Here is a 57,671-nt window from a genome sequence, read left to right as displayed (position 1 = left end):
AATGACAGGTGGCTCTTCATCAAGGGCTTTATAGAGCTCATGAAAAGCAGCTGTTCGTTCTTCTAAATCAGTCGTTGAGTTTGTTGCATCAATCAACGCATCAATCTCAGAATTTCCGTAACCTTTTACAACAGATGAAGTATTTTTTGAATGAAAATTAGCGACACCATTGTAAGGGTCAGTAAGCATCGGAGTAGAGAAAGAAGCTAAATCATGCTCACCGTTATCGACGCGTGATAATAAGGCATTAAAATCCATTTGTTCCACTTGGAAGTCAATTCCTAGTTCCGTATAGTTTTCGGTGGCAATAGGAATCAAAGTATCGGAAATCCCGCCGGCACTTGTAAAATAGTACACTTGCAATTTCTCGCCGTCTTTTTCACGGATACCATTTGCTCCTTCAATCCAACCAGCTTCATCTAATAACTCTTTCGCTTTTTCAAGGTCATAGCTTGTTGTTCCTACGTCATCTGTATAAGCCCATGAAGCCGGAGAAACAGGGACATTGGCCACTTCGGCATAGCCTTGGAAATGAATGTTTACAATCGTTTCGCGATCAAGTCCTAAAATGAAGGCTTGACGGACACGAGGGTCTTCAAAGATAGGGTTTTCATGATTAAAGGTGATATAACTATAGGCAGAAGAAGTATATAAGTTAATATCAGCAAAACCTAATGACTGTAATAGTTCGAAGTTATCGGCATTTGCAGCAAAACCACTATAGTCAAGTTCTCCTGTTTGGAAAAATTGTTGAGAGTCACCCTCGGTTGTTTTATAAATAAATAATTCTACTTCTGGTTTTCCAGCAAAATAATGTTCATTTGCCTCATAACGAATTTCTTGTCCTGGAATGTATTGAACAAAACGGAAAGGACCTGCCCCAAGCGGATTCAGATGTAAATCATTAATGTAATCTAAATCCCCTTTTTTATAGTCAGCACCGTAGTAGGCTTTAGAAAGCACTTGCCCACCAAGAAGACGTAACGCTCTGGCATTGACCTCTTCTGTTGTGATTTCGATTGTACGTTCATCGATAATCTTAATGCCTGAAATAGTATCGGCATCGCCTTCCTTATAGTCCAAACCACCAATAATGTTTGCTTCGGTAATATCTGTACCTCCAGCATAGCTTGGATCATGTAACAACGTTAAAGTAAACTTAATATCTTCAGTCGTTAAAGGACTGCCATTATCAAACTTTAAGTTTTCTCTTAAGACAAACGTATAGGTTAATTCATCTGCTGAAATTGTCCAATCTTCGGCAAGGCCGGGAATGAACTCACCTAATTCATTAATTTCAACTAAAGGTGGAAACATAACAGACTGTACGTTGCCATCATATCCACTTGTATTAAAGAATGGTGTAAAGACACCACCAGGTTCTTGGAGCCCAACGACTACTGTGCCACCGCGGTTTTGAGCAAGGACTGGTGATGCGGCTGGGTTTTCAGCTGGAATAACAGTATCTGCTACAACTGTAGTTTCCTCCTCATTCTCGGTTTCAGTTGGTTCTGTCGATGGTGGAGTTGCCTCGTTTGTTGTCGTGTCATTACTACATCCAACTAGAAGAACAGTAAAACTTAATACTAAAGATGTGATAAATAACTTCATTTTGTTCTTTTTCAAATGAATTCCTCCCCTTTACCATATAATTTCGATAAAACATACCTAAATACTATGAATTGTTATCAATACTAACGATAATAATCAAACAATACGGTTCTGTCAATTAATATTTGAAAAAATATGGGAATGAATTTGGTTTTTATGTGATTTTTTATTAAATAATAAGGTAATATTACTAAAAATCTTTCATATTCTGTGTGGAGAAATAAGACTATGGGCTTGAATTAGTTTTTAAATCATTAAAAACAAGTCGGAATTGACTAAATGATAATTAGGGCATTTTAATGTGTTTTAAAAATTATAGCCTAATTAATAATGAATGATTTTAGGTAATAAAATCCCAATAAATGATAAAATAGAAGAACAAATTCCAATCAAAATGTTTCGTTTGATTTTAGTAAAAAAGAATAACTAATTATGTGAGGTGAAGTCATGAATATTAGTAAATTTGTTACACCAGAGATTATTTTCGGAAAAAATTCAATTAAACAGGCAGGAGATGCTTGCCTTCGTTTAGGGGCTAAGAAAGTCCTAATTATTAGTGATGATGGGGTTGTTAATGCGGGTTGGTTAGAAAAAGTAATGGATATATGTAAGGAATCACATTTACCATTTGCGACCTTTATCGATGTGACGACTGACCCGACTGATCATGAAGTCATCCAAGGCTGTCAAAAGTTTACCGAAAATGAGTGTGATGCGATTATTGGAGTAGGGGGTGGGAGTGTTTTAGATGTAGCGAAAGCGATTGCCATTATCGCAACAAATGGTGGTGAGATTAAAGACTATGAAGGCATCGATAAAATTAGAAAACCGTTACCACCGATGGTTATGATTATGACGACAGCTGGCTCAGGATCTGAGGTGTCGCAATTTTCAATCATTGTTGATTCTAAGAAAAAGAAAAAAATGACGATCATCTCAAAAACACTTGTGCCAGACATTGCGATTGTTGATCCATATACTTTGGTCACAAAGGATAGTGATTTAACGGCTGCGACTGGAATGGATGTTTTGACTCACGCGATAGAAGCTTACGTGAGTATTGCCGCTACTCCTCTAACAGATGTTCAAGCGAAAAATGCATTAACTTTGGTCGCCAATTATTTGCGACCATCCGTTGCTTCAAAAACGAATGAAGAAGCAAAGGAAGCAATGGCGATGGCGAGTTTACAAGCGGGACTAGCTTTTTCAAATGCCATTTTAGGTGCTGCCCATGCGATTTCTCATGCGATCGGTGGCCGATTTCCATTACCTCACGGCGAAGTGAATGCTATATTACTTCCTTATGTTATGGACTTTAATTTTATTGCGGCTCCAAAACGCTTTAGTGAAATAAGCGAATATATGGGGATTGATACGAGAGGTTTTACACAAAGAGAGGCGGGTAATGCCGCAATAGAGTTTGTGAAGGAATTATCCCATGATATTGGCATTCCTAAAAGGTTTCGGGAGGTCGGGATCACTAATGATATGGTCGATATTTTAAGTCAAACAGCCCTTAGTGATGCATGTATGATTACGAATCCTCGCGATATGAATATACATCAAGTGAAAGAGATTATCGAACAAGTTTTATAAGGTGGTGAATGATTTTGATAGAAGATAAAATCGCCAAAATAGCTCTCCTCACAGGAGTCGATTCATCGAAAAAAAATTATTATACCGAATTGAAAAAAACGGTAGAGCAGCTTGAGAAAAAGAATATGCAGCTTGAAATATTAAACGGTGTGATGAAGAGTATTAAAGTCAATATGAGAATAGATGAGATTTTAAATAATTTAATCGATAAGTTATCAGTAATTATTGAATTTGAACGATTTAGCTTTTTAATGATGAAAAATGGTTCACTTTCTTTATCTTTTGTTTATCCGACGAATAGTGTCGCCCTAGAATTAAGTTCGGTTATTCCAAAGGAACATTCCCTTTATTGGTCTGCGATTAATGAGCGACGGATACGATTTGAATGGTTGGAAAGGGAGACTACTTTTAGTGAAAAGCAATATTTAACGGTTCATCAACTAAAAAGCATTTTAGTATTACCGCTTTTTAGTAAGAACAATGAAATTGGGGTTTTAACGATTGGTCGCAAAAGTTTAAAGAATTGGGACAAAGACGATCTTCATTTTTTAGAACAATTAACGGACCATTTAGCTGCCAGCATTGAAAATGTCCAGCTGTATAATGAAGTGCTACAGGCCAAACAAGAATGGGAAAATACGTTTAAAGCTGTTGATGATAAGATTATTATTTATGATCAGAATTTAAATATTTTACAAGTAAATGACTCGGCCCAACAACTTTATAAAATAAAGCCAAAGTCAGAGCTAGAACAACTCAATCGGGTATGCTTGACCGTAGCCGAGAACACGCTGTTGTTTTTACAAGCTGACTTTCAAGAAATTCATTTACAAGATCAATCGATATTTGAGTTAACGACATATCCAATTTTGAATGAAAGTAAGGAACCACAAGGGGTCATTGCCTATCTTAAAGATGTAACGGAGAAGAGAAAAATGGAGACCCAACTTATTCATTCTGGCAAGCTAGCCGCGATTGGAGAAATGGCAGCTGGTGTTGCACATGAGTTAAATAGTCCATTAACGGCGATATTAGGCAATGCCCAACTCCTTTTAAGAAAAGTTCAGGCAGGTGATCCGAACTATATCTTATTAACGGATATAAAAAACTGCGGGGATAGGTGTAAACATATCATTAAGAGTCTATTAACTTTTTCTAGGCAGGATGAATATTCTTTTGATAAATTCTCGCTAAATGACGCGATCGCACAAGTACTTAATCTTTTAAATTATCAATTAGAAAAAAGTAGTATTAGCTTAAAAGTGGAGCTTGATAAACAGATGCCTTTGTTAGATGGAAATCAACCACAAATTGAACAAATCATTATTAATTTATTGTTAAATGCTAAAGATGCACTAGAACCAAACGCTAATTTCTCAAAACAAATATTCATCCAAACGTATGTCGACGATGATAATGTCTGTTTAAAAGTGACGGATAACGGGATTGGAATTGAAAAAGAACGGTTAACCGCCATTTTTCACCCATTTCACACAACGAAGGAATTTGAAAAAGGAACAGGTCTTGGCCTTTCAGTGAGTTTAGGTATTGCTCGAGCACATGGAGGCCATATTGGAGTGGATAGTGAACTTCATAATGGCAGTGTCTTTATTTTAACGCTACCTTTAACACAGCGTGAAGCTGAGGTGAATAAATGACTCATATTTTAGTCGTTGATGATGAAAAAGAAATCGGTACATTTTTATCCCACCTTTTTCTTGAAAAAGGATATGACGTTGATGTTGTATCTTGTGGAAGCGAATTTTTGAAAATTGAGCTTGAAACGTGCTTTTATAACTTGGCCTTAATTGATTTAAAGTTACCTGATACGAATGGATTAATGATTTTGGAGAAAATAAAACAGCATCAGCCAAATTGTAAAGTCGTGATTATGACAGGGTATAGCACGATTGAAACGGCTGTTCGGGCCATTAAATTAGGAGCTAGTGATTATATTGAGAAGCCCTTTGATGATATCGATTTGTTAGAAGAACAAGTTGAGCAACTGTTATTAAAAACGCCAACCGGAGGGGAACAACATGTAACGAATTTAGCGAATGAAGTGGGATTTATCATCGGTTCTAATCAAAAAATGGTTGAGCTTGCTGAATTAGCTTATAAAGTAGCGAATAAAAATATAAATGTGTTAATTGAAGGGGAGACAGGAACAGGAAAAGAGGTACTAGCGAGGTTTTTACATCAGGCGAGTTCAAGAAACTACTCTTCTTTTATCGGAGTAAACTGTGGGGCTTTGTCTGAATCTCTGTTGGAGAGTGAGCTTTTTGGTCATGAAAAAGGTTCGTTTACGGGTGCAACAAAACAACGAAAGGGTTTATTTGAAGTAGCTACGAACGGAACGTTATTTTTAGATGAAGTGGTTGAGGCTTCAAGTCCGATACAAGTGAAGCTGTTACGTGTACTTGAATTAAAGGAATTTATGCGTGTCGGTAGTGAAAAGGTGGTAAAAACGAATGCTAGAATTATTGCGGCTACCAATGAAAATTTATTCGAGGCAGTCAAACAAAAGAAATTTCGAGAGGATTTATACTATCGCTTAAATGTGGTTCATTTAGTCATTCCACCTTTACGTGAACGGAAAGAAGACATTCCTTTATTGCTCGATTATTATTTACAACGGTACCCAGAAGTGAAGCTATCATTTTCGGACGAAGCAATGGATTTGCTCCAACAATATTCGTGGCCTGGGAATATTCGGGAGCTTACAAATTTTATTACGCGGTTAGTTGCGATCGAGGAGACTAATGAAGCGATAATCGGAGCCGAACAGCTTCCATTGTCGATTCAACCTCAAAAGGAAACATTATCGTCCAAAACAAAATCGAGTGTAGCAGAAATGTCGCCTAATCATAAATTAAAAGAATCAATTGAGAAATGGATGAATAAGACGTTAAATAAATATGAAGCAGATGAAGTGAATTTAGAGGAAATTTTAAATGAACTGAAAGGTCTTGAGACAGAAGTAGCCAGAGCTTTTATTAACAAAGCTCTAGATAAAACGTATGGAAACCGAAAAGAAGCTTCCAAGCATTTACATATTAATTTGCGAAAACTCCGTTATTTGTTAAATGAAAAAGAAAAATAAGAGTGGATAAAAGTAGGGATAAAAACAAAAGCCTTTTGAGTTGTAATAATTCAAGAGCCATTGACTTAAAGCAAATAAGTTAATGGCTTTTTTATTATGTGGGGAGAATGGTGCTGTCCAAAAAGATCGGGACAAAAACTCGGCCTTGTACCGGAAAAATGGTTAATAGTTGCCGATTTTTTGGCAAGACATTCAAAAAGCCTCTATTGTAAACGCTTTAAAAATTGGCGCGCTTTTTGCAATTATTTAAGTGAATCAAATTTTGAGGGGAGAGGTTATTGTATGTGTAGTCAAAAAAGAATGATGAAAGCAGCTGTCGTTAATGAGTTCAATCAGAAGTTGGAGATTCAAAGTGTTCCAGTTCCAGAACTAGAGCATGGCGAGATTTTAGTCAAAATAAAAGCGTGTGGAGTATGTCATACTGATTTACATGCTGCTCATGGTGATTGGCCAGTAAAGCCGAAGCTTCCGCTTATTCCTGGGCACGAAGGAGTAGGAGTTGTTGAGGAAGTTGGCGAAGGAGTTACTTCGATTAAAGTCGGCGATCGTGTAGGAATCCCATGGTTATATTCAGCATGCGGTGAGTGTGAATATTGCTTAACCGGTCGCGAAACTTTATGCCCTGATCAATTAAATGCTGGCTATTCTGTAGATGGTGGATATGCGGAGTATTGTAAAGCACCCGCAAATTATGTGGTCAAAATACCTGGAAATCTTGATTTTGCTGAAATTTCCCCTATTTTTTGTGCGGGAGTTACGACTTATAAAGCGTTAAAAGTTTCCGAGGCAAAACCAGGTCAATGGGTTGCGATTTATGGAATTGGAGGGTTAGGACATGTTGCCCTACAGTATGCAAAAGCAATGGGGTTAAACGTTATAGCCGTTGATATATCTGATGAAAAGTTAGAATTAGCAACAAGTCTAGGTGCTGATCTAACAGTCAATGGTTTAAAGGTTGATCCAGTAGAAGAAATAAAAAATAAAGTAGGAGGCGTTGAAGCAGCGATTAGTGTTGCCGTAACGAAAAAAGCGTTCGAACAAGCGTATGGTTCTGTTAAACGAGGGGGCACTCTTGTTGTTGTTGGTTTACCTAATGACGAGCTTCCAATTCCTATTTTTGATACCGTATTAAATGGAGTAACGGTTAAAGGGTCTATTGTAGGGACAAGAAAGGACTTACAGGAATCAATTGAATTTGCTGCACAAGGTAAAGTAAGAACAAATATTGAATTACAGCCACTTGATAGTATTAATGAAGTGCTTGAGAGAATGGAGAACGGAAAAATTAATGGACGAGTTGTCTTAACAATGTCATAAATTTAGGCAAATGGAAAACATGATTAATAGTAATGGTGGTGTAGGTAGTAGTGGAAATCGAGATAACAGTGGAACCGTTATTCAAATATTGAATGATCAAATGCTTTTAGAAGTACATGTAAAGGCCGTTCAGCATAAGCTTGATCCGATTTTTATCAATATGATTAAAGAAGAAATTGAATCTCGATATCTTTATAATAAATAGTAGTTTATAAAAATGAAGGAAATAAGCTAGCTGGTTGTCATCCATCTAAGGATGTAACCAGTTCTTATTTCGAATCTATATCTATTTCAAAGCAAATTAATTGACTATTAAAAAAAATGATTATACACTCAAGGAGTGCAATCTATGAAAACGCTTTCTTTACAGGGTTTTATAGATTACTAATTTATGTCGTTTTTTTTCTTTAAGTTTGAGCTCTAAATAGTAGTTGCAAAAATGTTCAGCGAAAGAGTTAGCTTAAAGCAAATGAGGCACAAGTAGTAATCCTAAATTTGAATTGGAGGAATGAGTAATGATTTATGCAAATCCAAATCAAGACGGTTCGAAGGTTTCATTTAAGGAAAAGTATGACAATTTTATTAATGGAGAATGGGTGGCACCTGTTAACGGACGATATTTTGAAAACGTGTCACCGGTTACTGGAGCAGCTTTTTGTGAGGTTGCACGCTCAACGGCGGAGGATATTGAACTTGCTTTAGATGCGGCTCATGGAGCAAAAGTCGCATGGGGCAAAACCTCTCCAACTGAAAGAGCGAACATCCTTAATAAAATTGCTGATCGAATAGAAGAAAATAAAGAAATGTTAGCTGTTGCTGAGACTTGGGATAATGGAAAAGCGGTGAGGGAGACACTTGCAGCTGATGTGCCGTTAATGGTCGATCATTTCCGTTATTTTGCTGGCACGATTCGGGCTCAAGAAGGTTCATTAAGCCAAATTGATGATGATACAGTCGCTTATCATTTCCATGAGCCGCTTGGTGTCGTTGGTCAAATTATTCCTTGGAACTTTCCATTATTAATGGCTACTTGGAAGCTTGCGCCGGCATTAGCTGCTGGAAACTGCGTTGTGTTAAAACCAGCTGAGCAAACGCCAGCATCAATTATGGTTTTAATGGAATTGATTGGTGATCTTTTGCCGAATGGGGTTATTAATGTTGTAAATGGTTTTGGTGTAGAAGCTGGGAAACCACTCGCTTCTAATTCTAGAATCGCTAAAATTGCGTTCACAGGAGAAACAACAACAGGACGTTTAATTATGCAATATGCTTCACAAAATATCATTCCCGTTACACTTGAGCTTGGTGGGAAATCACCAAACATCTTTTTTAAGGATGTTATGGATGAGGATGATGCCTTTTTAGATAAAGCGATTGAAGGTTTTGTCCTATTTGCTCTTAACCAAGGGGAAGTTTGTACGTGCCCGTCAAGAGCCTTAATTCATGAATCGATTTATGATCAATTTATGGATAGAGCTTTAAAACGTGTCAATGAAATTAAAGTAGGAAATCCATTAGACACGTCGGTCATGATGGGGGCACAAGCTTCAACAGAGCAAATGGAAAAAATCCTCTCTTATATTGATATTGGTCAACAAGAAGGGGCAGAAATGCTAACAGGTGGTGGCCGAAATAAGATCGAAGGGTTAGAAAATGGCTACTATGTTAAGCCAACGGTCTTTAAAGGGAATAATAAAATGAGAATCTTCCAAGAGGAGATATTTGGTCCAGTTGTCTCGGTCACAACGTATAAAGATGAAGAAGAAGCTCTCGCAATGGCTAATGATACATTGTATGGTCTTGGGGCAGGGGTATGGACCCGTAATATTAATCAAGCTTATCGTTTCGGACGGAATATTGAAGCTGGACGTGTCTGGACAAACTGCTACCATGCTTATCCAGCACATGCGGCCTTCGGTGGATACAAAAACTCCGGAATTGGGCGTGAAAATCATAAGATGATGCTTGAGCATTATCAGCAAACAAAGAATCTTCTCGTAAGCTATGGAACAGACCCACTCGGGTTATTTTAAAGCGGAGAGACAAATGGTTAAACGTGTAACAGCGACAAATGAGGCGATTGATTTTATTGAGAAGTTAAAAGAAAAACATGGCCCATTGATGTTTCACCAGTCAGGTGGTTGCTGCGATGGCAGTTCACCGATGTGTTATGCCCATGGTGAATTTCTTGTTGGAGACAGTGATGTTTTACTCGGTGAAATTGCGGAAACTCCCTTTTATATGAGCAAAGCACAATATGAGTATTGGAAGCATACACAAATCATCATTGATGTTGTTCCAGGACGTGGGGGGATGTTCTCACTTGAGGGACCAGAAGGAAAACGCTTTTTAACTCGCTCTAGAGTATTTACGAAGGCAGAGTTAATCGAGTTGAATAATTAAATATAAAAGAGCAAGATGGCTTTTAGCAAGACGCTTCTAGCCCCATCATAAGTAAGGGATTGCATGAAGTCTTTAAAATGACTTCACGCAATCCCTTTTTTCTGATCTTAAATTAAAAATAATAGCAAATTACTTTCTACTGAAAATATAATCCGTGCAAAGTTGCAAGACACAAGTACTCTTCCCTTTTGAGGACAGCGAAAAAGTCTCACCAGCGGAACGCGTAGGGCCTCTAGAGCGCGGAGTAGACCAACTAATAGCCCTATTTTAACAAGTAGACCGTTATCAGTAGTCTCCTTTTTCAGCAGGAGTCTTTTTTTGTATTGAATTATGTAATTATTTTATAAAGCTTTTAAATTAAAAGGGATGTGGGAATATAATCTTAAATCCAAAAGTCGTTAAGTTATAGAGGTGGTCTTGCATGCAAGGAAGAATATTGGAAGCCCTTGAACATATTCAAAATGAAAAAAAATCATTTTCATTCGAGCAAAATGAGAAACGATCAGATGCTGTTAGCACGTATATCAATTACTATCAACTGCCGGCTGAAGGAGTTGATTATCAATATGGATATGTTCATTCAGGCAATAAAGAAATATATTTGCAGTCTTTTTCCCCTAATAACCCACGCGGGACAGTCTTTTTAATGCATGGGTATTTAGATCATTTAGGGTGTTTAAGTCATTTTATTACGTACTTGACTGGACAAGGTTATCAAGTCATCGGTTTTGATTTACCAGGTCATGGACTATCTACTGGAGAAAAGGCGTCTATTGATGATTTTCAAGAATATGTGGCAGTCTTAGATAATGTAATAAATCTTGTCATGAACGATGTCTATACGCCTTTATATTTAGTTGCACATAGTACCGGAGCGGCGATTAGTTTTTCATATTTGGTGAAACAACATCATTGTTTTGAACGTGTCGTGATGATTGCTCCACTAATTCGGGCTGCGTCATTTAGAATTTCACAAATTATGTTTGTTTTAGCTAAACCCTTTATTAAACAATTTCCAAGAGTTTTCTGGGCAAACTCAAATGAGCAAGCGTTTCTCGAATTTATAAAAAAAGATCCATTACAGGCAAAAAAACTTTCAATGAATTGGATTGGTGCCAAATTAAAGTGGTTTAATACGATTAAAGGAGGGCAGGCATGTGAATGTGATGTCCTGATTTTACAAGGTGATCAGGATAAAACGGTTGATTGGAAATACAATTTATCTTACTTAGAAAAAAGTGTGCCAAACAATGAGATTCATGTTGTAGAGGGTGGAGGACATCATCTTTTAAATGAGGTCCAGCTCTTACAAGAAAAGATTTTTAATCAAATCGAGCGGTTTTTCTCATCTGAAAAATAAAAAGGTTTTCTAGCAATGTGGCACAGCAATAAACAAAAAACTGTCTCCAAAGTTAAATTCCCTTTTGAGACAGTCACGAATAGATTTTAAGTATATTGTTGAATGCTTACAACCTCACCATTTGGGAAGTCATTGGTGTAAAGTAAGTCGCTAATGACTTTAGCCACTCTATTTGCTGCCATTAGATGACCTTCAGCTTTATAAGCTTGGAATCTAGCTAATTCAGTAAAATCAGTTTTATCGGTTGACCGAATTTCTTCTTGCATGCCAGTGTCAATAATCCCAGGGGCAAAGGCACAGACTTGTACAGGAAATGGTTGTTGCTTTTGCTCAATTGCCACCGTTTGGCTAAATAAATTAACACCTGCTTTTGAACTTCCATAGCTACTCCAACCATAAATTGGAGAACGAGAAGCTCCAGAACTAATATTAATAATTCTTTTATCGAGTTTATATTTTTCCGTTTGTTTAATAAAACAAGAGCTAAAAATCAATGGGGCTGTTAGATTGATCGAGATATTCCTCGATATTTCGAGTGGATCAGCATTTTGTATCGGCTTAATAGGTGTGATAACGCCTGCATTATTAATTAAGAAAATGCGCTCTGCTCTCTCTAAATTTACTTTTTTGAAAATACTTTTAATAACCTCAGGGATTTTCTCCGTTTCACTTAAATCGAAAGGAACATCTTCAAAAATAGCCTCTGTTGATTCAGAAAATAATTTCATTTCAGGGTTATTTGTTCTTGCTACTGAAAAAATATGAATCGGTTCTTGGAGTAATTGTTTCACAATTGCAGCTCCTAGGCCTTTAGAACCTCCAGTAATGATTGCATAGTTCATCTCTAATATTCACTCCTTTAATATAAAGCAAACAGACGTAGCTGGATTGATAAAAAGCGAAGTCCGTTTCTCGAGCTTCTAACAGGTTAGCTAAATTTCAATAAGTTTATCATATCTCTCAAAATAGCTCCTTGCAAATCTTTTTTAAAACGAGGTTTATTCTTGATTCTTCGGAAAAACCAAGTATCATAAAGTATATAACCTAATTATAGGGGAGCTGTTACAATTGAATCTATTTAAAGCTCATGTCGTTCATCCACAAACGGACGTCCCGCTAATCATTTATTTTAACAAAAGAGACGGTTTTGTAACTTTTGCAAAAGACGAAGAAGTGATCAATATTTTAAAAAATATTAGAGAAGATCTTTGGAAAGATCATGTATTTTTGCATAACTTAGAAAAAATAAACAGTCTTTGTGAAACGCAGTATCCTGTTGATACATTTGAACAAGTCTATGAATTTCTTACAAAAGTAGGTTTCAAAAAAACGGATGTAGAATTTAAACAGATGGTTTTACATTAAAAAGAAGTCCGCCCTTTCGTTTATATGAAATGGCGGGCTTTATTATAGGCAAAAAATTGTACTTTAGTGCTTATTCGTTATTTAATTAACACATGATAATACAGATAAGAGATGGAGGGGTTCATATGGAATTAGGAATCAGTACATTTGTCGAGACAACACCGCATGTAGGGACACAGACAGTCACAAGTCATGCCGAAAGAATACGTGAGGTTGTGGAAGAAATAGTGTTAGCTGATCAAGTGGGACTAGATGTTTTCGGGGTTGGTGAGCATCACCGCGAGGATTATGCTGCGTCCTCACCAGCCCCTATTCTTGCAGCCGCCGCGACTCGAACAGAACGAATACGCTTAACAAGTGCTGTGACAGTCTTGTCATCAGCTGACCCAGTCAGGGTTTTTCAAGACTTTGCAACGGTTGATGCGGTTTCGAATGGACGAGCAGAAATTATGGCTGGTCGAGGCTCCTTTATTGAATCATTTCCTTTGTTTGGATATGACTTAAACGATTATGATGAATTATTCGAAGAGAAGTTAGATTTATTATTGAAGATTCGTGATTCAGAAAAGGTAAGTTGGTCAGGTAACCATCGGGCTTCAATTAATAACTTAGGGATTTATCCTCGCCCCCACCAAGAAAAACTTCCCGTTTGGATTGGAAGTGGCGGTAACTCTGAATCTGTTGTTCGAGCTGGTTTATTAGGGTTGCCACTCGTTTTGGCTATTATTGGTGGGAGTCCAGCAAACTTTAAACCGTTAGTTGATTTATATAAAAAAGCGGTTGCTCATGCAGGACATGACTTTTCAAAATTAGCTGTTGCCTCTCATTCACACGGATTTGTTGCTGAAACAACAGAGCGAGCAGTGGAGAAATTTTACCCTTCGACCGCCCAAGCGATGACAAAGCTAGGAAAGGAAAGAGGCTGGCCTCCGTATACTCGCGATACATTTGACGCTGCAAGAAGTGTGGAAGGGGCTTTATATGTAGGCGATTCAGATACTGTTGCTCAGAAAATCATTAATTTAAGAAAAAATGTGGGGATCACGCGGTTTATGTTGCATGTACCAGTAGGTTCGATGCCACATGAGGATGTCTTAAAAGCGATTGAATTGTATGGAAAAGAAGTCGCACCAAAAGTTCGAGCGGAGGTTGCGAAGTGGGAAGAAAATTAACTCTTTTAAAAGAAGCAACCGCAACAAGTTTTTACGAACTTGTTGCGGTTGCTTTTTATGTTTAGCTTTAATTTAGATTTTGGGGGAGTTGGATGGTTAATGTTGTGCTTCGAATGTTTTTATTAAGTCAATCACTCATCTGAATCATCTACTGGATAAACCCCATTTTCATCATGCACTTCATTCCCTGTCAGCGGTGGATTGAACACACAGACCATGCGCATATCTGTTTTTGCCCGAAGAAGATGTTCATCATGTTTATCTAAAACATAAATTTCGTCTTTTTTGATTGGCCACACCTTACCGTCTGCAATCGTTTCGACTTCACCTTCACCCTCGATGCAATATACGGATTCGAGGTGGTTTTGGTACCAAATATGAGTTTCTGTACCAGCATAAATAATCGTGTCATTAACGGAATAACCCATGCCATCTTTTTTCATGACAAGGCGGCGGCTATTCCACGTTTTATCTTCATTTTTGACGTCATGTTCTGTTCCGATTACATCTGCTAATTTAACTACTTTCATGATTAAAACCTCCAAAGATTGTTGATAAAATAGTCTATTAATTGCTACAAAAGTATTGGATTAATTACTTATTACGGAGTAACAAGCTCTTTTTTTCCGATTGCAGCTCTAACACTTTCTTCAAGTATTTTAAATCCTTTTTCAAGTGTTTCATTATCAATGGTTAAGGCAGGAAATAATTTAAAAACTTCATCTTCTGGTCCTGATGTTTCCATAATTAAACCACGTTTAAAAGCTTCTGCCGCTACTTTTGGCGCTAACCCATCAACTTCTGAGCAGATACCGACCATTAATCCACGTCCACGGAAGTGTCCTTTTATTTCAGGGTAATCTAGAACGATTTTTTCTAAATAAGCTTTTGTCTTCTCAGATTTTTCCGCAATGCTTTGTTCAAACTTCGGATCTTCCCAATAAGAAAGAGCGGCAGTTGCTGTAATAAAGGCATGGTTATTACCACGGAAAGTTCCGTTATGCTCACCAGGTGCCCAAATATCAATGTCTGGGCGAATGAGTGTTAAGGCTAAAGGTAGACCCATGCCACCAATTGATTTGGAAAGGCAGACAATATCTGGCGTAATTCCAGCCTTTTCAAAACTAAAGAAAGTTCCAGTTCGGCCAATACCAGCTTGAACATCATCAACAATTAAAAGAATTCCCCAACGTTTACAAATCTTCTCTATTCTTTGTAGCCACTCGTAGCTTGCGGCATTAATACCACCTTCACCTTGGACTGTCTCGAGAATCATGGCAGCTGGAATCGCAACTCCACTTCCACGATCTTCTAGGAAACGTTCGAGATACTCCAGAGTGTCGAGCTTATCACTGACAAAGCTGTCATAAGGCATCGTCACCACATTGTGTAAAGGAATTCCTGCACCTTTACGTTTAAATGAGTTACCTGTGACAGATAATGAACCAATCGTCATTCCATGGAAGCCATTTGTAAAACTAATAATATCAGTACGACCAGTTGCTTTACGTGCTAATTTAAGGGCACTCTCAACCGTATTTGTTCCCGTTGGACCAGGAAACATCACTTTATAATTTAAGTTACGAGGTTTTAAAATGGTGTCATTAAAGGCCGTTAAAAATTTACCCTTAGCTGTAGTCGCTTTATCTAATGAATGGGTAATTCCATCTGCTAAAATATAATCCACTAATTTTGACTTCATTTTCGGATCATTATGACCATAATTTAAAGCTCCTGCACCTGAGAAGAAATCGATATATTCTTTTTCTTCTTCATCCCACATTTTTGATCCAATCGCTTTTGTAAAGACGGTGGGAAAACTTCTGCAATAACTACGTACCTCTGATTCTAATTCTTCAAATAGCTTCATATCCGTTTGTGTCATTCTTTTTGTCTCCTCCTAATAAAATATACATATACAGTGTATAGGTATTTTTGTAGTTAGACTTAGTTAAAGAGATACGTTCTTTATAATAGAATTGGTCCTACTTTAAACATAAGCTCTTCTTCGTGATTATCACCAGGGAATAATTCTTCCTTAAAATAAGGTTGAATCTCGCAGTTTGTCTTGTAAACTCTAGCCAGTTTCTTAAATAGAGCTTGAGAGGCATCATTAGACGGGGTAACCGTAGCTTCAACAAACTTGATTTTCGGTGAGACGTTACTTTTAATTAAGTAGTTTAATAAACCCGAAGCAATTCCCATACCATGAGCTGATGGTTTGACGCCGATTTGCCAAATAAATAATGTATCTTGGCGATTCGGAGGTCTAAAAGCTGTAACAAAACCTACCAATTCATCCTCACGTTTAGCAATGACACAAGTTTCAGCGAAAAAATCCGCCATCATAATGTACTTATAGGCTGAGTTTTGATCAAGAGACGTTTCATTCACAATCTCCCACATCGCAGAACCATCTTGTTTTGATGGATGTAAAAATTCGATAATTTCTGTTTTCTTTTCAGGTGCAATGACTGTTTGATTAATAATGTTCATTTCCTCCTTTACTTTAAAATGAATCATAAAAACAATAACAGACGTTTCGTAATTTTCATTCCCACTTCTCATTGCATTTAAACGGCTTTTTATTATTTTTTTAAACTACATCATTAATCTTAATTGTATCGTTTAAAAGGTGCAAATGAGTTAAATCGGTATTATCTTGCTAATAACAGCCTTAGCAACGTTCAAAGTATCTTAGGAGGAACATTATCTTATATCCTCCCAGATCGTAAGCAATTCTCACAATATTAAAAAAAGACCTATATAAACAAGTGAGAAATACCTATAATGTGGAAATTTATTACCATTATTATATGGAGTGTTCTAGAAAAACAGCGATAAAAGCGGCATTAGACAATAAAAGCCTTCTTTAGTCACCATTCTTCACAAAAAAGGTCGGTGACTATTGGGGGAGGTGATGAAACTTTGAGATTGGAGAAATAATAAGGGATAGGTAGTGAAAGAGGGTCAATGAGTCGGTAAGCGAGTGAATAAGAGCGGCAAAGGGAATCAAAGGGGATCAATGAATCCGAAAGCCAGCAAATAAAAACCGCAAAGGAAATCAAAGAGCCGCAATGAATCCCAAAGCCACCGGAAAAAAGCCGTAAAGGGAATCAAAGAGCCGCAATGAGTCCGAAAGCCACCGAAAAAAAGCCGCAAAGGGAATCAAAGAGCCGCAATGAATCCCAAAGCCATCAAAAAAAACCACAAAGGGAATCATAACTTGTGAAATCTGCGAATTAGGGTGTGAATAAAGCAGAATAAGTAATGAAATTTGAGGTTTACAAAAATTACGGTGCGAATAATGCAACAAGAGTCTCAGCTCAAAAAATAGAAGAAAAGAATACTACTCTTCTCTTCTATTTTGAAATTCTTTTATTTGTTCTTTTTTCTTTTTTTCTTTTTATTTGTTGATTCAGTTTCAACTGGCTCTGCAAATTCTTCGGCAAATTCAGTTTCTACTGTTTCGTTTACTTGATTTTGATGCTGTTTCTTTTTCTTACCCAAAGAAAACACCTCCGTTCTTTTTATTTAGTCTTGCAACCTAAATAAAAAACTTTAGTTTACATATTTTTAGGTTGAGAGCGTGCTGCACGGTCAGCAGCTCGGAACTCTGCACCGTATTGAACTTCTAATGCTTTTCGAAATGGATTACGTCCATCTTGTTGTGCTTTCTTTTTAGTCATAATTTGCTGCCCCCTTCCATCAAGATACTTTTAGTTTGTACAGTAAAAAGTAAAATATTCCATATGGATGGGAAGTATTTATTTTCAGAATCATCTAAAAAAAACGAGTCAAAGAAGAGGCTATTGAAGAATAAATTTTAAGTTGCTAGTTTGATTGAATTCTGAAATCTTGAATTTATGCTAAACGCTAAACAGTTTAGAAACAAAAAGAAGCCATCAATTAGGGCACATGATCGTACCTTAATAGATGGCTGTTATTCATTTTATCAAATTTTAAGCTTCCATTGCTTCTTGGTTTTCTATGTCGACTTGATGAGTACGGATCATATGGAAGTGGTATTGGTCTTTTTCGATTTGGAAGAGGTCGTAAAATTCACCTTCTTCGTTAAGTTGGGCATAAATATCTGGACGAATTTCATTTGCAAGTGTGCAGTACGGTAACTTTTTGGCAGCTTGAAAAGAACGGATATTTTCTTTCCGAATTCTCATAAAGACGGTTTGAATGTCACAGCTGTAAAAGAGCTCATCAAAAAAAGCATCTTTTGCAAGTTTATTATAACCTTTGCCAAAGAAGGGCTTTCCGACCCATGTTCCGAGAAATCCAGCATTGTCTGAGATATCGAATAAATTAATGGTGCCAATCGGTGCACCCCATTCATCTGTAACCGTCCTGGAAATTAACTCACCGCGTTCTTCTGCCTCAACCGTTTGTTTCGTTAAAAACACAAACTCATCATAAGAATTTGCCTTCTGGCGAACATAAGGAAATACAGCAGGATCAATTAAATAGTCGTACAATACATGGCAATCAGCAACGTCACGTTTTTTTAAGATCATAAAAAGCCCTCCTTGTAAGACGAGGGCAAATAACGATGATCCACCCTCGAATTTAATAGTCGTACATTATCAAATTCGGGGTGGGAATCGAACCCACTAGGACCAGTAAAACTGGTGGCGCACCAATTGCCTTCCCAATGTCTATATAATTGGATTTATCGGTATATAGCGTCATAATCAATGGTTAAGTATGATTAGCATAGGTTAAGTACCTTTATATATTGTTATTTCGTCAATATACTCTTGATTCCTTCTATATATTAATGTTTTTTTTGAAAAAAAGATACATTTTTTTTCAAAAATAATGTGAAAAAATTTGCCATAAGTCTTATTTTTGTAACAAATGTGTTAAGGCTTCGTTAAGGTTAGGAAATTTGAAGGAATAACCGTGTTTTAAAGCTTGTTCAGGTAAAACTTTTTGCCCGTCTAATACGAGTGTACTCATATCCCCAAGTAAAATTTTTAAGGCAAAACCAGGGACTGGAATCCAGTGAGGACGGTTCAAAACAGAACCAAGGATTTTCCCGAATTCTTTCATTTGTTTAGGGTGAGGGGAGGTGAGATTTATAGGGCCAGTTAATTCCTCATGCAAAAGAACAAACGCAAACAAATCGATGACATCATCAATATGAATCCAGGAAAACCATTGATTCCCTGTGCCGAGTGGACCACCAATAAATAACCGATAAGGAAGCAGCATTTGATTTAAGGCCCCTTCATTGGCGTGAAGAACAATTCCTAAACGACAAAAAACGGTTCTGATCCCGAACTCACGAGCACCTGCGACCTGCTCCTCCCACTGTTGAACGACGGAAGTTAAAAATTTATTATCAACAGATTTTGATTTTTCTGTAAAAGTTTCGGATTCAGAGTTTCCATAATAACCTATGGCAGAGGCACTAATGAGTGTCTTTGGTTTTTGTTCCATTTTAGAGATGATGGATAACAATTCATTGGTTGAATCAATTCGACTATTCAAGATCTTTTGCTTTTGCTCAGTGGACCACCTTTTTGCCCCGATCGATTCACCTGCAAGATGATAAATGGCTTCAATACCTTCAAGTTCTACGGCGGGGGTTGAATCTTCACTAAGCCACTTAATATAAGTAACCCCTTCTTTCGCTTCTTTATTTTTTAAACTTCGTGTTAATATTTTGATTTGATGACCTTCTTTTAATAAATAATCAACAAGTCTGGAACCAATAAATCCGGTTCCTCCTGTAATGGCAATGTTCATATGACCCCTCTTTTCGTTGAGTATACATTTTCTTTTACCGTTGTTACTCTTTGCTTAAACATTCTTTTTAAGTTGACGATTCCCTTCTTAAAATGAAATACTTTATAAGAAAGACTAGTTTACGAAATGAAGTACTTTTGTCCAAAAAGAGGTGACATTAATGAAAGTAACGATTACGAAGATTACGGCCCATAAGCGTTTTAAACAAAGGTATCATCTCTTTTTTAATAAAGGGAATGGAGAAGAGTATGGGTTTAGTATTGATGAAGATATTTTAATTAAGCGAGGGATTAAAAAAGGCCTTGAAATTGATCAAGAGGAACTAGAGCAAATTGTGGATGAGGATGAAAAAAAGAAAACTTATCATCTTAGCATTCATTACTTATCATATAGAATGCGGTCGGTTTTTGAGTTAGTTGAATACTTACAAGGAAAAGAACGAAAAAAAGAACATATTGAATATACGGTGCAATTATTACTTGAACAAAAGTTATTAAACGATGAAGAGTTTGCGAAAAGTTTTGTTCGGACAAAAAAGAATACGCAGTTAAAAGGACCGCTCAAATTAAGGCAGGAATTAAAACAAAAAGGTATCTCTGAATCGATTATTGATGTAGCTTTAAGAGAGTTTTCGTTTGCAGAACAAGTTGAAAAACTGACAAAATGGTTAACGAAACAAAAACCATCGATGAGGGAATCGGCTCATGCTTTAAAGCAAAAGCAACAGAACAGATTGCAAGGGAAAGGCTTTAGTCATGCAGTCATTCAGGTAGCGTATGATGAGGTGGAGGCAGACTTAGAGCATGATTCTGATCAAGATGTCCAGTGGAAAGCTTTATGTTTTCAAGCGGAAAAGCTGAAAAGAAAGTATAAAACGAAGTATAATACTTATGAATATGAGCAGAAATTAAAACAAGGGTTATATCAAAAAGGCTTTCCAATTGATGAAATTACCCGTTTTATTGAAAAAGACAAAGAGAGTGAGACATTTTAGGGGGAAGTATAAGAATGGATGAGAAACGATTTAGTGACATGAGTGAGTACGAGCTTCATACCGTAATACGTCAATTTAATGAAAAGGCAAAAAAGGCTGAGCAACTTGGGATGATGAATGAGTATGCGGTTTATGAACGAAAGGTTTGGATGGCTAAAGCCTATTTGCTTGATCCAAAACAATTTAAGCCAGGCAAAACGTATCAAATGTTTGATGAGGAGTCAACTTTCCAAATTTCTTACATGAATGGTCATTTCGCTTGGGGCTATCGTAATAATGAAGCCAATCTTGATGCCGTACCGATTTCTTTGTTAAAAGTAGAAATTAAATAAAAACTTCCCCTAAGAAAGTTCTTAGGGGAAAGTTTATTAAATGGTTGAGCTAGTCCATAATTTTTGTCTTAAGCACGTTTCCGTGTCTGCACGGCTAGAACAATATTATGGTAACTTTGTTGGGTCTCACCATTGACTTGGTGGAATGCACGTTTAGGGTTTGCTCTAGGTGATTGAAATGGATCTTGATAGTTATATCTCTTTTTCTCCTTACCCATAGTAAAAGCCCTCCTTATTAAGTTAACTGTCGTCAGCTTCGTTTGCCGATAGCATTCTTTCTTGTGGACGGTCCTTGATTGTCCCGTTTGCACGTTTAGAAGCGTGCTTTTCGTCTTCCAAAGATGCTCCTGAAAACTTAATGTGATTAGGAAAGTCTTTTGCTTTATTACGCATTGGATGAGCCCCCTTTCAACTAGCTCAATCTTAGTATGAGAAAAATTGCTATGCTTTATTTGTGATAATTACTTGTAAATGGAGGAAATCAATGTGGAAGAAATTTTTCAACGATTGACGGATAAATTGTTAGAAGTTAATCAAGAGTTGACAGTGAATCAAGCGAGAACATGGGTGGAAGGATTATGGGAGGATTTTGAAACAACAAGTGCAAAGGCCGGACGAACATATAAAGGGCAAGAAATGACGGAACAAATTGTTTTAAAATGGATTAGTCAATATGGGCCGCATTTACATAAATACGCCCCAAAAAATGAAAAATTTTCTCATTTGAACAAAGATGAAGGAATGAAGCATTAAAAAAGAAAAGGTGGTGAGAAGTGTTGAAATTCTCATCATCTTTCTTTTGAGATGAATGAGTAATGCTTGGTATGTCGTTGTAAAGAAGCGGATACGCCAGGGAGTGTGAAAAAAAAAGGAGCAGGGTACGTCGTAAAAGAGCGGATACGCCACGGAATGTGAAAAAAGGGAGCAGGAGTACGTCGTAAAAGAGTGGATACGCCAGAGAATGTGAAAAAAAGGGAGCAGGGCACGTCGTAAAAGAGCGGATACGCCAGAGAATGTGAAAAAAAGGGAGCAGGGCACGTCGTAAAAGAGCGGATACGCCAGAGAATGTGAAAAAAAGGGAGCAGGGCACGTCGTAAAAGAGCGTATACGCCATGTAATGTGAAAAAAGGGAGTAGGGCATGTCGTAAAAGAGCGTATACGCCACGGAATGTGGAAAAAACGAGCAGGGCACGTCGTAAAAGAGCGGATACGCCATGTAATGTGAAAAAAGGGAGCAGGAAACGTCGTAAAAGAGCGGATACGCCAGAGAATGTGAAAAAAGGGAGCAGGGAACGTCGTAAAAGAGCGGATAAGCCACGAAATGTGAGCAAGTATAAAGAAACCGTGTCGTAAATGGCTAATCTGACACGGCATGTAGAAGATTTAATTTTCGGTCAAGACATTTAATTTTTTTCTCAATGTATTTTCATTATAAACCCAGCCTGTATAAGAACTAATGATTTTCAGTTGTTCGTTTAGCTGTACGATTGCGACAAAGGGGTAATGTCCCTTGCTTCGGTATCGTAAATCAATAAATCGAACTTCTGTATAGTCATCATTTTTCTCCACTTCCCACCGATAAGTTGGGGAGAAGGATAAAAAGGCGTGTAAGTTATCGTCTTTTCTAGCTGCATTCATAATTGGCATATCCGGTATAGGTTCAAAAGGATATTGTTCAAAATAATTAATTTCATTATGGATCGATTCGGCTACATATAAGGTCTCTTTTGTACGAATGACGAGATGCCATTGATACCAACGCATCGATGGGGAGACGAATATATGTGTCGCTGTTGGGTGTAGACGTCTTGCGTGTTGAATTACTTTATTTTTCTCGTAAAAGCGCCAAATGTAATAAAGAATTAAGATACCGTAAAGTCCAAAAAAGGTTGCTACTGGTGGGCTTCCAAGTAACCACATCATCAGAGCACCTAGGTGGGTGAAAAAGATATAAGGATCGAATGTATTAATGACTCCAAGAGCGACCCATTTTTTTGAAAATGGACGAAGAGCTTGGGTGCCATATGCATTGAAAATATCAACAAATACATGTAAAAACACAGCAATAAAGGACCATAATAAAACGGTTGACCAAGCAATTCCTGGGACAAAAAGGGCAAGGGTAGCTGTAATTAATAAAGGCCATAATAATACGGCAGGGATGGAATGGGTTATCCCTCGGTGATTACGAAGGTAAACGGCATTATTTCGTAACTTTAGAACAGTATCAAAATCAGGTGCTTGCGAACCAATTATTGTGGCAATCAGAACGGTTTTTTGCATTACTGGGTCGCTTGCTACAACCGGATCAACCATCGCTAATCCACCAAGAGCAAATCCCATTACTACATGTGTACCAGTATCCATTATGGATTCCTCCTCCTTGGTGAATAAAAGCTCACCTTTTAAAGTCTGAGCTTAGGATTTTCCAATGATATCAAATCTTTTGATAAATTTCTATAGTCAAGCACTTTGAAAAGTAGCTAAATTTTTATAGTTCTTCTTTATTTATACCCGAAAATCAAAAGTTTAAAAGGCAAGGAGAAAAATCATGACAAAAGAATTACAAATCTTTATGGAATATAAAGTTAAAGAAGAAATGGTTGAAGAATATGAAAAACTAATGCGCTCTATTTTACAACAATTAGAAGTGCTGGGAGCGACAGATATTAATTGGTTTGTTGCATCGGATCAACCATATTTATATGTAGAAATGTTTAAAGTGGAAACACATAGACAATACGAGGAGATAAAACAAATCCGACAATCGGCTTTGGAACCGATCTTTGGAAAGATGGTCCCTCTGATTGAAGGTGGAGAGAAAAAAGTTCATTGTTGGGCGTTTGAACGTAAGGAGTAGTGTTATGAGTCATACAGATTTAGAAAAGTTTAATATTACAGGTTTCCAGGAAGATTTAGTTGGTTGGTTTGTTGAACATCAACGTGAGCTTCCTTGGCGTGAAAATAAAGACCCTTATCGCGTCTGGGTATCAGAAATAATGCTTCAGCAAACAAGGGTTGATACGGTAATTCCTTATTATACAAACTTCATGCGTGAGTTTCCGACTGCAGAAGCATTAGCGAACGCAGATGAAGAAAAGATTTTAAAAGCATGGGAAGGACTTGGGTATTATTCAAGGGTTCGGAATTTACAATCGGCGGTAAGGGAAGTGGTAGAACATTATAAAGGGGTCGTTCCTAACAATCGTAAAGAAATTTCCGCACTAAAAGGAGTCGGCCCTTATACAGCTGGAGCGATTTTGAGTATTGCTTATGACTTACCAGAACCGGCAGTAGATGGAAATGTCATGCGGGTGTTATCACGAGTTTTATTAATTAAAGATGACATTGCTAAACCGAAAACACGAACCCGATTTGAAGCGATTTTGTATGAATTAATTTCAAAAAAGAATGCGTCCTTTTTTAATCAAGGTTTAATGGAATTAGGAGCTCTTGTCTGTACGCCGACTTCACCAGGCTGCTTATTATGTCCAGTTCGTGAATACTGTAGAGCGTATGAAGAAGGAGTTCAAACAGAATTGCCAATTAAGTCTAAAAAGAAAAAGCAACAGCAAAAAAACATCATTGCCTTAGTTATCAAAAATGAGTTAGGTGAGTTTTTGATCGAAAAAAGACCGGAAAAAGGGTTACTTGCCCGTTTATGGCAATTTGTTAACTTTGAAACCGAAAAGTTGGAGCAAGAGAAAGTAAACATTGAAAAAGAAATTAGCAACTTTTTAAAAATGGATACATTCGAAAGTTTTGGACCACTTCAAGAGGTGGAGCATGTTTTTTCTCATTTAAAATGGCATATCCATGTCTATGAGCTGAATGTATTATCGAATGAATTAGAGCTTAGTACGGATCAACGCTGGGTTCAAAAGCAGCAGATTGAAGATTATGCATTTCCTGTTTCCCACCAAAAAATCATTGAACAACAATTAAAAATGGAGGAATGATGATGCACCTAAATTTAGCAGGCAAAACGGTCTTAGTTACAGGGGGTTCTAAAGGAATAGGTCAAGCGATTGCCTTAGCTTATTTAGCTGAAGGAGCAAAGGTAGCAGTTGTAGCGAGAAATGAAGCTGATTGGATGGAAGAATTTAAAGCTGAATATTTTCAGTTTATTAAAGCTGATTTAGCAAATGAGCAAGAACGTAAAAAAGTGGTCGAGACGTTTGAAAAAAAGTTTGGTTCCGTTGACATTTTGATTAATAACGTCGGTGGTAGTAACGGTTCAACGATTGCTGAAACGGAATTGTCTCTTTTTTCTGAAGCCATTAATTTAAATTATTTTTCGGCTGTGCATTTTAGTCAATTAGTCCTTCCAAAAATGAAAGAAAACGGTTGGGGGAGTATCATAAATATTTCTTCTATCTTTGGACGTGAATCAGGAGGGAAAGCTACATACAATGCTGCCAAAGCGGCGATGATTAGTTTTACAAAATCATTAGCAGATGAAGCGATAAAGGATGGAATTCGAGTTAATGGTGTTGCCCCAGGTTCGATTTTACACCCAAGTGGAAATTGGAAAAAAAGAATGGAAGAGAATCCTGAAAAAATGAAACAGTTTGTTAAGAACGAAATCCCTGCAGGAAGATTTGGAACCGTAGAAGAAATTGCGAATGTTGTTTTGTTTTTAAGTTCTGAAAAAGCAAGCTGGGTTGTTGGAGCCACATTAAATGTTGATGGCGGGCAATCCAAGGCGAATTTTTAAAAGACAAAAACTGTTAATGAATGGAGGTGTCTTAGAGCGAACTAACTTATCGCTTTAAGGCATTTTTTTTGAAGGTAGTGAGTGGGGGCGGAGATAAGTAACGAAACCGTAGTCGAAGCTATGATTTAGATTCGAATAAGTGGTAATTGGTAATGAAAATCGTGCGATGTCAGGATTAGGGTGCGAATAAAGCAGGATAAGTAATGAAAAATGGTGCTGCTCCAGATTAGTGTGCGAAAAGCTTTAAAAGACAAATGAGATAGTTACTCATCTGTCTTTTAATGATGATAATAAGCTTTAAGACACTAGGTTATTAATGCTCTCGATTTCTTAAATGAATTTCCTCAATAATTCTTTTCGTTTCGGGAGTGCCTAAGCGATAAAGAGCTTCATATACATCATCCATGCCTTTTTGATATTCCTCTTGATCGATATCTGTTTTGCTTTGGTCAAAGTGCTCAAAGGAAAATAAATTACTCAATTCTAAATCATGTTTTTGGACTTCATGAAGCAGGTTAGCTAAATCTTTTTTTTCGGTTTCGGTTGCTTCAATTTCATATTCGATCAGCTGCCCGTCCCCAATCTTTGTTGGACTAATATCATCCATACTAATCGGATTTAAATTAATATAATACTTTTGCTTTTCCATCAATTTGTCTCCTTTCCAAACTCCTATTTTTAGGATAACCAGGTGCTAAAAAAGGATGTATCAGAAATTAGAGAGTATATCTTGGAAAAAAGACGCCTCCATATATGAGACATCTTTAAATCATTACTTAGTTATTTATGAATTAAAATCGCACGACCATTTATTTCTTTTGCTTCCACAGCTTGATGAGCAATTACGGCGTCTTCTAAAGAGAAAATTTGATGATTGAGAGCTAGTAATTTTTGATCATGAAATAATTTACTAATTTGTTGTCCCGCTGCAATATAAGCGTCTTTTGGGACGGTAAATAAGAGTAGCCCTAATAAAGCGGCATTTTTTTGATTTAGTTGTCTCCAAAGTAAAGGTGGTGTGTTGTCATTAGGTGAGCCGATTGTAATAATTCGTCCACCATTTTGAATGATTTCAAAGTCGGTTTCCATATTATCACTTAAAGACATTTCTAAAATGAGTGGTACACCAGCACCTTCCGTTAATTCAAGCACTTTCTTCGCAACAGTCGTTTCTTTATATAAAATCACATGGTCGGCTCCGGCTGCTTTTGCAATTTGAGCTTTTTCCGCTGAACCAGCTGTTGTAATGACTTTAGCACCAATTTCTTTTGCTAATTGAATAGCGGCATATCCAACGGCACCAGAGCCCCCGTATATTAGGACTGTTTCATCGCTTTTTAACTGACCTCGGAAGAAAAGAGCTAAATGAGCGGTTAAAAAAGGCATCGATAAAGCCGCGCCATCTGCAAACGATAACGAATTGGTTAATGGAAAGGCGATTTCTGCATCAAGTGCAACGAATTCACCTGAAGCCCCTTTTGCATTCGATGCCCAAACGTGCTCACCAACGCTGTGAGATGTTACGTTGTCTCCAACTTCAATTATCGTTCCAGCGACATCAAAATGTGGAATATGTGGGAAACTGGGGACTTCTCTAATCCCTTTACGAAAATATGTATCAACTGGATTAATGCCACTAGCTTGAACTTTAATAAGAACTTGATTGTCTTTAATTGTTGGTGTGGGCATTTCTTTTACCGTTAACACATTCGGCGTACCGTATTGTTCATAAACTAATGCTTTCATGCTATCACTCCTTTGAAAAAGATACCTCCATCTTACGGAAAAAATCAAAAAAAACAAAGGAAATATACTTAATAAAAAAGGAGGAGAGCATAAAAACACCAAAAATGACCTCATATGACTTGTTAGTTTGATTTAAGAACTTGGGAAAATCGGTTAGCTAATTACCCGTATTTATGATCAAAGATGGTTCATTTATTTAGACCACCACGAGCTTCAATTTCTTCAATGATTTCTCTATGAATGGAAGACCCTTCTGCATTTAAATAAGGAACCATCTGTTGTAAATTATAGTGGAAAAAAGCTAATTCTTCTTTTGTCCACTCACTTTTAGGGAGCATTGAAAGCTCAGTCATATCACGTCCTTCATGCATCATCCTAGCCTCCTTTTTTATTATGTTGAAGATTACTTAAACTTAGTCTCCCTGTTCTATCATCAAGCTATACGATATAATAGCAAGGAATGATTAATATGCTTGGTTACGATACATATAGATTTTAGGAGGAAAAGTAATGGAACAAAAAGTAGCACTTGTCACAGGTAGTAGTAGAGGAATTGGAAAAAGAATTGCCTTGCGCTTAGCGGAGCAAGGATATGATATTGTCATTAATTATGCAAGAAATAAAAATGCAGCCTTAGAAACAGCAGCAGAAATTGAACAGTTAGGACGAAAAACATTAGTTGTTAAAGCGAATGTTGGAAAGCCTGAAAAAATTAAAGAGATGTTTGAAGAAATTGATCAGCATTTTGATCGTTTAGATATTTTTATTAATAATGCTGCATCTGGTGTTTTACGTCCTCTTATGGAGCTAGAAGAAAATCATTGGGATTGGACGATGAATATAAACAGTAAAGCGTTATTATTTTGTGCTCAAGAAGCCGCAAGACGAATGGAAAAATCAGGCGGTGGTAAAATCGTCAGCTTAAGTTCTTTAGGTTCGATTCGTTATTTAGAAAATTATACGACTGTAGGAGTATCAAAAGCGGCAGTTGAGGCATTAACAAGATATTTAGCGGTTGAATTAGCAGAAAAAGGAATTGTAGTTAATGCAGTTTCAGGAGGAGCGGTTGATACAGATGCATTAACTCATTTTCCGAATCGTGAAGAACTTTTAGCATCATCTGCAAGTCGAACACCAGCTGGCCGTTTAGTGGAACCAGAGGATTTAGCGAATGCGGTTATGTTTTTAGTTTCCGATCAAGCGTCAATGATTAGAGGGCAAACTCTTATTGTTGATGGAGGAATTTCTCTTTTAACATAAAATTAGAGAATTTATTTTGGATAGAATGATTGCCTCCTGGACATCTTAATTTTTGTGGAGGTGATTAAATGGCAAACCAAAATCAACAAAACCAATCTAAAACAAATGCACAACAAGTGAAAAAACAAAATCAAGCTTCTCAACAAAACGCTAGCTACGAAACAGAATTTGCTAGCGAAACAGATGCACAACAAGTAAGACAACAAAATGCACAATCCGAACAAAAGAAAAAACAACAATAATAAAAGGTGAAAACCCTGAACAAAAGCTGGTGCGAAGTTTCGATTTCGTGCCGGTTTTTTTATGGATACTAAATGTTTTATTAGGAACTGAAAATGATGAGATTCGTGTGACTGTTTTGTGACGCACAGCACTTTTATGGTAATGAAACAGAGGCGAATGCGAAATTAAGGTGCAAATAATCCTACATGTGTAATTAAAACTACTCGAGAAGTAAATAAAAAAGCCCAAATTCACATAAGTGCTTTTGGGTCGTTGTTATTATTTGATTAATTGTTTTATTAATTCTTTGTTACGTTGTTTAAAAATTTCATTATGAGAGGAAACCATTGCTGTTTGAGCAGCATCTGGTTGAATGTACTGTTTGGCTTTATTTACTGCGTTAGCGGCATCTTGAAAAGCTCCAGCAATTAAATGAACTTTGCCTGGGTGGGATAAGATATCACCAGCTGCAAATATACCAGGTACAGTCGATTCGCTCTGGGCTGTCCCTTTAATATAAAAATCTTCAACTAATTCAATCGGCAACGAGCTTTCTTGTAAAAGGGAGCTGTCACGTTCATAACCATGATTGATGATCACTTCGTCAACATCTATGTATGAAGTGGTGTTGTTTCGATGGTTAGTAAGTTCTACGCTACTAATTCTATCGTGAGCTTTATTTGGAATGAATTTCGTAATAAAGCTGTTAAAGTGGCATTCACAGCCACTATTTGAAAGTTGAGTCACTTGTGCTTCATGACCAGTAAGGGCTTCTTTCCGATAAGTTAAATAAACTTTTTTCGCAATTGGTTGAAGTTCATTTGCCCAATCAATGGCCGAGTTTCCGCCACCTGAGATCATTACGACTTTGTCTTTAAAATGCTGTAAAGATTTTACCGTGTAATTTAAATTGGTAATTTCAAATCTTTCCGCTCCATCAATTTCAATTTTAGAAGGAGAGAGGATTCCACCACCAACAGCTACGATAATGGTTTTAGAATAATGTATATTGCCTGTTGCACTTTTTAAAATAAAATAACCTTCATCAATATCACGAGAAATGGAAGTCACTTTTTCGTTAAGAACAACTTCTGGATTAAAGGTAAGGCCTTGTTTTACAATTTGTTCAATCAATTTAGCTCCAGGAGTAGGAGTTAATCCACCGACATCCCAAATCATTTTCTCAGGATAAACATGGACTTTTCCACCTAAACGTGGTTGGTATTCAATTATTTTTGTTTTCATTTCGCGTAATCCACTATAAAAAGCAGAATATAATCCAGCAGGTCCAGCCCCAATAATTGTTACATCAAATAAGTCTATTGAGTGCATAAGACTCACTCCCTCCAAAACCTAGTGTATATTGATAATCATTATCATCATACACTGAATATGTATATTTGGCAATTACTATTGACAACGATTCTCAATCTGATTATAGTCAACTTGTGCTTAGTATTGATAAATGTTATCAATCGAATTGAAAATTTTAAAAAACTAATCGAATTAATATATTTTTTTGCGATAAAAATACAATGAGTTAAAGGGAGGAATAAGATGACACGACTATATACGGAAGGTTTACATATAGCCTATAGTGATAAGACAATTATTAAGGATATGTCGATTGAAATACCGGATCATAAAATTACAACAATCATCGGAGCTAATGGATGTGGGAAATCAACGTTATTAAAAGCGATGACAAGAATTATCTCGTATCAGACTGGTACGGTGGTATTAGATGGAAAAGAAATTGTGAAAGAGAACACAAAACATTTGGCTCAAAAAATGGCGATTTTGCCGCAGACACCAGAGAGTGCTAGTGGCTTAACGGTTAGTGAACTTGTTTCTTATGGTCGTTATCCTCACCAAAAAGGGTATGGCCGATTAAATAAAAAAGATCTAGAAATGATTGATTGGGCCCTCGAAGTGACTGGGTTACAAACATTTAAATATCGAACTGTCGATGCTCTTTCTGGTGGACAGAGACAGCGGGTTTGGATTGCGATGGCCCTTGCCCAAGAAACAGAAATTATTTTCTTGGATGAACCAACGACCTATTTAGATATGGCTCACCAACTAGAAGTGTTAGAGCTCTTGCAAAAATTAAATCAAGAACAAGGGCGTACCATTGTGATGGTTTTGCATGATTTAAATCAAGCGGCTCGTTTTGCTGATTATATTGTCGCATTAAAAGATGGTGAAATTATTAAATCCGGTGACTGTGAAGAAGTCATCACTCAACCAGTACTTGAAAAAGTTTTTAACATTGATGCGGTGATCGGACGTGACCCACAGACAAATAAACCAATATGTTTAACGTATAGTTTAATTAAAGGGGAAAAGGAAACGGAGAAAAATGTGGCTACTATGCCTCGTCTTGCTCAAGTGGTTAATTAGTCATACAAAATAAATAATTGTATTATTGAGGGCCTTCGTTGTTGATATCAAGACAAAAGAAGGCCTTTTTTTCTGCTATCGGGTACTTACCGTTTCAAAAGAGGTTAGAAAGCGGTATAATAGAACAGAATAGACAAATTAAGATTGAATGAAGTGTGTAGATAAGTACATGAGAGTTGGCTCACATTTAGGAGCTTGCTTCGTACAAGCACCTAGATTGAAAAGCTCTATGTATGGACGTCCAGTGAAAAGTTACACAGAAAGGAGTAACAAATGAACTTTCCCAAAGTGGGTAGTAGTATTCAGATCCATAGTTATAAACATAATGGATCTCTTCATCGGATTTGGGAAGATACCATCATATTAAAAGGGACGTCAAAGGTTGTGATTGGAGGAAATGATCGAATCCTAGTAAGAGAATCAGATGGACGTAATTGGAGAACGAGGGAACCGGCCATTTGTTATTTTGATTCTGAGCAATGGTTTAATACGATAGCCATGCTCAGAGCGGATGGCATCCATTATTATTGTAACATCGGAACTCCGTTTACTTGGGACGAGGAAGCATTAAAATATATTGATTATGACCTTGACATTAAAGTCGCTCCAGATATGACATTCAAGTTATTGGATGAAGATGAGTACGAACTCCATCAAAAACAAATGAATTATCCACCTGAGTTAGACGCGATTTTGCAACGAAGTGTCGACACATTGGTATCTTGGATTCATCAACGTAAGGGCCCTTTCGCCCCGCAATTTATTGAAAATTGGTATGAGCGCTTTTTACAATATCGATAAGTTGATAGCATTGTATTCTAGAAAAAGCCTGAGGTTCGGGCTTTTTTCAATGTTTTTGGGAGGTTTAAAAGAAGTGCATTACCTGGGGATTGGTAATGAAACTCATGGTTACGCTCAATTAGAGTGCAAATAGTCTGTTATTGGTAATGAAAAACGGGGATGAGCCAAATCGGGTTGCGAAAAGGCTATGAGCAAAATTTGAGTGATTCAAAAGTTTTTCGTTCATAATAAGACTTGAAAGGGAGGAGTGTAGATTTGGGAAGTATTAGACGCTATATGGCGTTTGTAAAACCATATACAAAACAAATTATTATCACGATATTAATTGGCATCTTAAAGTTTGGAATTCCATTATTATTGCCTTTAGTCGTCGCTTATATTATTGATGATATTATTTTAGTGGACGGTTTATCGGTAGAAGAGAAACAGTCCATGTTATTTAAAATTATGGCTATTATGTTATTTATTTTTGTAGTGTTACGCCCACCGATTGAGTATTATCGTCAATATTTTGCTCAATGGATCGGGAGTAAAATATTATATGATATTCGAGATCAGCTCTTTAGCCATATCCAAAAATTAAGCCTTCGCTTTTATTCCAATCGTAAAGTAGGGGAGATTATATCTCGAGTTATCCATGATGTGGAGCAAACAAAGAATTTTGTCATAACAGGTTTAATGAACATCTGGCTCGATTTATTTACGATTATTATTGCGATTATTATTATGTTAAATATGAATGTTTGGTTGACGCTTGTGGCCATTTCGATGTTTCCGCTTTATGGATTTTCGGTTAAATATTTTTATGCAAGACTACGAAATATTACTCGAGTTCGCTCGCAAGCATTAGCCGAAGTGCAAGGACATTTGCATGAACGTGTGCAAGGGATGAGTGTCATTCGTAGTTTTGCGTTAGAAGACCATGAACAAAAGCAATTTGCTAAACGGAATGATCATTTTTTAGCAAAAGCCCTCGATCATACGAGGTGGAATGCAAAAACTTTTGCTGTTGTTAACACGATAACCGATATTGCGCCACTACTTGTCATTATCGTTGCAGGTTATTTTGCTTTAAATAATGTGATAGAAGTCGGGGTTATGACGGCATTTGTTCTATATATGGAAAGATTATATGGACCGTTACGTCGTCTTGTAAACTCATCAACCGTTTTAACTCAAGCAATCGCTTCGATGGACCGAGTGTTTGAATTTATTGATGAAGACTATGATATTACCGACAAGCCTGGTTCAAAGGAATTAAAACATACGGATGGCAAGCTCGAATTTTCAAATGTGAGCTTTTATTATAATGACGAACATACGCCGGCGTTGAAAAATTTAAATTTAACGATTAAAAGTGGGGAAACGATTGCCTTTGTTGGGATGAGTGGTGGAGGAAAAAGTACTTTGATCAGCTTAATTCCACGCTTTTATGATGTGACTTCAGGAGTGATTTTACTTGATGGTATCGACATTCGGAACTATCAAGTAAGAAGTTTACGTGATAAAATTGGTATGGTTTTGCAGGATAATATTTTGTTTAGTGAGTCTGTGAAGGAAAATATTTTAATGGGGAATCCAGGAGCCGCAGATGCTGAGGTAATCGCAGCTGCTAAGGCAGCGAACGCCCATGAATTTATTATGAATTTACCTGAAGGGTATGATACTGAGGTCGGGGAAAGAGGTGTGAAGCTCTCAGGTGGTCAAAAGCAACGTGTTGCCATTGCTCGTGTCTTTTTGAAAAATCCACCAATGCTTATTTTTGATGAAGCAACTTCTGCCCTTGATTTAGAAAGTGAACATTATATTCAAGAGGCTTTAGAAGAACTTGCAAAAGATCGAACAACCTTTATTGTCGCCCACCGCTTATCAACGATTACCCATGCAGATAAAATTGTACTTGTTGAAAACGGCGAAATTAAAGAGGTTGGAACCCATGCTCAGTTAATGAATAATAAAAACAGCAGCTATAAACGCTTGTTTGAAGTCCAGAAATTCCAATAAATTTGCATGAGAGTTTTTGTATATATTCCTGAATGAGAACGATAAAAAGAGCTGTACTCGTGTGGGACAGCTCTTATCTGTTTATCATGTATGATGTTTTATTAAAGAAGTGTTATTCTTCGGGATTAATATCAAGTGTACTTTCCTCGGTATGATATTTAAAGAAGCTGTTAACTAAATGGTCTAAATGGACTAGCTCTTCTTGGTATTCGATAATTTGTGAAATCGCTGGGAAAGTATGCATCCATGTTTGTTCTTCAATTTCTTCTTGATTATAGTAGGTAATAAAGGCTTGTGCTAAAGATTCCTTCCCTACATCTAAATCCTCTAATGTTTCTTGAGAAGGTGAGGAAGTTACTTTTCCAACATATCGTAAAAGAATCCGATTGTGGAAATTGGTTAATAAATCAAGTTGTTGTTCAAATTGTTGTTGGATGGGCTCTGGTAGTTGTTTAATATCATCCGAGCGCCTTTCAAAGTTTTTTAGAACAAAAATAGATTTTTTTATTGTAATGAGCATTTGCCTAAAGAGCACTAATTTCCTTGCTTTACTGTATTTGTTTTTTAAGAAATAATTGCGTTCTTCCTTATATAAATTATAAAGATTGTCTAGTTTTTTCACTTGGCCATCTAATCGTTCAAGGTCACCTTTTAATGAACGAGGATCGGCATCTTGTCTTAACAACAACATAATCCATTGAATTACATTGTCTGTTTCATTTAACATTAATTGATAAAATTTTGTTTCATATCTTGGTGGAATAAAGAAAAGGTTGACAATAAAGGCTGTAAACACACCAAGCATAATAAGTAAAAATCGATCTGTTGCAAATTCGACGAAATTCGTCGTAGGGCTTTCCATAATAATAATGATCGTTACAATCGCAAGTGGAATCGTTGAAGGCTCTAACTTTAATTTAGAAATAAGGGCGATAGCTAAAATAACAACAACACCAACTACGAATGGATCATGACCAAATGTGAGCACAAAAATGACAGCTAAAATCGCTCCAATTAGATTTGCTTGAATTTGATCTAAAATTGTTTGGAAAGTTCGATGAATGGAAGGCTGAATCGCAAAAGCAGCGGCAATTGCAGCGAATGTTGCAGAATCAGAACCTAACCATAAAGCTGCATACATAGCTAATGTAACAGCAAGACCCGTTTTAAAAATACGAGCACCAAGTTTCATTTTAATAAGATGTCCTTTCTAATATCCGTTCATCTCATCACTAGAGAGAACGTGATGTAATCATAAGTACTAATCGTAAAATTTTTTTGAAAAATAGTTTTCTTCCTATTAGTTTATATCAGTACCGAACGTACTATACCGTGATTAGAAAGAAGAAGCAAGTGATTTCTTGAAAAAGATTGTGTGTAATTATTATAGTTTATGAAAAAGCTGGGTGAGGCGAAAGCTTTAAGATTATATGAACGGTGTTTAATAAATAGGACAATTAATTAAAAGAAAAGTCTGTGTACAGAACAGAGGGGATATACGTCAAGAAGTTATGAAAAGCATTTGTTATTTGGATACTTCTTTATTCATATACCCTATGTTTTTTTATTCGACTTTCTTGGCATCGTGATGTGGATTTGGGCATTGGATGAATGGTTATAAATTGTAGGAGGGAATAAACCATATAAAAAAGACTTAAAAGCAGCTAAATGCTTTTAAGTCTCAGACTCTCATTAGTCTTAAACGTGTAAGGATACGACAGAGAAAGCTTCATCTACGGCTTTTAATGTTGTTTCGATATCTGCATCCGTATGTTCTGTTGTCAGGAACCATGCCTCATATTTGGAAGGGGCTAAATTAATACCCTGTTTCAACATTTCTTTAAAGAATATTGCAAATAATTCCCCATTAGAGGCTTCGGCTTCTTCGTAATTCGTGACGGTTGTCGTGGTGAAATACAATGTTAGGGCGCCTTTTAAACGGTTTAAGCTCATGGGAATATGATGTTTTCTTGCTAGTTGGCGAATACCTTCTTCAAGTTTTTGCCCTAATAAATCTAGTTGTTCATAGACTCCATCTCTTTTAAGCACTTCTAAGCAAGCAATTCCTGCACTCATGGAGGCAGGGTTTCCAGCCATCGTTCCGGCTTGATAAGCAGGCCCAAGTGGAGCGACTTTTTCCATAATATCGATGCGACCACCGTATGCTCCAATCGGAAGGCCACCGCCAATAATTTTACCCAATGCTGTCATGTCTGGTTCAATGCCTAAATAATTTTGAGCCCCACCGTACATAAAGCGGAACGCCGTAATGACTTCATCATAAATAACTAAAGCACCTGCTTCGTGTGTTAAGTCATTTACAGCTTGTAAAAAGCCTTCTTTCGGTTCGACAATTCCGAAGTTGCCAACAATCGGTTCTACTAAGACAGCGGCTACTTGGTCGCCCCATGTATCGAGAGCTTCTTTATAGGCGTTGATATCATTAAATGGAACAGTAATGACTTCTTCTGCCGTACTTTTAGTCACACCAGCTGAATCAGGTGTACCAAGAGTGGCAGGTCCAGAACCAGCTGCAACAAGAACTAAGTCAGAGTGGCCGTGATAACAACCTGCAAATTTAATGATTTTATCTCGCCCTGTATAAGCCCTGGCAACACGAATCGTTGTCATGACTGCTTCTGTTCCTGAGTTAACAAAACGAACTTTTTCAAGAGATGGGATCGCTTCTTTTAACATTTTTGCAAAAGTGATTTCAAGACTTGTTGGAGTTCCGTATAGCACTCCTTTCTCAGCTGCGGTTTGAATGGCTTTTGTAATATGTGGATGGGCATGTCCTGTAATGATAGGTCCGTAAGCTGCTAAATAATCGATGTATTGATTGCCATCGACATCCCAAAAGTAAGCCCCTTGCCCTCGTTCCATATAAATCGGTGAACCACCTCCGACTGCTTTAAAAGAGCGTGAGGGACTATTCACCCCACCAACGATATGTTCTAATGATTCCTTATGTAATTCTTCTGATTTTGAGAAATTCATAATTACCTCCAAATGAAAGCTGATTCATAAAATTATTTTGATCGTTATTCAATCATATTATTTATGATAGAGCAACCGTAGACATTTGACTAGAGGAGACCACTGAAAACCACCTCTTATTTCAGATGAGCTTAGTTTATTTTACTCCGCTCGCTCTGTTTTGAAAGAATAGTTTGAACCCTTGAGCGACCATTTGCTGGGAAATACTAATTTCTAAGATAAAGGAGATATTGAGACTATTTCAGTGACCTCGTCTATTAACTTTAAGAAGCTGATTCAATTTCCTTAGAAGTTATTCTTCTATTTTAATCTCACAAGAGAGCGCTCTTCTTTTAATTTCCTCTAATAAAAGTTGAGTAAATTGATCATTTAAACGTAATTTCTTTGCCTGAAAGTAACTTTGGATTAATAATTCATTCGATAAGGCTTGCAGTGGGCTCATCCCCTTTTTAAAATGTTCATAAATATAGAGTCATTTCTTATATGATAGAAATCAGATAAGTTGTTTTTGGGAGAAAGTTCAGATACGCTAGAAGATATAAATTTTGAAAGGGTGGTTTTAAATGGCTATTGCAATAGGAGAAAAAGTACCAGCATTCACATTACCAGCAAATAATGGAGAGAATGTCTCACTAAAAGATTATGAAGGTAAGAATATTATTCTTTATTTTTATCCGAAAGATATGACACCAGGCTGCACAACGCAGGCTTGTGATTTTAGAGATTATAACGAGGAACTAGAAAAGCATGATGCAGTGATCTTAGGGGTAAGCCCAGATCCGTTAGCTAGACATGAGAAATTTATTGAGAAATATAACTTACCATTTCTACTATTATCTGATGAGGAGCATCAAGTTTCAGAGCTATTTGATGTATGGAAATTAAAAAAGAACTTTGGGAAAGAATATATGGGCATTGAACGTTCTACTTTTGTGATTGATAAAGAAGGGAACCTAGCAAAAGAGTGGAGAAAAGTAAAGGTGGCCGACCATGTAAAAGAAGTGTTTGATTACATTGCTACCGAGCTTAACTAATAGGAGAATGAGATTTGGAGTAACGGAGGCTAGGATATGAAAATAATTTCATCAGCCCAAATAGCAACTAACATTCAAAAAGATCTAGAAACGGTATTTCCAGAAGCCTATTTTTCTTTCTATAATAACATGGCCGAAGCGGAAGACGAATTACGAACTGCAGAAATTTTGATCACATATGGTGAAGATTTAGAGGAAAAACATATCCAAACTGCGAATAAATTAAAATGGGTTATGGTTATCTCAGCAGGATTAGAGCAACTACCATTTGCTGCATTGAAGAAAAAGGATATTTTGGTAACGAATTGTCGTGGTATTCATGCTAAACCAATGGCGGAATATACGATTGGGATGATGCTTCAAGTTGCGAGAAAAACCAAAACTTTAATTCAGCAGGAGCAAACTCACGATTGGAATCGCTCTGTCCCAATGAGCGAATTAAATGGTAAGACTTTATCGATTTTAGGGGTGGGGGCTATTGGTCAAGAGATAGCGAGACTAGCCAAAGCTTTTAATATGAATGTATTAGGCATGAACTCTTCTGGACAGGAAGTGGAAAATGTCGATCGTGTCGTACCTAAAGAGAGATTAGAAGAGATTTTAATTGTGGCTGATTTTGTTGTCAATGTGTTGCCAGCAACAGAGGAAACGAAGAAAATAATGAATGAACAACGTTTTCGTAAAATGAAACGAAGTGCAACTTTTATTAATATTGGCAGAGGTTATACAGTAGACGAGAATGCGTTAACTAAGATTATGACCGAGGGGGCGATCGAGCATGCGGTTTTAGATGTCTTTTCGCAAGAGCCGTTAGCAAATGAGAGTCCATTTTGGGATATGGACAATGTGACGGTGACCCCTCATTTATCGGGAATATCTTCTTCTTATCAGCCAAGAGCGTTTCAAATTTTTAGAGAGAATTTAAAGAAATTTATCAATCAAGAGAAACACGAAAACTTTATTAATCGAATAAACTTAAATAAAGGGTACTAAAGATTGGTCATCATTTGAGGGGAGTGAGGCGAAAAAATGAAGCTGCTTATTTGTATTATTGATGACTTCTATGCTGATGAAGTGGAAAAGAGTTTAAAAGAAAAAGGGTATCGAATGACGGAATTAGCGAGTTCAGGAGGTTTTCTTCGGAAGGGGAATACAACCTTTTTAATTGGTCTTGAAGAAAAACATCACTCGGAGTTAAAAGAAGCGTTACAAAGTTCTTGCTTAAGCATAGAGAAACGTAAACAAAAAAGAAAGAATAATCACATTCATCGCTATACCTCATTTCTTATTGATGTAAAGGACGTTGCTTTATTTTTGGAGGGCAAGTCGTTTATTAAATAAGGCTTTATGCCATAATTTGAAAAGCACTCTCATATAAGATTGGCTAATTGATAAGAGAATCCTGCCATTTTGTAATAAAATCGCCGTAATGACTAATTGACAGCCCTCTCACTTCTATACTATACTTATTATAAAGTAAGAATTGTTGTATTGAAAGAGAGGTGCATGACGATGTCAAACCATCGCTTGCAAGATGCCATTGAAGCACTTAAAAGCACACGTGTACGTATGACACCGCAGCGTCATGCTATCTTGGAATATTTATATGATTCAATGAAGCATCCAACGGCGGATGAAATTTATAAAGCACTTGAAGGGCGTTTCCCTAATATGAGTGTGGCGACTGTTTATAATAATTTACGCGTCTTTAAAGAAGTTGGGATTGTAAAAGAGTTAACTTATGGAGATTCTTCTAGCCGTTTCGATTGTGTCACAACTGACCATTATCATGTAATTTGCCAAGATTGCGGGAAGATAGTTGATTTTCATTATCCTGGTCTAGATGAAGTTGAAACGTTAGCTGAGCATGTAACCGGGTTTAGAGTCCATAGTCATCGTATGGAAATTTATGGTTCGTGTCCGGATTGTTCTAAAAAAGTCCAACATTAAGTTTGAATTAATGATTGATTGTCTTAGCGCGGCTACTTTAAATGTAGTCGTGTTTTCTTTTGGGGTATGACTTTTAAGTTAGCTTTAAATTAAACTGGGTAAAAAAGAAACAGAGCTACATGATAGTTAGCTCTGTGTCGATTTTTTATTATAATCCTCGTTAAATTCTTCACCTTCTAGGTCTTTATCCATTGTTAACGGTTGGCTACAGTGCATGCATGCATCAACACGCCCTAACACTTTGGTTGGTTTCTCGCAACTTGGACAAACAACTTGAATTGTTTTAGTTGAAAGCATTCCAATCCAAAAATAAACGAGTGTACTAGCAATAATCGCTAAAAAGCCAACCATCATTAAAATAGTCATCACTACGGGTGTAGATTTAAAGATTAAACCGAGATACATAATTAAGATCCCGATAAAAACTAAAGACAGTGCAAATGTGCGGATTTTATTGATTTTATTTGTATATTTTAGTGCCATATTTGTCCCTCCTGCGATTAGTATAGCATAGTGTACATTTGACTGCCTGTGAATATTTTTTGTAAAAAGGGTTTTGCAAGAAAGAAGTAGAAATAAAAAGTAAGACGTTATTCTCTATTTAATTATTCATATTTAAGTAAAGGTACTTAGGGGAAGGGAGTCGTTGAAATGGTAGATACAATGTTGAGGCAACTATATCAAGATCGTGCAAGTGAACTAGATACATGTGCCATTTTATTGTTAGAAAATGAGGGAGAAAAAACATCAATAACGGACGGTTTTAATGCTGTTGTTCTTATTATAAAGGAAGATGCGGCGATTCAATGGGATATTAAACACTATGTTATTGATAACAGAACAGTCGCATTACATATATTAGACAAAGAATTGATGCATTATTCTCTTATTGTTGGAAGTAATCGCCGTTTGGTTGATTGGCTAGTAAGTGGAAAGATTGTTTACGATCGTAATGAGTTTTTAGCGAATGTGAAAGAAAGGATAGAAACTTTTCCTCTAGATGATCGTGCGAAAAAGATGACCATTCAGTTCACAAAAATGTTGCGGCGATTTGAAGAGGGAAAAACACTATTTGCTCAAGGGCATTTTTTCGATGCTTATTCGAATATGATGCATGCCCTTCATCATTTAGCGAGGCTTGCTGTTATACGTCAAGGATTCTATCCAGAAATAATGGTGTGGGAACAAGTAAGGCAAATCGAGCCGGAAACATATAAGTTATACCAAGAGTTGCTAAAAAGTGAAGAAACTTTAGAAAAGAGAATTGAGTTAATGGTTTTGGCTACAGAGTTTGCGATTCATTCGAAAACAATAGAAGGAAGCCAGCACTTTATAGATTGTATTAGGCTTGAGAAAAGAGAATGGTCGATTTCTGAGCTGATGGCTTTATCTGAGGTAGAAGATTATAAAATCGATCTGGAGCTATTTCTTAATTTTTTAGTTGAAAAAAAGATTATGAGGGTTGAGTGTAAGCCTACTAAAGCAAATGGAATTGAGCATTTACGCTATCATATAAATTTTTCTTGAAAAAAGTATTGATCAATTTATTTCTGTGTGATATATTATTACTTGTCGCTGAGACAACAACGAAATAACGACTTATTATCCGAAAAATTATTTTATAAAAAATGATTGACACAAAACATCAGATTTGTTAAGATAATAAAGTCGCCAATGAGCGATATGAGTTCTTTGAAAACTGAACAAAAGCCAAGCGAATTAAAGAGATACAAGGTATCTCGTCAATGTTAGTCATTGAGAAATCAATGCAAATTGGAACTTCAGTGAAAGCTGAAGCTAGCCAGCAAAATGAGCGAATCAGCTTATCCTTTAACGGAGAGTTTGATCCTGGCTCAGGACGAACGCTGGCGGCGTGCCTAATACATGCAAGTCGAGCGAACCAAAGGGAGCTTGCTCCCAGAGGTTAGCGGCGGACGGGTGAGTAACACGTGGGCAACCTGCCCTGTAGACTGGGATAACATCGAGAAATCGGTGCTAATACCGGATAATCAAAGGAATCACATGGTTCCTTTGTAAAAGATGGCTCCGGCTATCACTATGGGATGGGCCCGCGGCGCATTAGCTAGTTGGTAAGGTAATGGCTTACCAAGGCGACGATGCGTAGCCGACCTGAGAGGGTGATCGGCCACACTGGGACTGAGACACGGCCCAGACTCCTACGGGAGGCAGCAGTAGGGAATCTTCCGCAATGGACGAAAGTCTGACGGAGCAACGCCGCGTGAGTGATGAAGGTTTTCGGATCGTAAAGCTCTGTTGTTAGGGAAGAACAAGTGCCGTTCGAATAGGTCGGCACCTTGACGGTACCTAACCAGAAAGCCACGGCTAACTACGTGCCAGCAGCCGCGGTAATACGTAGGTGGCAAGCGTTGTCCGGAATTATTGGGCGTAAAGCGCGCGCAGGCGGTCTTTTAAGTCTGATGTGAAATATCGGGGCTCAACCCCGAGGGGTCATTGGAAACTGGGAGACTTGAGTACAGAAGAGGAGAGTGGAATTCCACGTGTAGCGGTGAAATGCGTAGATATGTGGAGGAACACCAGTGGCGAAGGCGACTCTCTGGTCTGTAACTGACGCTGAGGCGCGAAAGCGTGGGGAGCAAACAGGATTAGATACCCTGGTAGTCCACGCCGTAAACGATGAGTGCTAGGTGTTAGGGGTTTCGATGCCCTTAGTGCCGAAGTTAACACATTAAGCACTCCGCCTGGGGAGTACGGCCGCAAGGCTGAAACTCAAAGGAATTGACGGGGGCCCGCACAAGCAGTGGAGCATGTGGTTTAATTCGAAGCAACGCGAAGAACCTTACCAGGTCTTGACATCCTTTGACCACTCTAGAGATAGAGCTTTCCCCTTCGGGGGACAAAGTGACAGGTGGTGCATGGTTGTCGTCAGCTCGTGTCGTGAGATGTTGGGTTAAGTCCCGCAACGAGCGCAACCCTTGATCTTAGTTGCCAGCATTTAGTTGGGCACTCTAAGGTGACTGCCGGTGACAAACCGGAGGAAGGTGGGGATGACGTCAAATCATCATGCCCCTTATGACCTGGGCTACACACGTGCTACAATGGATGGTACAAAGGGCAGCAAAACCGCGAGGTCGAGCCAATCCCATAAAGCCATTCTCAGTTCGGATTGTAGGCTGCAACTCGCCTACATGAAGCCGGAATTGCTAGTAATCGCGGATCAGCATGCCGCGGTGAATACGTTCCCGGGCCTTGTACACACCGCCCGTCACACCACGAGAGTTTGTAACACCCGAAGTCGGTGGGGTAACCTTTTGGAGCCAGCCGCCTAAGGTGGGACAGATGATTGGGGTGAAGTCGTAACAAGGTAGCCGTATCGGAAGGTGCGGCTGGATCACCTCCTTTCTATGGAGTATTTAACTCTAGTCGACGAACAACTTCGGTTGTTTGCGCTTTGGTCCTTTTGTTCAGTTTTGAATGAACTAACCTTCATTCTAATAAATAGAAGAAGAGAATCCTTTCTTTTTGTAAAGAAGAGAGAGGGAGCTCGGAATTTATTGGTTCTTTGAAAACTAGATAATAAGATAAACATGATTAATTCATCGGAGTCTATAACGATAGACGAACGAGAATGTCAAGAATTCATATCAAACCTTTGATAATACGACCAAAGAGATTCGAGCAATCGAAAATCGGAAGTCAAATTTGGCAAAAAGAAACAAGGAGATCGAGGAAACGAAGCTTCGAAAGAATGGAGCGTACACTCGTACGTGACATGACTGAGAAGGCGAAGTTGACGAAGAAATCCGCCGTTGATTTGCAGCCAAAATGGTTAAGTTAGAAAGGGCGCACGGTGAATGCCTTGGCACTAGGAGCCGAAGAAGGACGCGACGAACGGCGAAACGCCTCGGGGAGCTGTAAGTAAGCTTTGAACCGGGGATATCCGAATGGGGGAACCCATCATCTTTAATAGGATGGTATCCATATCTGAATACATAGGGTATGAGAAGGCAGACCTGGGGAACTGAAACATCTAAGTACCCAGAGGAAGAGAAAGCAAATGCGATTTCCTGAGTAGCGGCGAGCGAAACGGAATCAGCCCAAACCAAGAGGCTTGCCTCTTGGGGTTGTAGGACACTCTATACGGAGTCAAAAAGAAACGAAGTAGGTGAAGCGACCTGGAAAGGTCCGTCGAAGAGGGTAACAACCCCGTAGCCGAAACTTCGTTTCCTCCAGAGTGGATCCTGAGTACGGCGGGACACGTGAAACCCCGTCGGAATCCGGGAGGACCATCTCCCAAGGCTAAATACTCCCTAGTGACCGATAGTGAACCAGTACCGTGAGGGAAAGGTGAAAAGCACCCCGGAAGGGGAGTGAAAGAGATCCTGAAACCGTGTGCCTACAACTAGTTGGAGCCCGTTAATGGGTGACAGCGTGCCTTTTGTAGAATGAACCGGCGAGTTACGATGTCGTGCAAGGTTAAGCTGATAAAGCGGAGCCGTAGCGAAAGCGAGTCTGAATAGGGCGAATGAGTACGCCGTCGTAGACCCGAAACCGTGTGATCTACCCATGTCCAGGGTGAAGTTCAGGTAACACTGAATGGAGGCCCGAACCCACGCATGTTGAAAAATGCGGGGATGAGGTGTGGGTAGGGGTGAAATGCCAATCGAACTCGGAAATAGCTGGTTCTCCCCGAAATAGCTTTAGGGCTAGCCTCGAGGTGAGAGTATTGGAGGTAGAGCACTGATTGGACTAGGGGTCCCCACAGGATTACCGAATTCAGTCAAACTCCGAATGCCAATTACTTATCCTCGGGAGTCAGACTGCGAGTGCTAAGATCCGTAGTCAAGAGGGAAACAGCCCAGACCATCAGCTAAGGTCCCCAAGTATACGTTAAGTGGAAAAGGATGTGGAGTTGCTTAGACAACCAGGATGTTGGCTTAGAAGCAGCCACCATTTAAAGAGTGCGTAATAGCTCACTGGTCGAGTGACTCTGCGCCGAAAATGTACCGGGGCTAAACGTATCACCGAAGCTATGGATTTACACCTTCAGGTGTAAGTGGTAGGGGAGCGTTCTAAATGCAGCGAAGTCAGATCGTGAGGACTGGTGGAGCGTTTAGAAGTGAGAATGCCGGTATGAGTAGCGAAAAGAGGGGTGAGAATCCCCTCCGTCGAAAGCCCAAGGTTTCCTGAGGAAGGCTCGTCCGCTCAGGGTTAGTCGGGACCTAAGCCGAGGCTGAAAAGCGTAGGCGATGGACAACAGGTTGAAATTCCTGTACCACCTCCTCACCGTTTGAGTAATGGGGGGACGCAGAAAGATAGGGTAAGCGCACTGATGGATATGTGCGTCCAAGCAGTTAGGCTGAGAAGTAGGCAAATCCGCTTCTCATGAAGGCTGAGCTGTGATGGCGAGGGAAATTTAGTACCGAAGTTCCTGATTCTACACTGCCAAGAAAAGCCTCTAGCGAGGTGAGAGGTGCCCGTACCGTAAACCGACACAGGTAGGCGAGAAGAGAATTCTAAGACGCTCGGGAGAACTCTCGTTAAGGAACTCGGCAAAATGACCCCGTAACTTCGGGAGAAGGGGTGCTCTATTAAGGTGAATAGCCTGAGAGAGCCGCAGTGAAAAGATCCAAGCGACTGTTTAGCAAAAACACAGGTCTCTGCGAAGCCGCAAGGCGAAGTATAGGGGCTGACACCTGCCCGGTGCTGGAAGGTTAAGAGGAGGGGTTATCCCTTACGGGAGAAGCTCTGAATTGAAGCCCCAGTAAACGGCGGCCGTAACTATAACGGTCCTAAGGTAGCGAAATTCCTTGTCGGGTAAGTTCCGACCCGCACGAATGGTGTAACGATTTGGATACTGTCTCAACGAGAGACCCGGTGAAATTATAGTACCTGTGAAGATGCAGGTTACCCGCGACAGGACGGAAAGACCCCATGGAGCTTTACTGTAGCTTGATATTGGATGTTGGTACAGTTTGTACAGGATAGGTAGGAGCCTTGGAAGCCGGAGCGCTAGCTTCGGTGGAGGCGTCGGTGGGATACTACCCTGACTGTGCTGACATTCTAACCTCGGACCGTGATCCGGTTCAGGGACAGTGTCAGGTGGGCAGTTTGACTGGGGCGGTCGCCTCCTAAACAGTAACGGAGGCGCCCAAAGGTTCCCTCAGAATGGTTGGAAATCATTCGTAGAGTGCAAAGGCAAAAGGGAGCTTGACTGCGAGACCTACAAGTCGAGCAGGGACGAAAGTCGGGCTTAGTGATCCGGTGGTTCCGCATGGAAGGGCCATCGCTCAACGGATAAAAGCTACCCTGGGGATAACAGGCTTATCTCCCCCAAGAGTCCACATCGACGGGGAGGTTTGGCACCTCGATGTCGGCTCATCGCATCCTGGGGCTGAAGTAGGTCCCAAGGGTTGGGCTGTTCGCCCATTAAAGCGGTACGCGAGCTGGGTTCAGAACGTCGTGAGACAGTTCGGTCCCTATCCGTCGCGGGCGCAGGAAATTTGAGAGGAGCTGTCCTTAGTACGAGAGGACCGGGATGGACACACCGCTGGTGTACCAGTTGTTCCGCCAGGAGCATCGCTGGGTAGCTACGTGTGGAAGGGATAAGTGCTGAAAGCATCTAAGCATGAAGCCCCCCTCAAGATGAGATTTCCCATGGAGTTAATCCAGTAAGACCCCTTAGAGATGATGAGGTTGATAGGTCTGGTGTGGAAGCGTGGCGACACGTGGAGCTGACAGATACTAATCGGTCGAGGACTTATCCATTATTATTCTTGACATCATGTTTTATCGATTATCTAGTTTTGAGAGAACTCTCAAACAAAAGAATAAATTTCATCAAGAATTGATTTGGCAAAGAGAACCAAGAAATTCGAGGAAGCGACTGACTGAAAGAATGAAGTGTACACCCGTACACGACATGACTGAAGGAGGGAAGCTGACGAAGAAGTTCGCCGGTTATCTGAAGCCAAAAAAAGTCTGGTGGCGATAGCGAAGAGGTCACACCCGTTCCCATGCCGAACACGGCCGTTAAGCTCTTCAGCGCCGATGGTAGTTGGGGGCTTCCCCCTGTGAGAGTAGGACGTTGCCAGGCATATATTATTCCACAGTAGCTCAGTGGTAGAGCAATCGGCTGTTAACCGATCGGTCGTAGGTTCGAGTCCTACCTGTGGAGCCAAGATTTATTCGGAGAGCTGTCCGAGTTGGCCGAAGGAGCACGATTGGAAATCGTGTAGGCGGTGTAGAACCGTCTCGAGGGTTCGAATCCCTCGCTCTCCGCCAGAAAATACTCGGATTTATATAAATAACAGATGGCCCGTTGGTCAAGCGGTTAAGACACCGCCCTTTCACGGCGGTAACACGGGTTCGAATCCCGTACGGGTCACCAACTTTTAAACTGAAGCCTAAAAGGCAGTTGTCAAAGAGAAGCGAAAAGGTCGAGGATAGGAAGTGTTCGAAAGAAGGAGCGTACATCGTACGTGACTGAAAGAGAAACACGAACTAGACGAAGAGATTTGAAGCTTATCTGAAGACAAATATGGAGGATTAGCTCAGCTGGGAGAGCACCTGCCTTACAAGCAGGGGGTCGGCGGTTCGATCCCGTCATCCTCCACCATTTAAATTTATCTTAATAATATCGCGGGGTGGAGCAGTCTGGTAGCTCGTCGGGCTCATAACCCGAAGGTCGATGGTTCAAATCCGTCCCCCGCAACCAATATTTATTTATAGTAATATAACCAATTTATACTTGGTCCGGTAGTTCAGTTGGTTAGAATGCCTGCCTGTCACGCAGGAGGTCGCGGGTTCGAGTCCCGTCCGGACCGCCATTATATCATAATATAAAATACATATTTGGCTTGGTAGCTCAGTCGGTAGAGCAATGGACTGAAAATCCATGTGTCGGCGGTTCGATTCCGTCCCAAGCCACCATTCTAATGCCGGCCTAGCTCAATTGGTAGAGCAACTGACTTGTAATCAGTAGGTTGGGGGTTCAAGTCCTCTGGCCGGCACTCTAAAAAATTTATAATAAAAAGTTGTTGATTTTTTATAGCAATTGAGGTATTATAAATAGTGTCGTTTGGAGGGGTAGCGAAGTGGCTAAACGCGGCGGACTGTAAATCCGCTCCCTAAGGGTTCGGCGGTTCGAATCCGTCCCCCTCCACCATTTATGTAGGGGCATAGTTTAAAGGTAGAACGAAGGTCTCCAAAACCTTTGGTGTGGGTTCAATTCCTACTGCCCCTGCCAAATTTAATATGGCGATTGTGGTGAAGTGGTTAACACATCGGATTGTGGTTCCGACATTCGTGGGTTCGATTCCCATCAGTCGCCCCATTTTTCTTTTGAAATATTGGGCTATGGCCAAGCGGTAAGGCAACGGATTTTGATTCCGTCATGCGTTGGTTCGAATCCAGCTAGCCCAGCCAATATGCGGAAGTAGTTCAGTGGTAGAACACCACCTTGCCAAGGTGGGGGTCGCGGGTTCGAATCCCGTCTTCCGCTCCAATTGATGGCGGCATAGCCAAGGGGTAAGGCACGGGTCTGCAAAACCTTTATCCCCGGTTCAAATCCGGGTGCCGCCTCCATCGATTATTTCTTTATATCTGCCTACATACCTAAAATGCCGGGGTGGTGGAATTGGCAGACACACAGGACTTAAAATCCTGCGGTAGGTGACTACCGTGCCGGTTCAAGTCCGGCCCTCGGCACCATATGCGCCCTTAGCTCAGCTGGATAGAGTGTTTGACTACGAATCAAAAGGTCGGGAGTTCGAATCTCTCAGGGCGCGCCATTTTATTTAACACAAACGATTCTGAAAAGAGATCGTTTTTTTATTTATTCAAATCCATAACATAACAGATTGATAAAAAATGATAGGCGACTTGTTCTTTTATGAGAGAGCAGTCGCTTTTTTTATTAGCATAACCGCTAGTTATTCCATAAATGATTTAAAAGTGGCTGATCGGTAGCTGTAAAAAGCAGCAGTAAGGAATCTTCTTACTGCTGCTTTTCTTCAATTTATTGAATCGGAGCCGAGGTGTTTACTTGTTCGTGATTTCTTTACGGCGTTAGCTCAGTTGTGATGGGTATCACTGCCACCAGCAACAGGTAGATCTAAAGTTTCAGCTAAATCAAAAATTACTTTTTCATTTCATTAATTCCTTGACTATATAAGTCTTTTCGATTTAAATCAAGGGCATCAAGACGCTTTAATAAACGAGTTTGAGTACCCGTACGGTAAGAGTGGATTTCATACGCATCTGCCGATTGGAGCTGGAGGACAAATGGGAGAACAAGAGGCCGAAGTTTTTGTTCTTTCCCTTGATCCAAGGTGTATATGAACAGAGAAGGTAAGGGATAACTTCTTATTACTTGTTAAAGAAATGACTTCTTCACTATAGAAGTAATGAAATCAAGGTTGAAAAGTGGGAACACTTCTTGTATTATTAAAAAGGATAGTTTTTAAAAGATATGACGTCTGACGTCTGATGATAAAAATAAGTGAAAAGGTTTTCAAAGGGAGTGAATTTTAAAAACTCAAAACAAAAGGAGATGGATTTTAGGACATTTATAGAAAAAATAATGATTTGGCTTTTGGGTAAGAGATTGGAAGTACGAAAAGTGTTAATCGATAGATATTTAATTTTACATCAGTAAATTTTTTTGCGAACAAGAGGTCTGACATCTGAAGTCAAGCGAATTTATAAGTGGGTTTCTAGATGATCTGACGTTCTTGTATTAAAAATGAAGGAGATTCATTATGAATGTTATTTGGGGAATCTTAGGTATATTTTTTGTATTAAGCCTTGCCTTTTTATTATCAAACAATAAAAAGAGAATAAATCTTCGTACGATAATAGGAGGTCTAATGATTCAACTCTCCTTTGCATTTATTGTTTTAAAATGGGAAACTGGGCAAAAAATTCTAAGTTGGTTGGCTTTGAAAATTCAAGACATTATTAATTATACAAATGAAGGAATTGGTTTCTTATTTGGTGGGTTGATTGGTAATGAAAGTATCGGCTTTATTTTTGCATTTCAAGTTTTAACCGTTATTATCTTTTTTTCATCGCTTATTTCTGTCCTGTATTATCTCGGAATTATGCAATGGTTTATTAAAATTATTGGCGGAGGGCTTTCAAAGTTACTTGGGACAAGCCAGGCAGAATCGATGTCCGCTGCTGCAAATATTTTTGTTGGTCAAACAGAAGCTCCACTTGTTATCCGTCCATACATTGCAAAGTTAACCCAATCAGAGCTCTTTGCAGTTATGACGGGTGGTCTTGCTTCTATTGCAGGATCAGTCCTAATCGGGTATTCATTATTGGGCGTTCCACTTGAATATCTTTTAGCAGCTAGCTTTATGGCAGCACCAGCCGGTTTAATTATTGCTAAAATTATCGTACCTGAAACAGAAACAGTAACGGAGCTGAGAATGGCTGCCAATACAATTGAAACGCAGCAAGAACTTGAAACAGCAGCTACAGCTGAAATACAACAAGATCTTCCACTTGAAGAAAAAATAGAGGTGGAAGAGGAAAAACCAGCCAATGTAATTGATGCAGCGGCAAGAGGAGCATCTGATGGTTTAATGCTTGCTTTAAATGTAGGAGCAATGTTGCTTGCATTTATCGCTTTAATTGCTTTAATGAATGGAATTCTTTCCGGAATCGGTGGTTGGTTCGGCTTTGAATCATTATCATTAGAATTGATTTTAGGTTATGTATTTGCTCCAATTGCTTTTGCCGTTGGTGTACCATGGAATGATGTCCTTCAGGCTGGTAGTTTTATTGGACAAAAAATTGTTTTAAATGAGTTTGTTGCATACGCTGCGTTTGCTCCTGAAATGGCAAATTTATCAGCAAAAACGAATATTGTTGTGAGTTTTGCTCTTTGTGGATTTGCAAATCTAGGATCACTAGCGATACTTATTGGTGGTTTAGGTGGTCTTGCCCCGAATAGACGAAAAGAAATTGCTAATTTTGGAATTCGTGCTGTTATTGCAGGATCATTAGCTTCACTTTTAAGTGCTGCAATTGCAGGGATGTTATTATAGTTTATTTTAAATGATATCAAAGGGGGGAATACATGATTGGAAGATAAGATAGTTTAGGGAGAAATAAAAGTTAATTTTCACAAGAAAATAATATGGTTTTATAAACATAAGATTCAAAAACTATTAAGAGGGTGATTATATTGTGCTAATTATCCTCTTTATAGTTAACTTATCAATACTTCATTTTTTTGAAAGAAAGGAATGAAGATGAGCCATTTAAAGAAACATAATATTTTCTTTTTTTTTGGGGTGTTTGTAATCGCTTTCTTATTGATGGGAAGAAGCGAGTTTGCCTAAGCACATTGGGCTTATTAATGATAATCGTTCGGAAAAAGAAAATGTACTCTTTCTTAGTGCGGGAGGTGAGATTTCGCCATCATTGATGTCAGGGCTTTGGTTTGGCGAGCATATGATTGTCCCTTTAAATGAAGGGCGTACTGTCGATATTAGTCAGTAATCTATATCATTCATGCAGAGTAGTTGTTGAATGTTCATCTACGACTTTATTTTTTGGAATATTGGATAAATTAAAGGGAGGAAACGAATATAATAACCGTTGAAAAACGTGGTACGATAATATAATTTGATGATTTTCAAAATATCGTATTGTTAAGAGTGGTATAGGAAGTTTAGTAGCTTTAAAGATTTAGATTTCGTAGAAGATGAGGAGAAAGATGATGAAAATAAATAAATTCTTAAGTACATGTTTGGTCGTATTAATTATATTTAATGTATTTACTTTAACTATGCCAAGAGCTTCTGCTGAAACTGGAGGAGGTCTGTTAAACCTTAGAATTATGGAAACCACTGATCTTCATGTTCATCTTGTAAACTATGATTATTACCGAGATGAGTTAACTGATGAATATGGATTAGCTAAAACAGCAACGTTAATTAAACAAGCTAGAGAAGAAGTGAAAAATAGTTTACTCTTTGATAATGGTGATTTAATTCAAGGAAATCCGCTAGGTGATTACATGGCTAACATAAAAGGGTTAGAGGAAGGAGAGATTCACCCTGTTTATAAAGCTATGAATTTACTTGACTACGATGCAGGAAATATCGGAAACCATGAATTTAATTATGGTTTGGATTTTTTAGAGAAAACGTTAAATGGTTCAAACTTTCCATATGTAAATGCTAATGTGTATTTTGCTGATGATAGTGAGGATAAAAATTATTTTACTCCTTACCTTATTTTAGACCGTATGTTTGTTGATCAGAGTGGAGAAGAACATGCATTAAAAATAGGGGTAATAGGATTTGTACCTCCTCAAATTATGCAATGGGATAAAGCACATTTAGAAGGAAAAGTCATTGCGAAGGATATCGTTGAAACAGCAGAAAAATTTATCCCACAAATGAAAGAAGAGGGCGCCGATCTGATCATTGCTATACCTCATTCAGGTTTTGAAAAAGGAATGCCAAAGGAAAAGGCAGAAAATGCAGTCGGATATTTAAGTACAGTTGATGGAATTGATGCTATTTTATTCGGTCATTCACACTCTGTATTTCCTGGACAAGGCTTTGATGATATTGAAGGAATTGATAATCAAAAAGGAACAATTAATGGCGTTCCATCTGTTATGCCAGGATTTTGGGGGAATCATTTAGGGGTTATTGATTTAGTTTTAGAACAAGTGGATGGAGAATGGAAAGTAGTTGATTCTCAATCTAGTGCTTTACCTGTTTTTGATAGTGAAGAGAGAAAAGCGTTGGTAGAAGCTGATCAAGGGATTGTAGAAGCTGTTAAACATGAACATGAGGGAACGTTAGAATATGTTCGTGGCGATGTTGGGGAAACAACGGATCCTATTCATAGTTATTTTTCTCTTGTTCAAGATGATCCATCGATCCAAATTGTCACAAATGCTCAAAGGTGGTACGTAGAAAAATATATTCAAGGGACAGATTATGAAGGAATTCCTGTTTTATCAGCTGGGGCCCCATTTAAAGCGGGTGGACGAGGGGGCCCAGATTACTATACAGATATAGAAGAGGGAACGATTGCGATAAAAAATGTGGCTGATTTGTATGTTTACCCAAATACACTAATGGCGGTTTTATTAGACGGCGCTCAAGTAAAAGAATGGATTGAAATGTCAGCTGGTCAATTTAAACAAATTGATCCAAATACATCGGAAGAGCAAGTACTATTAAATCCCGAATTTCCTTCTTATAATTATGATGTTATGGATGGAGTTACTTATCAGATTGATATAACACAACCTCCAAAATACGATCCTAGTGGAAATGTAGTTAATCCGGATTCGAATCGCATTGTCAATTTGCTTTATGAGGGGCAAGAAATAACAGCTGAACAGCAATTTATTGTTGCTACAAATAACTATCGTGCAACTGGTGGTGGAAACTTCCCTGATGTAGATGGTAGTAATATTATTATTGAATTTCCTGATGAGAGTCGTCAGATCGTTATAGAGTATATCTTTGACCAACAAACGATTAATCCATCAGCTGATAATAACTGGACTTTTGCCCCTATAAAAAGTGATGTACTTGTGACATTTGAAAGCTCACCAAGTGCCAAAAGTTATGCAGAGCAAATGGAACATATTCAATATTTAGGTACATTGGACAACGGTTTTAGCAAATACTCAATTGAATTATCTGTTGGTGATCAGGAACTAATAGAGGAACAATTGGAAGATTTTAAGGAATCAAGTCGTTTTTTGTTAATAATTCTGTTTATTGTAATAAGCGTTCTTCTAGTTGGAGGACTTGTTTGGATTGGAATAAGTAGAAAGAAGAGCATTAAGTAAATAATTAATACTCAACTCAGAATGGACACTATAAATCCCCTAGAAGAAGTGAATGTTATTCGAACTTCGGGGATTGGTGTCCTTTTATGCTATAGAAGTCTAACTAAGGTATTAATGAAGAAAATCTATCTTATAAATAGGGCTGCTAATAATATTCGTTTTAAGAAGTGCTTTTAGATGTGTTTCAAAAAAATACGAGCAAACCTTGTATTGGTAACACACTCATAATTACGTTACTAGTAACTATTAATTTAAGAGGGATTGAACTGGATTTATAAGCAATTTGAATAAAAGTACAAGCACGATTAAACATGAATTTTTGAAATAAATATAGTGAATTAGCCCAATGACCTTTATGAGATTAACGAATAAAGGTCTGATGCAATCGATTGACTTCTGCAATGATTCTCTCCTCATCGATCGTTAAACACTGCCTATCCTTTACAACTTGTTTACCACCGATAAAGACGTCACAGACATCTCGTCCGTTAGCTGCATACAATAAATGCGAATACGCTTCACTCAGTGGTTGTAAATGAGGTTTGTCTACGGGATTAATAGTGATAAAATCAGCATGCTTCTTTGTTTCAAGAGAACCGACATGACTCATACCGATCGCCTCTGCACCGACTCTAGTGGCAAGTGAGAGCACAGTTTCAGCTGGAAGTTTCGTTGCATCTTTGTATAACCCTTTTTGAAGAAGTGCTGCTGTTCTAACCTCTTCAAACATGTCAAAGTTATTATTAGAAGCAACTCCATCTGTAGCAATTCCGACTTTTATTCCTGCCTCAAGAAGCTTTACAACATCAGCAACTCCTGAACCAAGCTTCAAATTGCTAATAGGATTATGGGCGACGCGAACTTCATATTCTTTGAGTAAGCCTCGCTCTTCATCGTTTAGAATAACACCATGTGCTATAACTGTTGGCTGATCAAATAGGCCGGATCGACGAACATGCTCGACAGGACGTACTCCATACTTTTGGTTGATTTCTTCAATTTCTCCATCTGTTTCAGAAAGATGAATATGGACCATTACGTTATTTTCTTTTGCAATCCGTGCACTTTCTTCTAATGCTTCAAATGTACATGTATAAGGACTATGTGGGGCAACCATTGTTGTGAGTCGACCATCGGCGTACGATTTATATTTTTTCGCGAAGTTTTCAGCTGTTATTAAATTTTCACGTTGTTGTGATTTAGTACCAAGACTAAAGATTGTATGGGAAAAGGCACCTCTAATCCCTGAATCACCTAAAACGGCCATTAGTTGATCACCATCGAGCCCAACCGGATTAAACATATCAGAAAAAGTCGTCGTACCCGATTTTAACATTTCTAACACACCGAGTAATGTACTAATAGAAGCCATTTCCGTTGTGAATTGTTTTTCTAAAGGCCATATTTTTTCATTTAGCCAAGGTTTCAACAACATATCATCGCCAATTCCTCTTAAAATCGTCATCACAATGTGAGAGTGAGTATTAACGAGTCCAGGCATGACCCATTTTCCTAATAGATCAACGACTTGATTAACATCGGTTAACTGAGCACTAGTATAGGAGCCGATATAGGAAATGACCTGATCTTCAACAATCATAAGTCCATTTTCAAATACTTCATTGTTAAGATTCATTGTGAAAAATTTAGCATTTATGTAAGCTGTTTTCATTTTAGTACCTCCAGAGAGTTCTTGAATTAATTTCCAATATATTGTGCGTAAGGAATACTACGCTAATTTTTAATAGAAAAAAGATAAATAGAGAATGAAGGATTGATCTACATTCATTATGCCGGATAAATGCTTGCATCTATTTTGAAATGTTACCACTGTATTGGTAACTATAAATAATTTACATTTATCTGTCTCGTTTGTCAAATGAATTATGCTATAACTGACTTATTATTTAACTGTGATTAGTTCGTAGAGGAGATAGAATGGATTACTTGTAGATCAAATTTCTTATTTACAAATTTATATGGTTGAACTTATAATACGAGTCAGTGGGTTATTTTCCGCCGGGTGGGAGAGGGTAACTGAATAAGGAATGTTTTAAATGGTAAAAGGGTTTAAGAATTATTTTGATCTAGCTGGTCATGAGACTTCTTTGAAAAAAGAACTTCTAGCTGGAACGATATCATTCATTACCATTGTGTACATTATTGCTGTTAATGCAGCCATTTTAGCTGAAGCAGGTATACCATTAGAGGCTGGAATTATTGCCACTATTTTAACTTGTGTAATTAGCTGCTGGTTTATGGGATTTTGGGCAAATGCGCCAATTATCTTAGTACCAGGAATGGGGATTAACGCAATGTTCACGTATACCTTAGTCCATTCGATCGGATTGACGTGGCAAGAAGCATTAGGCGTAGTCGTTGTATCGGGAATCATTGTGACGATTATTTCTTTTACACGATTAGCAAAGTTATTACTAGAAGCTATACCAAATTCATTAAAGCACGCGATAACGGTTGGGCTAGGTTTGTTTTTAGCACTAATCGGATTAGAAAAAGGTGGTCTTATAAGGAAAGGGGAAAACTCCCTTCTTGCGTTAGGGGATGTTAGTAGCCCTTTTGTGATTGCAACCTTATTATCGATTGTGTTAGCCATTGTGTTATTTATAAGGAATGTACCAGGTAATTTTTTAATAAGTATCGTTGCTGGAACAGGGATTGCAGCTGTTTTAGGAGTTCTCCAATTTCAAGGGAATGACTCGAATCATTTAAATTTAGAAAGTTATTTTTCTTTATTTGGTGCTATTTCTTTTGAAAGGTTCGGTGACTTCGTCTTTTTAGTTGCTGTTTTTTCATTAACGATGGTTCTTTTATTTGAGAATATCGGGTTAATAAATGGGCATTTAAATATGATTAATCGACCAGAAAAATTTACTCGTTCTTTGCAAGCCAATGGTTTTTCGATTTTATTTAGTGGTTTTCTTGGGACGAGCCCTACTGTTGCAACGGTTGAAAGTACAGCTGGTATTACGGCTGGAGGCAGAACAGGTGTTACGGCAATTGTGACAGGAAGTTTGTTTTTGCTTTCTATTTTTGCCATTCCCTTTATTAAGATTATTCCAGGAAGCGCGATTGCTCCTATCTTAATTATTATTGGAGTTTTAATGTTGCAAAATGTGAAGCAAATTGACTTTCAAGATTTTTCGGAAGGGTTTCCTGCATTTTTAGTGATTGTGATGATTCCATTTTCATATAGTATTGCGGATGGAATTGCCTTTGGCTTTATTGCTTATCCAATTGTAAAGTTTGCATTAGGAAAAGCGAAGGAAGTATCTGCACCGCTTTATATTATTGCCGCATTATTCTTCCTAACCTTTATTGCACATGTTTATTAAAAATAGTTACGTTACAGCCTTATCGTTTTAGACGATAAGGCTGTTTTTATACTTTAGGAGCTCAATCTGGGGGGGAAACATGTAATAAAAATAATAATACTCGGAATCAAAAATGAAAAAGCGACATATGTAAACCTTCAGCAACTAAATAAACTAAGGAAGAAATATGGAGGAGAGCTACCACGATGAAAAAGAAGGAGAATGGAAATACTAGATTTTCATTCTCCTATCAATTCAAATTAGAAAAATCAATTGACAATCCTAGCATAAGATGGTAAGATAGTTTTTGTCAGTTCATTCAAGTTGCTTGTTTATAAGCAATCAACACATGCCTGAGTGGTGGAATGGCAGA

The 57,671-nt window shown here is 38.2% G+C and carries 51 protein-coding genes, 17 tRNA genes and 3 rRNA genes (2 of these 71 cut by a window edge); 50 read left to right on the top strand and 21 right to left on the bottom strand.

Annotated elements, in window-relative coordinates:
- Positions 1–1,611, bottom strand: partial view of an ABC transporter substrate-binding protein gene (locus AA0017_RS13515; protein WP_413382592.1) — the 5' portion only. The gene continues 123 nt to the left of window position 1, outside the view; the window shows 1,611 of its 1,734 coding nt (coding positions 1–1,611); its start codon is at positions 1,609–1,611; its stop codon lies beyond the left edge, outside the window.
- A 447-nt stretch (positions 1,612–2,058) separates the two neighbouring features.
- Here AA0017_RS13515 and AA0017_RS13510 point away from each other — a divergent pair, with 447 nt between their 5' ends.
- The 8 genes from AA0017_RS13510 (at position 2,059) to AA0017_RS13475 (ending at position 11,390) form a co-directional block, all read left to right on the top strand.
- A complete protein-coding gene (locus AA0017_RS13510; RefSeq protein ID WP_413375137.1) occupies positions 2,059–3,207 on the top strand; it encodes an iron-containing alcohol dehydrogenase in 1,149 nt (382 codons plus the stop codon).
- An 8-nt stretch (positions 3,208–3,215) separates the two neighbouring features.
- Positions 3,216–4,865 carry an ATP-binding protein gene (locus AA0017_RS13505; protein ID WP_413375135.1) on the top strand — a complete coding sequence of 550 codons (1,650 nt, stop codon included), beginning with the start codon at positions 3,216–3,218 and terminating at the stop codon, positions 4,863–4,865.
- Positions 4,862–6,310, top strand: a complete 1,449-nt coding sequence (locus tag AA0017_RS13500; protein WP_413375133.1) for a sigma-54-dependent transcriptional regulator — start codon at positions 4,862–4,864, stop codon at positions 6,308–6,310. Before AA0017_RS13505 ends, AA0017_RS13500 begins: the two co-directional genes overlap by 4 nt.
- A gap of 303 nt (positions 6,311–6,613) precedes the next feature.
- Positions 6,614–7,627: an alcohol dehydrogenase AdhP gene (gene adhP, locus AA0017_RS13495; protein ID WP_413382589.1), complete on the top strand. Its 1,014-nt coding sequence runs from the start codon at positions 6,614–6,616 to the stop codon at positions 7,625–7,627.
- A gap of 19 nt (positions 7,628–7,646) precedes the next feature.
- Positions 7,647–7,832, top strand: coding sequence for a sporulation histidine kinase inhibitor Sda (gene sda / locus AA0017_RS13490; RefSeq protein ID WP_413375132.1), 186 nt, complete (start codon positions 7,647–7,649; stop codon positions 7,830–7,832).
- 310 nt (positions 7,833–8,142) lie between these two features.
- The gene (gene adh / locus AA0017_RS13485) at positions 8,143–9,660 is read left to right on the top strand and encodes an aldehyde dehydrogenase (RefSeq protein ID WP_413375130.1); all 1,518 of its coding nucleotides are present in this window, start codon (positions 8,143–8,145) and stop codon (positions 9,658–9,660) included.
- A 13-nt stretch (positions 9,661–9,673) separates the two neighbouring features.
- A complete protein-coding gene (locus AA0017_RS13480; RefSeq protein ID WP_413375128.1) occupies positions 9,674–10,030 on the top strand; it encodes a DUF779 domain-containing protein in 357 nt (118 codons plus the stop codon).
- Between the two features lie 421 nt (positions 10,031–10,451).
- A complete protein-coding gene (locus AA0017_RS13475; protein WP_413375126.1) occupies positions 10,452–11,390 on the top strand; it encodes an alpha/beta hydrolase in 939 nt (312 codons plus the stop codon).
- 86 nt (positions 11,391–11,476) lie between these two features.
- Here AA0017_RS13475 and AA0017_RS13470 read toward each other — a convergent pair whose 3' ends face one another.
- The gene (locus AA0017_RS13470; RefSeq protein ID WP_413375124.1) at positions 11,477–12,232 is read right to left on the bottom strand and encodes a (S)-benzoin forming benzil reductase; all 756 of its coding nucleotides are present in this window, start codon (positions 12,230–12,232) and stop codon (positions 11,477–11,479) included.
- Between the two features lie 226 nt (positions 12,233–12,458).
- Here AA0017_RS13470 and AA0017_RS13465 point away from each other — a divergent pair, with 226 nt between their 5' ends.
- Complete coding sequence (locus AA0017_RS13465; RefSeq protein ID WP_413375122.1) at positions 12,459–12,755, top strand: hypothetical protein; 297 nt, start codon at positions 12,459–12,461, stop codon at positions 12,753–12,755.
- A 125-nt stretch (positions 12,756–12,880) separates the two neighbouring features.
- Positions 12,881–13,927, top strand: coding sequence for an LLM class flavin-dependent oxidoreductase (locus AA0017_RS13460; RefSeq protein ID WP_413375120.1), 1,047 nt, complete (start codon positions 12,881–12,883; stop codon positions 13,925–13,927).
- 131 nt (positions 13,928–14,058) lie between these two features.
- On the opposite strand, the gene AA0017_RS13455 is transcribed toward AA0017_RS13460, so the two are convergent.
- The 7 genes from AA0017_RS13455 to AA0017_RS13425 all read right to left on the bottom strand — a co-directional run bounded on the left by AA0017_RS13455 (position 14,059) and on the right by AA0017_RS13425 (position 19,690).
- The gene (locus tag AA0017_RS13455; protein ID WP_413375119.1) at positions 14,059–14,457 is read right to left on the bottom strand and encodes an ectoine synthase; all 399 of its coding nucleotides are present in this window, start codon (positions 14,455–14,457) and stop codon (positions 14,059–14,061) included.
- 71 nt (positions 14,458–14,528) lie between these two features.
- Complete coding sequence (gene ectB / locus AA0017_RS13450) at positions 14,529–15,812, bottom strand: diaminobutyrate--2-oxoglutarate transaminase (protein WP_413375117.1); 1,284 nt, start codon at positions 15,810–15,812, stop codon at positions 14,529–14,531.
- An 83-nt stretch (positions 15,813–15,895) separates the two neighbouring features.
- Positions 15,896–16,423, bottom strand: coding sequence for a diaminobutyrate acetyltransferase (gene ectA, locus AA0017_RS13445; RefSeq protein ID WP_413375115.1), 528 nt, complete (start codon positions 16,421–16,423; stop codon positions 15,896–15,898).
- A gap of 882 nt (positions 16,424–17,305) precedes the next feature.
- Positions 17,306–17,437 (bottom strand): hypothetical protein, encoded by a 132-nt coding sequence (locus tag AA0017_RS13440; protein ID WP_413375113.1) that lies wholly within the window; start codon positions 17,435–17,437, stop codon positions 17,306–17,308.
- A gap of 56 nt (positions 17,438–17,493) precedes the next feature.
- Positions 17,494–17,616 carry a hypothetical protein gene (locus AA0017_RS13435; protein ID WP_413375111.1) on the bottom strand — a complete coding sequence of 41 codons (123 nt, stop codon included), beginning with the start codon at positions 17,614–17,616 and terminating at the stop codon, positions 17,494–17,496.
- 273 nt (positions 17,617–17,889) lie between these two features.
- The gene (locus AA0017_RS13430; protein WP_413375109.1) at positions 17,890–18,453 is read right to left on the bottom strand and encodes a GNAT family N-acetyltransferase; all 564 of its coding nucleotides are present in this window, start codon (positions 18,451–18,453) and stop codon (positions 17,890–17,892) included.
- Between the two features lie 328 nt (positions 18,454–18,781).
- Entirely contained in the window at positions 18,782–19,690 is a 909-nt protein-coding gene (locus tag AA0017_RS13425; RefSeq protein ID WP_413375107.1) for a TIGR01777 family oxidoreductase, read from the bottom strand.
- 160 nt (positions 19,691–19,850) lie between these two features.
- On the opposite strand from AA0017_RS13425, the gene recX reads away from it, so the two are divergent.
- Together recX and AA0017_RS13415 are read left to right on the top strand one after the other, a co-directional pair.
- On the top strand, positions 19,851–20,684 hold the full coding sequence (recX, locus tag AA0017_RS13420; protein WP_413375105.1) for a recombination regulator RecX: 834 nt from the start codon (positions 19,851–19,853) through the stop codon (positions 20,682–20,684).
- Between the two features lie 14 nt (positions 20,685–20,698).
- On the top strand, positions 20,699–21,016 hold the full coding sequence (locus AA0017_RS13415; RefSeq protein ID WP_413375103.1) for a YfhH family protein: 318 nt from the start codon (positions 20,699–20,701) through the stop codon (positions 21,014–21,016).
- Positions 21,017–21,084: 68 nt separating this feature from the next.
- Here the strand turns inward: AA0017_RS13415 and AA0017_RS13410 are convergent, their stop codons facing one another.
- Both AA0017_RS13410 and sspK read right to left on the bottom strand, forming a co-directional pair.
- Positions 21,085–21,234, bottom strand: coding sequence for a YpzG family protein (locus AA0017_RS13410; RefSeq protein WP_003322935.1), 150 nt, complete (start codon positions 21,232–21,234; stop codon positions 21,085–21,087).
- A gap of 22 nt (positions 21,235–21,256) precedes the next feature.
- Positions 21,257–21,409 carry a small, acid-soluble spore protein K gene (gene sspK / locus AA0017_RS13405; protein WP_003322934.1) on the bottom strand — a complete coding sequence of 51 codons (153 nt, stop codon included), beginning with the start codon at positions 21,407–21,409 and terminating at the stop codon, positions 21,257–21,259.
- Positions 21,410–21,502: 93 nt separating this feature from the next.
- On the opposite strand from sspK, the gene AA0017_RS13400 reads away from it, so the two are divergent.
- Entirely contained in the window at positions 21,503–21,769 is a 267-nt protein-coding gene (locus AA0017_RS13400; RefSeq protein ID WP_413375097.1) for a YfhJ family protein, read from the top strand.
- Between the two features lie 630 nt (positions 21,770–22,399).
- Here AA0017_RS13400 and AA0017_RS13395 read toward each other — a convergent pair.
- Positions 22,400–23,383, bottom strand: coding sequence for a metal-dependent hydrolase (locus tag AA0017_RS13395; RefSeq protein WP_413375095.1), 984 nt, complete (start codon positions 23,381–23,383; stop codon positions 22,400–22,402).
- Between the two features lie 184 nt (positions 23,384–23,567).
- Here AA0017_RS13395 and AA0017_RS13390 point away from each other — a divergent pair, with 184 nt between their 5' ends.
- The 3 genes from AA0017_RS13390 to AA0017_RS13380 are packed head-to-tail and all read left to right on the top strand — an operon-like array spanning position 23,568 to position 25,733.
- Positions 23,568–23,876 carry a hypothetical protein gene (locus AA0017_RS13390; protein WP_413375093.1) on the top strand — a complete coding sequence of 103 codons (309 nt, stop codon included), beginning with the start codon at positions 23,568–23,570 and terminating at the stop codon, positions 23,874–23,876.
- Between the two features lie 4 nt (positions 23,877–23,880).
- Positions 23,881–24,975: an A/G-specific adenine glycosylase gene (gene mutY / locus AA0017_RS13385; protein ID WP_413375091.1), complete on the top strand. Its 1,095-nt coding sequence runs from the start codon at positions 23,881–23,883 to the stop codon at positions 24,973–24,975.
- A 2-nt stretch (positions 24,976–24,977) separates the two neighbouring features.
- Positions 24,978–25,733 carry an SDR family NAD(P)-dependent oxidoreductase gene (locus AA0017_RS13380; RefSeq protein ID WP_413375089.1) on the top strand — a complete coding sequence of 252 codons (756 nt, stop codon included), beginning with the start codon at positions 24,978–24,980 and terminating at the stop codon, positions 25,731–25,733.
- 313 nt (positions 25,734–26,046) lie between these two features.
- Here the strand turns inward: AA0017_RS13380 and AA0017_RS13375 are convergent, their stop codons facing one another.
- From AA0017_RS13375 to AA0017_RS13365, 3 genes are all read right to left on the bottom strand, one after another.
- A complete protein-coding gene (locus tag AA0017_RS13375; protein ID WP_003324357.1) occupies positions 26,047–26,382 on the bottom strand; it encodes a hypothetical protein in 336 nt (111 codons plus the stop codon).
- A 131-nt stretch (positions 26,383–26,513) separates the two neighbouring features.
- A complete protein-coding gene (locus tag AA0017_RS13370) occupies positions 26,514–27,479 on the bottom strand; it encodes an NADPH:quinone reductase (protein ID WP_413375087.1) in 966 nt (321 codons plus the stop codon).
- A 188-nt stretch (positions 27,480–27,667) separates the two neighbouring features.
- Complete coding sequence (locus tag AA0017_RS13365) at positions 27,668–27,850, bottom strand: hypothetical protein (protein WP_413375085.1); 183 nt, start codon at positions 27,848–27,850, stop codon at positions 27,668–27,670.
- A 139-nt stretch (positions 27,851–27,989) separates the two neighbouring features.
- On the opposite strand from AA0017_RS13365, the gene fabL reads away from it, so the two are divergent.
- On the top strand, positions 27,990–28,739 hold the full coding sequence (fabL, locus tag AA0017_RS13360) for an enoyl-[acyl-carrier-protein] reductase FabL (protein WP_413375083.1): 750 nt from the start codon (positions 27,990–27,992) through the stop codon (positions 28,737–28,739).
- Between the two features lie 68 nt (positions 28,740–28,807).
- Positions 28,808–28,981 carry a gamma-type small acid-soluble spore protein gene (locus tag AA0017_RS13355; protein ID WP_413375081.1) on the top strand — a complete coding sequence of 58 codons (174 nt, stop codon included), beginning with the start codon at positions 28,808–28,810 and terminating at the stop codon, positions 28,979–28,981.
- A gap of 259 nt (positions 28,982–29,240) precedes the next feature.
- Here the strand turns inward: AA0017_RS13355 and AA0017_RS13350 are convergent, their stop codons facing one another.
- Positions 29,241–30,293, bottom strand: coding sequence for an NAD(P)/FAD-dependent oxidoreductase (locus tag AA0017_RS13350; RefSeq protein ID WP_413375080.1), 1,053 nt, complete (start codon positions 30,291–30,293; stop codon positions 29,241–29,243).
- 225 nt (positions 30,294–30,518) lie between these two features.
- On the opposite strand from AA0017_RS13350, the gene AA0017_RS13345 reads away from it, so the two are divergent.
- The 3 genes from AA0017_RS13345 (at position 30,519) to AA0017_RS13335 (ending at position 34,169) form a co-directional block, all read left to right on the top strand.
- Positions 30,519–31,364, top strand: coding sequence for an ABC transporter ATP-binding protein (locus AA0017_RS13345; RefSeq protein ID WP_413375078.1), 846 nt, complete (start codon positions 30,519–30,521; stop codon positions 31,362–31,364).
- A 273-nt stretch (positions 31,365–31,637) separates the two neighbouring features.
- Positions 31,638–32,165 (top strand): DUF402 domain-containing protein, encoded by a 528-nt coding sequence (locus AA0017_RS13340; RefSeq protein ID WP_003322763.1) that lies wholly within the window; start codon positions 31,638–31,640, stop codon positions 32,163–32,165.
- 255 nt (positions 32,166–32,420) lie between these two features.
- Positions 32,421–34,169 (top strand): ABC transporter ATP-binding protein, encoded by a 1,749-nt coding sequence (locus tag AA0017_RS13335; RefSeq protein ID WP_413375075.1) that lies wholly within the window; start codon positions 32,421–32,423, stop codon positions 34,167–34,169.
- Between the two features lie 112 nt (positions 34,170–34,281).
- On the opposite strand, the gene AA0017_RS13330 is transcribed toward AA0017_RS13335, so the two are convergent.
- The 3 genes from AA0017_RS13330 to sda (AA0017_RS13320) all read right to left on the bottom strand — a co-directional run bounded on the left by AA0017_RS13330 (position 34,282) and on the right by sda (AA0017_RS13320) (position 37,599).
- The gene (locus tag AA0017_RS13330) at positions 34,282–35,361 is read right to left on the bottom strand and encodes an FUSC family protein (RefSeq protein WP_413375073.1); all 1,080 of its coding nucleotides are present in this window, start codon (positions 35,359–35,361) and stop codon (positions 34,282–34,284) included.
- A gap of 506 nt (positions 35,362–35,867) precedes the next feature.
- Complete coding sequence (locus AA0017_RS13325; RefSeq protein WP_413375071.1) at positions 35,868–37,166, bottom strand: glutamate-1-semialdehyde 2,1-aminomutase; 1,299 nt, start codon at positions 37,164–37,166, stop codon at positions 35,868–35,870.
- A gap of 292 nt (positions 37,167–37,458) precedes the next feature.
- Positions 37,459–37,599 (bottom strand): sporulation histidine kinase inhibitor Sda, encoded by a 141-nt coding sequence (gene sda, locus AA0017_RS13320; protein WP_413382586.1) that lies wholly within the window; start codon positions 37,597–37,599, stop codon positions 37,459–37,461.
- A 130-nt stretch (positions 37,600–37,729) separates the two neighbouring features.
- Between sda (AA0017_RS13320) and bcp the strand changes: the two genes are divergently transcribed.
- The 4 genes from bcp (at position 37,730) to perR (ending at position 40,150) form a co-directional block, all read left to right on the top strand.
- Complete coding sequence (gene bcp / locus AA0017_RS13315; RefSeq protein WP_413375069.1) at positions 37,730–38,200, top strand: thioredoxin-dependent thiol peroxidase; 471 nt, start codon at positions 37,730–37,732, stop codon at positions 38,198–38,200.
- Between the two features lie 36 nt (positions 38,201–38,236).
- Positions 38,237–39,193 (top strand): D-2-hydroxyacid dehydrogenase, encoded by a 957-nt coding sequence (locus tag AA0017_RS13310; RefSeq protein WP_413375067.1) that lies wholly within the window; start codon positions 38,237–38,239, stop codon positions 39,191–39,193.
- Positions 39,194–39,229: 36 nt separating this feature from the next.
- Positions 39,230–39,541: a cyclic-di-AMP receptor gene (locus AA0017_RS13305; protein WP_413375065.1), complete on the top strand. Its 312-nt coding sequence runs from the start codon at positions 39,230–39,232 to the stop codon at positions 39,539–39,541.
- A gap of 171 nt (positions 39,542–39,712) precedes the next feature.
- Positions 39,713–40,150, top strand: a complete 438-nt coding sequence (gene perR / locus AA0017_RS13300; RefSeq protein WP_413375063.1) for a peroxide-responsive transcriptional repressor PerR — start codon at positions 39,713–39,715, stop codon at positions 40,148–40,150.
- A 126-nt stretch (positions 40,151–40,276) separates the two neighbouring features.
- Here perR and AA0017_RS13295 read toward each other — a convergent pair whose 3' ends face one another.
- Entirely contained in the window at positions 40,277–40,633 is a 357-nt protein-coding gene (locus AA0017_RS13295) for a YgzB family protein (RefSeq protein ID WP_413375061.1), read from the bottom strand.
- A gap of 168 nt (positions 40,634–40,801) precedes the next feature.
- Between AA0017_RS13295 and AA0017_RS13290 the strand changes: the two genes are divergently transcribed.
- From AA0017_RS13290 to AA0017_RS13180, 23 genes are all read left to right on the top strand, one after another.
- A complete protein-coding gene (locus tag AA0017_RS13290; protein WP_413375059.1) occupies positions 40,802–41,677 on the top strand; it encodes a nucleotidyltransferase-like protein in 876 nt (291 codons plus the stop codon).
- Positions 41,678–41,980: 303 nt separating this feature from the next.
- Positions 41,981–43,531 (top strand): 16S ribosomal RNA (locus AA0017_RS13285).
- A 425-nt stretch (positions 43,532–43,956) separates the two neighbouring features.
- Positions 43,957–46,897, top strand: a 23S ribosomal RNA gene (locus AA0017_RS13280).
- A gap of 212 nt (positions 46,898–47,109) precedes the next feature.
- Positions 47,110–47,225 (top strand): 5S ribosomal RNA (gene rrf / locus AA0017_RS13275).
- The 16S, 23S and 5S rRNA genes sit together here with 16 tRNA genes alongside, the layout of an rRNA operon.
- Before the next feature lie 9 nt (positions 47,226–47,234).
- Positions 47,235–47,309: transfer RNA gene (locus tag AA0017_RS13270), tRNA-Asn, on the top strand.
- A gap of 10 nt (positions 47,310–47,319) precedes the next feature.
- Positions 47,320–47,413 (top strand) — tRNA-Ser (locus AA0017_RS13265).
- A 31-nt stretch (positions 47,414–47,444) separates the two neighbouring features.
- Positions 47,445–47,519, top strand: a tRNA-Glu gene (locus AA0017_RS13260).
- Between the two features lie 152 nt (positions 47,520–47,671).
- Positions 47,672–47,747, top strand: a tRNA-Val gene (locus AA0017_RS13255).
- A gap of 22 nt (positions 47,748–47,769) precedes the next feature.
- Positions 47,770–47,846, top strand: a tRNA-Met gene (locus AA0017_RS13250).
- A gap of 35 nt (positions 47,847–47,881) precedes the next feature.
- A tRNA-Asp gene (locus tag AA0017_RS13245) sits at positions 47,882–47,958 on the top strand.
- 27 nt (positions 47,959–47,985) lie between these two features.
- Positions 47,986–48,061 (top strand) — tRNA-Phe (locus AA0017_RS13240).
- A 7-nt stretch (positions 48,062–48,068) separates the two neighbouring features.
- A tRNA-Thr gene (locus AA0017_RS13235) sits at positions 48,069–48,141 on the top strand.
- A gap of 70 nt (positions 48,142–48,211) precedes the next feature.
- Positions 48,212–48,296, top strand: a tRNA-Tyr gene (locus tag AA0017_RS13230).
- Positions 48,297–48,303: 7 nt separating this feature from the next.
- A tRNA-Trp gene (locus AA0017_RS13225) sits at positions 48,304–48,377 on the top strand.
- 11 nt (positions 48,378–48,388) lie between these two features.
- A tRNA-His gene (locus tag AA0017_RS13220) sits at positions 48,389–48,464 on the top strand.
- Positions 48,465–48,481: 17 nt separating this feature from the next.
- A tRNA-Gln gene (locus AA0017_RS13215) sits at positions 48,482–48,556 on the top strand.
- A gap of 4 nt (positions 48,557–48,560) precedes the next feature.
- Positions 48,561–48,635: transfer RNA gene (locus AA0017_RS13210), tRNA-Gly, on the top strand.
- Positions 48,636–48,641: 6 nt separating this feature from the next.
- Positions 48,642–48,715: transfer RNA gene (locus AA0017_RS13205), tRNA-Cys, on the top strand.
- A 37-nt stretch (positions 48,716–48,752) separates the two neighbouring features.
- Positions 48,753–48,841, top strand: a tRNA-Leu gene (locus AA0017_RS13200).
- Between the two features lie 3 nt (positions 48,842–48,844).
- Positions 48,845–48,921, top strand: a tRNA-Arg gene (locus AA0017_RS13195).
- A gap of 969 nt (positions 48,922–49,890) precedes the next feature.
- On the top strand, positions 49,891–51,186 hold the full coding sequence (locus AA0017_RS13190; protein WP_413375058.1) for a NupC/NupG family nucleoside CNT transporter: 1,296 nt from the start codon (positions 49,891–49,893) through the stop codon (positions 51,184–51,186).
- A gap of 289 nt (positions 51,187–51,475) precedes the next feature.
- Positions 51,476–51,643, top strand: a complete 168-nt coding sequence (locus AA0017_RS13185) for a hypothetical protein (RefSeq protein ID WP_413375056.1) — start codon at positions 51,476–51,478, stop codon at positions 51,641–51,643.
- A 217-nt stretch (positions 51,644–51,860) separates the two neighbouring features.
- Complete coding sequence (locus tag AA0017_RS13180; RefSeq protein WP_413375054.1) at positions 51,861–53,966, top strand: bifunctional 2',3'-cyclic-nucleotide 2'-phosphodiesterase/3'-nucleotidase; 2,106 nt, start codon at positions 51,861–51,863, stop codon at positions 53,964–53,966.
- A gap of 361 nt (positions 53,967–54,327) precedes the next feature.
- On the opposite strand, the gene AA0017_RS13175 is transcribed toward AA0017_RS13180, so the two are convergent.
- A complete protein-coding gene (locus tag AA0017_RS13175) occupies positions 54,328–55,638 on the bottom strand; it encodes an amidohydrolase family protein (RefSeq protein WP_413375052.1) in 1,311 nt (436 codons plus the stop codon).
- A 385-nt stretch (positions 55,639–56,023) separates the two neighbouring features.
- Here AA0017_RS13175 and AA0017_RS13170 point away from each other — a divergent pair, with 385 nt between their 5' ends.
- Complete coding sequence (locus AA0017_RS13170) at positions 56,024–57,319, top strand: NCS2 family permease (protein ID WP_413375050.1); 1,296 nt, start codon at positions 56,024–56,026, stop codon at positions 57,317–57,319.
- 330 nt (positions 57,320–57,649) lie between these two features.
- Positions 57,650–57,671 (top strand) — tRNA-Leu (locus AA0017_RS13165) (it continues 61 nt past the right edge of the window).

Origin of the sequence: Alkalihalobacillus phoenicis (assembly GCF_047302405.1) — a bacterium.
GTDB lineage: Bacteria > Bacillota > Bacilli > Bacillales > Bacillaceae_D > Alkalihalobacillus.
This window is presented reverse-complemented; position numbering and strand designations above follow the sequence as displayed.

Bases quoted from the DNA above. Each gene is read 5' to 3' on its own strand.
- AA0017_RS13305 (WP_413375065.1), top strand. From the start codon at position 39,230: ATGAAGCTGCTTATTTGTATTATTGATGACTTCTATGCTGATGAAGTG.
- adhP (WP_413382589.1), top strand. From the start codon at position 6,614: ATGAAAGCAGCTGTCGTTAATGAGTTCAATCAGAAGTTGGAGATTCAA.
- AA0017_RS13395 (WP_413375095.1), bottom strand. From the start codon at position 23,383: ATGGATACTGGTACACATGTAGTAATGGGATTTGCTCTTGGTGGATTA.
- AA0017_RS13455 (WP_413375119.1), bottom strand. From the start codon at position 14,457: ATGAAAGTAGTTAAATTAGCAGATGTAATCGGAACAGAACATGACGTC.
- ectA (WP_413375115.1), bottom strand. From the start codon at position 16,423: ATGAACATTATTAATCAAACAGTCATTGCACCTGAAAAGAAAACAGAA.
- AA0017_RS13190 (WP_413375058.1), top strand. From the start codon at position 49,891: ATGAATGTTATTTGGGGAATCTTAGGTATATTTTTTGTATTAAGCCTT.
- AA0017_RS13180 (WP_413375054.1), top strand. From the start codon at position 51,861: ATGATGAAAATAAATAAATTCTTAAGTACATGTTTGGTCGTATTAATT.
- AA0017_RS13430 (WP_413375109.1), bottom strand. From the start codon at position 18,453: ATGATCTTAAAAAAACGTGACGTTGCTGATTGCCATGTATTGTACGAC.
- AA0017_RS13325 (WP_413375071.1), bottom strand. From the start codon at position 37,166: ATGAATTTCTCAAAATCAGAAGAATTACATAAGGAATCATTAGAACAT.
- adh (WP_413375130.1), top strand. From the start codon at position 8,143: ATGATTTATGCAAATCCAAATCAAGACGGTTCGAAGGTTTCATTTAAG.
- AA0017_RS13175 (WP_413375052.1), bottom strand. From the start codon at position 55,638: ATGAAAACAGCTTACATAAATGCTAAATTTTTCACAATGAATCTTAAC.
- AA0017_RS13480 (WP_413375128.1), top strand. From the start codon at position 9,674: ATGGTTAAACGTGTAACAGCGACAAATGAGGCGATTGATTTTATTGAG.
- AA0017_RS13380 (WP_413375089.1), top strand. From the start codon at position 24,978: ATGCACCTAAATTTAGCAGGCAAAACGGTCTTAGTTACAGGGGGTTCT.
- sda (WP_413375132.1), top strand. From the start codon at position 7,647: ATGATTAATAGTAATGGTGGTGTAGGTAGTAGTGGAAATCGAGATAAC.
- AA0017_RS13375 (WP_003324357.1), bottom strand. From the start codon at position 26,382: ATGGAAAAGCAAAAGTATTATATTAATTTAAATCCGATTAGTATGGAT.
- AA0017_RS13290 (WP_413375059.1), top strand. From the start codon at position 40,802: ATGGTAGATACAATGTTGAGGCAACTATATCAAGATCGTGCAAGTGAA.
- fabL (WP_413375083.1), top strand. From the start codon at position 27,990: ATGGAACAAAAAGTAGCACTTGTCACAGGTAGTAGTAGAGGAATTGGA.
- AA0017_RS13510 (WP_413375137.1), top strand. From the start codon at position 2,059: ATGAATATTAGTAAATTTGTTACACCAGAGATTATTTTCGGAAAAAAT.
- AA0017_RS13350 (WP_413375080.1), bottom strand. From the start codon at position 30,293: ATGCACTCAATAGACTTATTTGATGTAACAATTATTGGGGCTGGACCT.
- AA0017_RS13295 (WP_413375061.1), bottom strand. From the start codon at position 40,633: ATGGCACTAAAATATACAAATAAAATCAATAAAATCCGCACATTTGCA.
- AA0017_RS13470 (WP_413375124.1), bottom strand. From the start codon at position 12,232: ATGAACTATGCAATCATTACTGGAGGTTCTAAAGGCCTAGGAGCTGCA.
- ectB (WP_413375117.1), bottom strand. From the start codon at position 15,812: ATGACACAAACGGATATGAAGCTATTTGAAGAATTAGAATCAGAGGTA.
- AA0017_RS13500 (WP_413375133.1), top strand. From the start codon at position 4,862: ATGACTCATATTTTAGTCGTTGATGATGAAAAAGAAATCGGTACATTT.
- AA0017_RS13365 (WP_413375085.1), bottom strand. From the start codon at position 27,850: ATGCATGAAGGACGTGATATGACTGAGCTTTCAATGCTCCCTAAAAGT.
- AA0017_RS13475 (WP_413375126.1), top strand. From the start codon at position 10,452: ATGCAAGGAAGAATATTGGAAGCCCTTGAACATATTCAAAATGAAAAA.
- AA0017_RS13340 (WP_003322763.1), top strand. From the start codon at position 31,638: ATGAACTTTCCCAAAGTGGGTAGTAGTATTCAGATCCATAGTTATAAA.
- AA0017_RS13345 (WP_413375078.1), top strand. From the start codon at position 30,519: ATGACACGACTATATACGGAAGGTTTACATATAGCCTATAGTGATAAG.
- mutY (WP_413375091.1), top strand. From the start codon at position 23,881: ATGAGTCATACAGATTTAGAAAAGTTTAATATTACAGGTTTCCAGGAA.
- AA0017_RS13390 (WP_413375093.1), top strand. From the start codon at position 23,568: ATGACAAAAGAATTACAAATCTTTATGGAATATAAAGTTAAAGAAGAA.
- AA0017_RS13435 (WP_413375111.1), bottom strand. From the start codon at position 17,616: ATGACTAAAAAGAAAGCACAACAAGATGGACGTAATCCATTTCGAAAA.
- bcp (WP_413375069.1), top strand. From the start codon at position 37,730: ATGGCTATTGCAATAGGAGAAAAAGTACCAGCATTCACATTACCAGCA.
- perR (WP_413375063.1), top strand. From the start codon at position 39,713: ATGTCAAACCATCGCTTGCAAGATGCCATTGAAGCACTTAAAAGCACA.
- AA0017_RS13330 (WP_413375073.1), bottom strand. From the start codon at position 35,361: ATGAAACTTGGTGCTCGTATTTTTAAAACGGGTCTTGCTGTTACATTA.
- AA0017_RS13355 (WP_413375081.1), top strand. From the start codon at position 28,808: ATGGCAAACCAAAATCAACAAAACCAATCTAAAACAAATGCACAACAA.
- AA0017_RS13310 (WP_413375067.1), top strand. From the start codon at position 38,237: ATGAAAATAATTTCATCAGCCCAAATAGCAACTAACATTCAAAAAGAT.
- AA0017_RS13170 (WP_413375050.1), top strand. From the start codon at position 56,024: ATGGTAAAAGGGTTTAAGAATTATTTTGATCTAGCTGGTCATGAGACT.
- AA0017_RS13505 (WP_413375135.1), top strand. From the start codon at position 3,216: ATGATTTTGATAGAAGATAAAATCGCCAAAATAGCTCTCCTCACAGGA.
- AA0017_RS13415 (WP_413375103.1), top strand. From the start codon at position 20,699: ATGGATGAGAAACGATTTAGTGACATGAGTGAGTACGAGCTTCATACC.
- AA0017_RS13460 (WP_413375120.1), top strand. From the start codon at position 12,881: ATGGAATTAGGAATCAGTACATTTGTCGAGACAACACCGCATGTAGGG.
- sspK (WP_003322934.1), bottom strand. From the start codon at position 21,409: ATGCGTAATAAAGCAAAAGACTTTCCTAATCACATTAAGTTTTCAGGA.
- recX (WP_413375105.1), top strand. From the start codon at position 19,851: ATGAAAGTAACGATTACGAAGATTACGGCCCATAAGCGTTTTAAACAA.
- AA0017_RS13410 (WP_003322935.1), bottom strand. From the start codon at position 21,234: ATGGGTAAGGAGAAAAAGAGATATAACTATCAAGATCCATTTCAATCA.
- AA0017_RS13425 (WP_413375107.1), bottom strand. From the start codon at position 19,690: ATGAACATTGCCATTACAGGAGGAACCGGATTTATTGGTTCCAGACTT.
- AA0017_RS13370 (WP_413375087.1), bottom strand. From the start codon at position 27,479: ATGAAAGCATTAGTTTATGAACAATACGGTACGCCGAATGTGTTAACG.